General features: G+C 48.4%; 43 protein-coding genes (1 of these 43 running past the window's edge). 31 read left to right on the top strand and 12 right to left on the bottom strand.

Features of this window, described 5'->3' with window-relative positions; genetic code table 11:
- The 4 genes from N836_RS58055 to N836_RS58040 all read left to right on the top strand — a co-directional run.
- Positions 1–1,023 carry the 3' portion of an asparagine synthetase B family protein gene (locus tag N836_RS58055; RefSeq protein WP_023074030.1) on the top strand. It extends 777 nt beyond the left edge of the window, so only the last 1,023 of its 1,800 coding nucleotides appear in the window; its start codon lies beyond the left edge, outside the window; it ends in the stop codon at positions 1,021–1,023.
- Between the two features lie 254 nt (positions 1,024–1,277).
- Entirely contained in the window at positions 1,278–2,285 is a 1,008-nt protein-coding gene (locus tag N836_RS58050) for an HPr kinase (protein ID WP_023074029.1), read from the top strand.
- A gap of 32 nt (positions 2,286–2,317) precedes the next feature.
- Entirely contained in the window at positions 2,318–3,088 is a 771-nt protein-coding gene (locus N836_RS58045; RefSeq protein ID WP_023074028.1) for an SAM-dependent methyltransferase, read from the top strand.
- 38 nt (positions 3,089–3,126) lie between these two features.
- A complete protein-coding gene (locus tag N836_RS58040) occupies positions 3,127–4,365 on the top strand; it encodes a cytochrome P450 (protein ID WP_023074027.1) in 1,239 nt (412 codons plus the stop codon).
- A 38-nt stretch (positions 4,366–4,403) separates the two neighbouring features.
- On the opposite strand, the gene N836_RS58035 is transcribed toward N836_RS58040, so the two are convergent.
- Positions 4,404–4,691, bottom strand: a complete 288-nt coding sequence (locus N836_RS58035; protein ID WP_023074026.1) for a PqqD family protein — start codon at positions 4,689–4,691, stop codon at positions 4,404–4,406.
- A 347-nt stretch (positions 4,692–5,038) separates the two neighbouring features.
- Between N836_RS58035 and N836_RS58030 the strand changes: the two genes are divergently transcribed.
- The gene (locus N836_RS58030) at positions 5,039–6,862 is read left to right on the top strand and encodes an ABC transporter ATP-binding protein (RefSeq protein WP_023074025.1); all 1,824 of its coding nucleotides are present in this window, start codon (positions 5,039–5,041) and stop codon (positions 6,860–6,862) included.
- 57 nt (positions 6,863–6,919) lie between these two features.
- Here N836_RS58030 and murJ read toward each other — a convergent pair whose 3' ends face one another.
- Complete coding sequence (murJ, locus tag N836_RS58025; protein WP_023074024.1) at positions 6,920–8,302, bottom strand: murein biosynthesis integral membrane protein MurJ; 1,383 nt, start codon at positions 8,300–8,302, stop codon at positions 6,920–6,922.
- 459 nt (positions 8,303–8,761) lie between these two features.
- Between murJ and N836_RS58020 the strand changes: the two genes are divergently transcribed.
- Positions 8,762–10,657, top strand: coding sequence for an asparagine synthetase B family protein (locus tag N836_RS58020; RefSeq protein ID WP_023074023.1), 1,896 nt, complete (start codon positions 8,762–8,764; stop codon positions 10,655–10,657).
- A 90-nt stretch (positions 10,658–10,747) separates the two neighbouring features.
- The gene (locus N836_RS74780) at positions 10,748–11,938 is read left to right on the top strand and encodes a nucleotidyltransferase domain-containing protein (RefSeq protein WP_071789074.1); all 1,191 of its coding nucleotides are present in this window, start codon (positions 10,748–10,750) and stop codon (positions 11,936–11,938) included.
- On the opposite strand, the gene N836_RS58010 is transcribed toward N836_RS74780, so the two are convergent.
- From N836_RS58010 to N836_RS57990, 5 genes are read right to left on the bottom strand one after another with little or no spacing between them, the layout of a single operon-like run.
- Positions 11,862–13,094: an O-antigen ligase family protein gene (locus N836_RS58010; RefSeq protein WP_023074018.1), complete on the bottom strand. Its 1,233-nt coding sequence runs from the start codon at positions 13,092–13,094 to the stop codon at positions 11,862–11,864. The genes N836_RS74780 and N836_RS58010 overlap by 77 nt on opposite strands.
- Before the next feature lie 13 nt (positions 13,095–13,107).
- Positions 13,108–14,319, bottom strand: a complete 1,212-nt coding sequence (locus N836_RS58005) for a glycosyltransferase (RefSeq protein ID WP_023074017.1) — start codon at positions 14,317–14,319, stop codon at positions 13,108–13,110.
- Positions 14,316–15,662 carry an O-antigen ligase family protein gene (locus N836_RS58000; protein ID WP_023074016.1) on the bottom strand — a complete coding sequence of 449 codons (1,347 nt, stop codon included), beginning with the start codon at positions 15,660–15,662 and terminating at the stop codon, positions 14,316–14,318. Before N836_RS58000 ends, N836_RS58005 begins: the two co-directional genes overlap by 4 nt.
- 33 nt (positions 15,663–15,695) lie before the next feature.
- Complete coding sequence (locus N836_RS57995) at positions 15,696–17,204, bottom strand: hypothetical protein (protein ID WP_023074015.1); 1,509 nt, start codon at positions 17,202–17,204, stop codon at positions 15,696–15,698.
- Positions 17,205–17,239: 35 nt separating this feature from the next.
- A complete protein-coding gene (locus N836_RS57990) occupies positions 17,240–18,037 on the bottom strand; it encodes a glycosyltransferase family 2 protein (RefSeq protein WP_051394615.1) in 798 nt (265 codons plus the stop codon).
- Between the two features lie 484 nt (positions 18,038–18,521).
- On the opposite strand from N836_RS57990, the gene N836_RS57985 reads away from it, so the two are divergent.
- Positions 18,522–20,198, top strand: a complete 1,677-nt coding sequence (locus tag N836_RS57985) for a GumC family protein (RefSeq protein WP_152532194.1) — start codon at positions 18,522–18,524, stop codon at positions 20,196–20,198.
- An 87-nt stretch (positions 20,199–20,285) separates the two neighbouring features.
- Here N836_RS57985 and N836_RS57980 read toward each other — a convergent pair whose 3' ends face one another.
- The 4 genes from N836_RS57980 to N836_RS57965 all read right to left on the bottom strand — a co-directional run bounded on the left by N836_RS57980 (position 20,286) and on the right by N836_RS57965 (position 23,643).
- Positions 20,286–21,335, bottom strand: a complete 1,050-nt coding sequence (locus tag N836_RS57980; protein ID WP_268744315.1) for an endonuclease/exonuclease/phosphatase family protein — start codon at positions 21,333–21,335, stop codon at positions 20,286–20,288.
- A gap of 346 nt (positions 21,336–21,681) precedes the next feature.
- Positions 21,682–22,476 (bottom strand): RecB family exonuclease, encoded by a 795-nt coding sequence (locus N836_RS57975; protein ID WP_036053838.1) that lies wholly within the window; start codon positions 22,474–22,476, stop codon positions 21,682–21,684.
- A gap of 104 nt (positions 22,477–22,580) precedes the next feature.
- Positions 22,581–23,006: an ExbD/TolR family protein gene (locus tag N836_RS57970; protein ID WP_023074010.1), complete on the bottom strand. Its 426-nt coding sequence runs from the start codon at positions 23,004–23,006 to the stop codon at positions 22,581–22,583.
- Positions 22,993–23,643, bottom strand: a complete 651-nt coding sequence (locus N836_RS57965; RefSeq protein ID WP_023074009.1) for a MotA/TolQ/ExbB proton channel family protein — start codon at positions 23,641–23,643, stop codon at positions 22,993–22,995. The genes N836_RS57970 and N836_RS57965 overlap by 14 nt, the downstream gene beginning before the upstream one ends.
- A gap of 395 nt (positions 23,644–24,038) precedes the next feature.
- Between N836_RS57965 and N836_RS75360 the strand changes: the two genes are divergently transcribed.
- The 23 genes from N836_RS75360 (at position 24,039) to N836_RS57850 (ending at position 57,263) form a co-directional block, all read left to right on the top strand.
- Positions 24,039–25,526 (top strand): energy transducer TonB, encoded by a 1,488-nt coding sequence (locus tag N836_RS75360; protein ID WP_023074008.1) that lies wholly within the window; start codon positions 24,039–24,041, stop codon positions 25,524–25,526.
- A 20-nt stretch (positions 25,527–25,546) separates the two neighbouring features.
- Positions 25,547–26,572: a FecCD family ABC transporter permease gene (locus N836_RS57955; RefSeq protein ID WP_031293258.1), complete on the top strand. Its 1,026-nt coding sequence runs from the start codon at positions 25,547–25,549 to the stop codon at positions 26,570–26,572.
- A gap of 4 nt (positions 26,573–26,576) precedes the next feature.
- The gene (locus tag N836_RS57950) at positions 26,577–27,632 is read left to right on the top strand and encodes a FecCD family ABC transporter permease (protein ID WP_023074006.1); all 1,056 of its coding nucleotides are present in this window, start codon (positions 26,577–26,579) and stop codon (positions 27,630–27,632) included.
- On the top strand, positions 27,629–28,432 hold the full coding sequence (locus tag N836_RS57945) for an ABC transporter ATP-binding protein (protein ID WP_023074005.1): 804 nt from the start codon (positions 27,629–27,631) through the stop codon (positions 28,430–28,432). The genes N836_RS57950 and N836_RS57945 overlap by 4 nt, the downstream gene beginning before the upstream one ends.
- A 113-nt stretch (positions 28,433–28,545) precedes the next feature.
- The gene (locus tag N836_RS57940) at positions 28,546–28,983 is read left to right on the top strand and encodes an HIT family protein (RefSeq protein WP_023074004.1); all 438 of its coding nucleotides are present in this window, start codon (positions 28,546–28,548) and stop codon (positions 28,981–28,983) included.
- Positions 28,984–29,342: 359 nt separating this feature from the next.
- A complete protein-coding gene (locus tag N836_RS57935) occupies positions 29,343–30,329 on the top strand; it encodes a helix-turn-helix transcriptional regulator (protein WP_031293257.1) in 987 nt (328 codons plus the stop codon).
- Positions 30,330–30,377: 48 nt separating this feature from the next.
- On the top strand, positions 30,378–30,965 hold the full coding sequence (locus N836_RS57930; protein ID WP_200867440.1) for a Uma2 family endonuclease: 588 nt from the start codon (positions 30,378–30,380) through the stop codon (positions 30,963–30,965).
- Between the two features lie 130 nt (positions 30,966–31,095).
- Positions 31,096–33,573 carry a TonB-dependent siderophore receptor gene (locus N836_RS57925; protein WP_023074000.1) on the top strand — a complete coding sequence of 826 codons (2,478 nt, stop codon included), beginning with the start codon at positions 31,096–31,098 and terminating at the stop codon, positions 33,571–33,573.
- A complete protein-coding gene (locus N836_RS57920) occupies positions 33,561–34,568 on the top strand; it encodes an ABC transporter substrate-binding protein (RefSeq protein ID WP_023073999.1) in 1,008 nt (335 codons plus the stop codon). Before N836_RS57925 ends, N836_RS57920 begins: the two co-directional genes overlap by 13 nt.
- A 318-nt stretch (positions 34,569–34,886) precedes the next feature.
- Complete coding sequence (locus N836_RS57915; protein ID WP_023073998.1) at positions 34,887–35,861, top strand: helix-turn-helix transcriptional regulator; 975 nt, start codon at positions 34,887–34,889, stop codon at positions 35,859–35,861.
- 164 nt (positions 35,862–36,025) lie between these two features.
- The gene (locus N836_RS57910) at positions 36,026–38,554 is read left to right on the top strand and encodes a TonB-dependent siderophore receptor (RefSeq protein WP_023073997.1); all 2,529 of its coding nucleotides are present in this window, start codon (positions 36,026–36,028) and stop codon (positions 38,552–38,554) included.
- Positions 38,555–38,667: 113 nt separating this feature from the next.
- On the top strand, positions 38,668–39,762 hold the full coding sequence (locus N836_RS57905) for an ABC transporter substrate-binding protein (RefSeq protein ID WP_081716913.1): 1,095 nt from the start codon (positions 38,668–38,670) through the stop codon (positions 39,760–39,762).
- 57 nt (positions 39,763–39,819) lie between these two features.
- Positions 39,820–41,610, top strand: coding sequence for an ABC transporter ATP-binding protein (locus tag N836_RS57900; protein ID WP_031293250.1), 1,791 nt, complete (start codon positions 39,820–39,822; stop codon positions 41,608–41,610).
- A 93-nt stretch (positions 41,611–41,703) separates the two neighbouring features.
- Positions 41,704–42,696 (top strand): AraC family transcriptional regulator, encoded by a 993-nt coding sequence (locus N836_RS57895; RefSeq protein ID WP_023073994.1) that lies wholly within the window; start codon positions 41,704–41,706, stop codon positions 42,694–42,696.
- Positions 42,697–42,849: 153 nt separating this feature from the next.
- A complete protein-coding gene (locus tag N836_RS57890; protein WP_023073993.1) occupies positions 42,850–45,405 on the top strand; it encodes a TonB-dependent siderophore receptor in 2,556 nt (851 codons plus the stop codon).
- A gap of 102 nt (positions 45,406–45,507) precedes the next feature.
- Positions 45,508–46,434, top strand: coding sequence for an ABC transporter substrate-binding protein (locus N836_RS57885; RefSeq protein ID WP_200867439.1), 927 nt, complete (start codon positions 45,508–45,510; stop codon positions 46,432–46,434).
- Positions 46,435–46,459: 25 nt separating this feature from the next.
- Positions 46,460–48,262 carry an ABC transporter ATP-binding protein gene (locus N836_RS57880; protein WP_023073991.1) on the top strand — a complete coding sequence of 601 codons (1,803 nt, stop codon included), beginning with the start codon at positions 46,460–46,462 and terminating at the stop codon, positions 48,260–48,262.
- 87 nt (positions 48,263–48,349) lie between these two features.
- On the top strand, positions 48,350–49,336 hold the full coding sequence (locus tag N836_RS57875; RefSeq protein ID WP_023073990.1) for a helix-turn-helix transcriptional regulator: 987 nt from the start codon (positions 48,350–48,352) through the stop codon (positions 49,334–49,336).
- A 149-nt stretch (positions 49,337–49,485) separates the two neighbouring features.
- Positions 49,486–52,032 carry a TonB-dependent siderophore receptor gene (locus N836_RS57870; RefSeq protein ID WP_023073989.1) on the top strand — a complete coding sequence of 849 codons (2,547 nt, stop codon included), beginning with the start codon at positions 49,486–49,488 and terminating at the stop codon, positions 52,030–52,032.
- A 72-nt stretch (positions 52,033–52,104) separates the two neighbouring features.
- Positions 52,105–53,112 (top strand): ABC transporter substrate-binding protein, encoded by a 1,008-nt coding sequence (locus tag N836_RS57865; protein WP_023073988.1) that lies wholly within the window; start codon positions 52,105–52,107, stop codon positions 53,110–53,112.
- A 61-nt stretch (positions 53,113–53,173) separates the two neighbouring features.
- Positions 53,174–54,973, top strand: a complete 1,800-nt coding sequence (locus N836_RS57860) for an ABC transporter ATP-binding protein (RefSeq protein WP_023073987.1) — start codon at positions 53,174–53,176, stop codon at positions 54,971–54,973.
- A 97-nt stretch (positions 54,974–55,070) separates the two neighbouring features.
- Positions 55,071–56,111 carry a helix-turn-helix transcriptional regulator gene (locus N836_RS57855; protein ID WP_023073986.1) on the top strand — a complete coding sequence of 347 codons (1,041 nt, stop codon included), beginning with the start codon at positions 55,071–55,073 and terminating at the stop codon, positions 56,109–56,111.
- A 192-nt stretch (positions 56,112–56,303) separates the two neighbouring features.
- On the top strand, positions 56,304–57,263 hold the full coding sequence (locus tag N836_RS57850; protein ID WP_023073985.1) for a TonB-dependent receptor plug domain-containing protein: 960 nt from the start codon (positions 56,304–56,306) through the stop codon (positions 57,261–57,263).
- Between the two features lie 27 nt (positions 57,264–57,290).
- Here the strand turns inward: N836_RS57850 and N836_RS57845 are convergent.
- A partial coding sequence (locus N836_RS57845) for an IS256 family transposase (RefSeq protein ID WP_023071356.1) occupies positions 57,291–57,671 on the bottom strand: 381 nt, incomplete at its 5' end.

The raw sequence follows: 57,671 nt of genomic DNA, 5'->3' as shown, positions 1-57,671 counted from the left end.
GTAGGTACCCATTTAAGTGGCGGCATGGACTCCACCAGTATTGCGGCCACGGCCCATGGTTTGTTGAAAACAACTTGTGGCTTTAAGGTTGACCTCCGGGCCTACGCGATTGTTTACGACCATTTGATCGAAGAAGATGAGGGGACCTATGCGGCACAGGTTGCTCAACAGGCTGGATTGCCCCTGGAATACCTTATTGCAGAAGATTTTATTGAGCAAGCTCCCCCAGAGAAACCAGACTATCGTTATCCTGAACCTCTCCTAATTCCCACCCAGGTGGCAGAGGTGGAGATTATTCGCCGGGTAGCCACCTATGGTCGCGTCTTACTGCAAGGATTTGGCGGGGATCCCGCCCTTTATCCAGTGCCCATCAATCTATCTCAGTTACTACAATACCAGTATTTTATTCCTAATCTCCTGGGCTGTATGGGAACACTTCGCTCAAAGCTCCGCCTCCGAACTCGCCTTAATCGATGGCTTGGAAGAGACCAAACGATGGTGTTACCTGGCTGGTTTAACCCAGATTTTGCTAAACGAACGGACCTAGCCGCAAGATTGCAAGAACAATTGACGATATCACGACAACTAGAACGCTATGGGATGGCCGATGAACCCCTTTGGTCTAACATTTTTGGCTGGTCTGACCCTGGCTTCAGCGGCTTCCCCGTTAAATCGCGCTTTCCCTTTTTCGATTTGCACCTGGTGTTATTTTTACTGTCCGTCCCACCAGTCCCCTGGTTCCAAAGTAAGTTCTTGTTACGGGAAGCGATGCAGGGGCGATTGCCAGATTCTGTGCGGCAGCGGCCTAAAACCCCTTTAGGTGAGTCTCCCCATTACAAGTTGATGCAACAGCGAGGCATCCAACCCTGGATGACAGAATTAATTCATACCACTGCGTTAACACCTTATATTAAGTCAGAACAACTATTACAAACGTTGCAAAAGCCTGAAACTCTCACTTCCCTGGGCTATAATCAGGCATCAAGCGTTTTACAACTTGCTTATTGGCTATGCCATTCATAGCATCCATAGGCTGAGTTTCATTTCAGTCAAGAATAACGGCACTCAAGTACCATACTACAGGATGATTATCATGTCTCAAACGACTCCTAATAAGACACCAAAATCAGGCAAGCGTCTATACCATTCTCCTAAATTCGATAAATTAGGTAAAGTGAGTGAGCTTACACTGACTAGCACAACATTTGTGGGTTCAGACGGTGGCAGTGGAATTTTCCAATATGCTTCATAGCTGACGTTTTGAACGGTCTATATCTGTGCCTCAACAAGCTTCTAAGCAGAATAAAACATACAGGATTTATGGCCTGACCCTCCAGGTAAATCGATGTTTGCCTAATCTCATCTCCGCTAGCCCTGATTTACCCATTGATGTCAAGGTTGACTTAATGGGTGGAGAGAAATCCCAGATACCGTCTCCTGATGTTGAGTTTGTGTCGTCGGGATTGACGGTTGTCACCCAGGCCGATGTACCCTATTACCAACTTTGGTTTCGTGGCGATGGACAGCTTAATTTTGAGATCGATGCTCTGGGTACTGACATTTCAGCCACCTGGGATCGCTCGGTTCTAGAAGAAGTTACTGGCCTCTTAGTGGGACCCGTTTTAGCTTGTGTGTTGCGGTTGCGAGGTAGGTTGTGTCTTCATGCTTGTGTGGTTGCCATGGGGAAACAGGCCATTGCCATCGTAGGTGACACCGGAGCCGGAAAATCAACTACAGCAGCAGCCTTGGTCAGTCAAGGCTACCCAATGCTGGCTGACGATGTGGCGGTACTGGACAATTTATCCCAGTCCTGGCATGTCCATCCGGGCTATCCTCGTCTACGGCTATGGCCTGAAACGATCCAGGCTGTATATGGATCAGAGGCTGATTTGACAAGGGTTTTTAGCTTTTCGGAGAAACGTTTTGTTGAGTTAACTCCCAGTGATTCTCCGGCGCTCAATCAAACGGCATGGAACTTTTATCCTCATCCCCTACCGTTGTCGGCTATTTATGTCTTAGATACCGTGAATCAAGATCAGCTGACAGCGGCAGTGCCAACAATCGACCCCATTTCCCCTGCTGCCGCTGTGATGCTACTGATGAGACATCGATCGGCTGGCCAGTTGATGAACGCGGATGCCGAGCAGCAAGCTAGGGAGTTTGCAGCGATGAGTTCTGTGGTCAGGGATGTACCTGTACGAAAGGTGAAACGCAGTCATAATTTGCAGGCACTGCCTCAACTCTGTGATGCGATTGTAGAAGATGTGAGGCTGAGTGCAGTTTAGAGCTGCAATGCCATTAACCCAGGAATTGTTAAATGACCATGGACACTGGAGTAGTCTTGGACTTAGATCGTTTTTATTCAACTGAACCAGTTCAGGCCTGGAAACAGATTATTGGTGAAGATTTACATTATCATTTTGGCTATTTTCGAGGTACTGAAACATTAGAAACAGGCTTAAAACAAACGGTTAGAAATTATTATCCCCATATTCCCCCGGGTTCAAACGTTTTAGATGTTGGCTGTGGTTGGGGTGGTCCGGCCCAACTATTAATTGCAGAACGGGAATGCACGGTCACTGGGATTACCTGTAGTACGGCCCAAGTGAATTATTGCCAAAGCCTAGGTTTACATGTATGGCAACAGAATTTAGATCAAGATTCTGGGAAAATTCCTGGCGATTATGATGTGATAATTAGCCTTGAAATGATTTCCCATATTCAGGACAAATTAAGCTTGCTACATCGTCTACGTTCCTGTGGATCACGCTTAATTTTGTCAGAAAGCTGTGCGGCAGATGGTTATAGCGGTGATCGTTTAACATTTGGTAACTCCATTGTGCTTTGCACTGTTTCTGAACTGGTGCGCAATTTGGAGTCGGCAGGCTGGACCATTCAATCTATAAAAAATCGACGGGTTTACTCCCTAAGGACGATCTTACTTTGGCAACAGAATTTTGAGCGAATCTATGGTGATTCTGAACCCCCTGGACAGCTTGGTGTTTTGCGTGGCCTGGTGGATACTGCGTTGCGATCGCCCAGAGGTTGGTGTCAGTCTTTCCCGTTGATAGACATCGTGGCAAATTGAGGTATTTCATTTAACGTTAGCTGCTAAAAAAAGCCGAAATGGACTGTCTACCTTTTGACCCTCGATTGCCAGAGTTTCGGGCCAACCCCTATCCTACCTATCGTTATCTGCAGACCCATCATCCCATTTATTATCGGCCTGACCATAACGACTGGTTACTGACGCGCTACGCTGATGTTGCAGACGTTCTCAAAAGTTCTAAGTTTGGTCGTACAGAACACCACCAGTCATCGGTACAACAAATCAGCAGCCAACGGCCTCTGCATCGATTCTTCAAACTGCGACAGGAAAGCCAAAACCTGATGGGCCTATGGCTAGTGCTGAGAAACCCACCCGATCACAGCAGAATTCGTTCTCTTTTACATCATCCCTATCGGCCTGTCCGGGTTCAGGCCTTGCGATCGCATCTGCAAACAACAGTCCATACCCTGATTGATCAGGTCCAAGCTCAAGGCCAGATGGACCTGATTGCAGATCTCGCCTATCCCCTCACCCTCAGTTTGAACTGCAAAATCTTAGGCATTCCGCCCCAAGCTTGGCATCCCAAGTTTAAGCAGTGGTCAGAAGATTTATCTGTAATTGCAGATATGGATGTGACACCCATGGCGAGAGAACGGGGACTGTTAGCGATCGCAGGTTTAGCTGACTACTTTCAAAGTTGGTTTGATCAATGTCGCACTATCCCTCAAGGCCAGGACAACTTAATTGCCACCCTGATGCAAGCCGTAGCCGACCATCAGTTAAGTGAAACAGAACTGCTCTCAACCTGTATATTCATGTTTACCGTTGGGCACTCTTCCACTGCAAATTTATTGGGCATAAGCATGCTCACCTTACTTCAACATCCACATCAGCTACAGCTACTCCAGAGTGAACCATCCTTAATGGGGACGGCAATTAATGAAGTCTTGCGTTATGACAGTCCGGTGCAGGGGGTCTCACGCCAAGCACTGGTGGATGTTGAACTTGACAATCACATGATTCCACAGGGACAAGTGGTGAACTGTATTATCGCTGCCGCTAATCGAGATCCGGCTAAATTTTCTGAACCTGACGTCTTTGACATTAAACGCAGCCCCAATCCTTTCCTGTCCTTTGGCCAAGGCATTCACCTGTGTATCGGCAAACATATGGCTAAACTTGTGGCGGAAATCACCGTAGGGATTCTAGTGCAGCGTTTGCCTAAGTTATCCTTAGTATCCACAGCGCCAGAGTCTTTCAACTGGGAAGAGTCTTTTCTGGGACGGGGATTAAAATCATTACCGCTCTCATTTTAATCAATCGAGCCAGCATGATTATAAAGTAGCCATGGAAGCTACGCAGCACTCAGTTCAACTAAACCATGGGTTAATAATTCGTCAATTAATGTTTCCACATCATGCTGTAGCAGTGTTGGCTCCACATCATATTCAGTTTGCAAGGTGGCGATGGCCATTTCAATGGACTCTTTCTCAATCAAGGTTTGCCACATATGAGTTCCCACATCATCCAATCCAAAATATTCCTCAGTTTGAATATTTAACAACACAGACTCTCCGGCTAAGTCTTGAGCTAACACATGGGAGGTCACGGATAGTCCTTGATCTAACGAAAATTGCATCATAGTTTTAGGATTGTTGAACGAAATCGGGATCTGGAACCCATAGTCTGGAGAAAACTCAAGAGCGCAATTGATTCACATTCTTTTCCTGTGACAAACTAGAATCTTAGATTTAGATTTTGCAGATAGACTTCAGATAAACTAGGGGCCGATTACGGCAAGCCAAAAATCTCTACTAAATCAATGGTCTTACAACAAGAGGATCTCAACGATTGTGTGAGTTGCCATCAGTAATTATACGAATGTTGCCTGAATAATTTTCCAGACTGTCAAAAACACTTTTTATAGTATTAAATGAGTACGCTGAGCACTATTCAGGTCACACAGTCCAACCCAAGTCAGGAACTGAGATGCAGCGTTGGCTTCGATCCCTTGTTCCGCAAGGAATATACCTTATTATTGCCATCAAAATTATTTGGCAAAGCGCACCGCAGTGGACATGTGTAAGCTCTCTATTGCTAGTGTTTCAGGGTCTGCTGCCTGCCACCTTTTTCTATGTCAGTAAAGTAATTGTAGACAATATTGGAGCTATCTTTAGTACAGCTCATGCCCTTCCCAATTCATGGCATAGCTATACTCACCTGATGCCATGGTTAGTAGTACTTGGGGGCATTGCCATTGTTGATATTGTCTTAACAAGCACCACTGACTTGGTCAACACGGCACAGGGTGAAAAAGTAACCAACAGTCTGCAAGATATTCTCCATGCAAAATCCATTGCCGTAGATTTGGCATACTACGAAAATCCTCAGTATTATGATGTGCTCCAACGGGCTCAAAATGAAGCATCTTTTCGCTGTAATCAAATTTTGAGTAGTCTGGCGAATGTCTTCAAAAATGCTGTTTTGCTAGCTGCCCTCAGTGGACTTTTGCTGTCTATTTCTTGGCAGATTATCGCTCTTCTAGTGGCTGCCTCCCTCCCTGCTTTGTGGGTTCGGCTGAAATATACCCGTGTCTTTTACCGCTGGCAACGTCGCCGTACAGCCTTGCAGCGCCAATCTTTTTATATGAGTCATTTGCTGACGGAGGCAAAGTTTGCTAAAGAAATTCGCCTGTTCAATTTAGGCTCATTTTTAAGACGTCGGTATCGCACAGTACAAACTAAAATTTATCGAGAAAAATTAGCGATCGCAACCAAGCAAGCTGTCTACAACTTTAGCACCCAACTCTTTGGTGGAGTATTGTTACTCGTTAGCTATGGCTATATTATTTATCGAGCATTTAACAACGAATTTACCTTTGGTGACTTAGTTCTTTATTATCAAGCTATGCAGCGAGGGCAAACCGCATTAAAACAGTTTTTTAATAGTTTGGCGCAACTCCATGAAAATAATCTATTCCTCAAAAATATCTTCGAATTTCTGGAACTAACACCTCATGTGCTGGAACCTGAGCAGCCCCAAGTAATGCCCACCACATTTCAGAAAGGCATTGTTTTCGAGCAGGTTAATTTTAAATATCCCAACACTCAACGCCAGGTTCTGCACAACATTAACCTCAGGGTTGCCCCAGGTGAAACCATTGCCCTAGTCGGTGAAAATGGATGTGGGAAGACGACGCTGATTAAGCTACTTTGTCGGCTGTACGATCCCACATCAGGAGATATCTACTTAGAGAGTAAAAATATTAAACACTACGCAATTTCCGAGCTGCGACGACAAATCAGCGTTATTTTTCAAGACTATGCCAAGTACTATCTCACAGCCCGCGAGAATATTAGCTTTGGCAATATTGAATACCACCATGACGTTACACGGATCGAATCTGCGGCTCGTCAGTCTGGTGCTGAGTCAATTATTCAAACGCTTCCTAAGGGCTATGAAACTATTTTAGGCAAACTCTTTGATCAAGGCGAAGAACTAAGCATAGGCCAATGGCAAAAAATTGCCTTAGCCCGAGCCTTTTTGCGAGACTCACAAATTATGGTTTTAGATGAACCCACTGCCGCTATGGATCCCAAGGCAGAATATGCTGTGTTTCAAAAATTAAAAAGCTTAGCTCGTCACCAGGCGATTGTTCTGATTAGTCATCGTATGTCCACTGTGAGGCTGGCCGACCGTATTTATGTAATGGAACAGGGAAAAATCGTTGAATGTGGCAGCCACGCTGAGCTGATGAACAATCAAGGGCTTTATTTCCAGTTGTTTGAAATACAAGCTGAAAAATATCGTTAGAGAGAAACGGATATTTGCTCTCAAGTACAAGCCCACAGGGGCATGGAAGTTAACTTGTCAGGGCTTCAACACCAATCGCTCCCGCAGCCAAAGCCACATGCCAAGGCTCAACACCCCATCGACCACACTGCTCCCCAGCGCCAGCCCCGCAACGCCTAGGGATTGATATAGAAAACCGTTAAATAAAATGTTTAACCCCAGACTCCAGGCGCTCAGCCAGCCTAATGCTCGATGGGCGCGGAGCACATGTAGGACGCGGACCAGCAGTTCTCGGCTCAGGTACGCCCCCAGCCCCAACCCATAGCAGCGTAGTACGTGCCCCACCAGTAATGTCGCTTCCGGGTCAAAGGCCCCTCGCCGATACGTCAGTGCCACAATGGGGGTGGCCAACAGTGCCATCAGCCCGCCCATGGGTAAAACGAGTCGGAGAATAAGACTTAAAGCTCGTTGAGATCCCTCCCATAGCTCCCCAGGCTCATTCGCCACCTGCGCCAAGTTTGGCACCAGCGGTACGAGCATCACATTGGAAAAAATCCCTGCCGGGGCCTGCACTACTAGAAACGCCAGCGTTAGCGCACTGGCCGCCGCCCCCGGCTCAGGTAGCCATGAGGCAAAGGCCAAGTCAATGTACCAGTTTGCTCGGGTAACACTCATAAATAAGCAGCTAGAGGCAATCAAACGCAGCGCCACTCGGATTTCTGACCACGTGCTCAGATGTCGCCAAGCCCCACTCAACGAATGACTAAGTGGGTACCCCCGCAGGCCCAGCCACAGCACTCCCCACTGCAGCACCGCCCCTGCTAAGTAGGCCCAGGCCAGCACCTGGCCGCTCGCTAGGTCAGCGCTATTGAGCTGTTGTTGGAACCCATGGTTAAACCAAAATGCGCCTGAGATCGCAGCCAAACTCGACAGCAGCGGACTCAGCGTTGGCAGCCAATAGTTACGATGCCAGGTCAACAGACCAATGTTGAGGCCGATCATGCTGCCGAACCACACCGTCACAGCCATAATTTGCAACTGCCGAATTGCCAAGCCTCGGACGTCACCCGCCCCCACCGCCAGCCCCGGCGCGATCAGATCAATACCCTGGGGAGCCAACCAAACTAGCAAGCCAGTCACCCCCAACATTGCGCCACCGATCACCACCGTTAACGCCCGAACAATGGCCCTGGACTTCTCCGGAGGATAGTTCGCCAAAATAGTCAAAACGGCACTGTGCAACGGGCCATTAATTCCCCCCAGAACAACTAGAAACAGGTTTGGTAATAAAACTGCATATTGGAAGGCTCCATAGAGCGGCCCAATCCCAAAAACAGCTGCGTTTACCTGCTCTCGCATCAAACCAGCCAGCCGGGTGGCCAGAGTTGCCCCCGCCACGACGCTGGCCGATGAAGTCAGAATTTGAACAATTTTTGGAAACAGGGACAAACGCTTGGGCAAGACTCAATCCTAACTAAGATTTAAGTTTGCTTCATTGAAGACCAGTAAAGTCTCCACAGTACCGTCAGCTGACATTGAACAAACCTTCCTTCTCGTAGAAAACAACAGTGTTTACCCATAGAACAGAAAGATTTTTGTAAGTGTAGTCCTCTTAAGCCTTAGCCGTTGGTTTACCAAGAATCCGAGAAAAATATTGTCAGTACACTCACTGTATTTTCACGCAGAAAATCAACACCATTAGCACCAGTCAATAGAGAAAGTTCAATCTAACAGATTTTTTGAATTAATAGTCTGGTTAAATAGTCTAATGTGACATTTTTAATCGTATGCAGTAGGTTGTGGTGCCAGTGTCTATTCTTAGTAGAACAGTTTAACCAGGACATGCAGACACCGGTGAACGGTCTAGTGGAAGAAGGTCTATTGATGATTTCTGTTATTAACTAAGGGTCGCACAGCAGCATGAGTGGAATAGTTGGTTTATTTAGTCGGCCCAGTAAGCCGGTCAGTCAAGCATTGCTGCGTCAAATAACAGACAGTATGGCCTTTCGCGGGCCAGATGCCCAAACCTGTTGGCATACACCACTGGCAGGTCTGGGACACGCGCTGCTGAGAACGGCCCCAGAACAGGAGCAGCAACCCCTGACACTAGATCAGTGGGTGTGGATTTCAGCAGACGTACGCTTGGATGGCCGCGATGAGCTCATTGCCAAGCTCAGGTCCTATTATGCCGATATTTCATCGCAGTGCTCGGATGCATCTTTAGTGCTGAGAGCTTACCATGCCTGGGATACGGCCTGTGTTGAGCATCTCCAGGGGGATTTTGCCTTTTTAATCTGGGATGAGGGGCAACAGCGTCTGTTTGCCGCCCGCGACCATTTTGGTGTGGTGCCCTTTTTCTATGCCCAGGTAAAAGAGACTTTGGTGTGTAGCAACACCCTAGACTGTGTGCGTCGCTATCCCGGCGTTAGCGATCGCATCAATGAGCAGGCCATGGCAGACCAGGTGCTATGGGGCATGAATCTGGACTATCCCACCACTCTTTTTGACGATGTGCGCCGGTTACCCCCGGCCCATACCCTAACCTGGGAACCGGGCGTGCTCAAGGTGCGCCCCTACTGGCAGCTGCCTAGGGTGCAACCGCTGACGCTGTACAAGCGCCCAGAAGACTATGTCGAACACTTCTCTGAACTGTTTGAACAAGCCGTATCTGACCGGTTGCGCAGCCCCCAGGTGGCAACTCACCTCAGCGGTGGCATAGATTCCAATAGTATTGCTGCTGTGGCCCAGCACATACTACAGCAACGGGGACAGGCGGGCCATTTGCAGGCTTTCACAATGCAAGACCGGATCATAATGCCAAAAGAAAACGCCTATGCGGCCATGGTGGCGCACACCATGGGCGTTCCCCTAAACACACTCGATGCGACCGGCAGGTATCGCCAGGTGCCCGATTTGCACCCCGCCCGCTCGCCTGTGCTGCCACCGGGCTCTGTCATGGGCAGGCAAACCATAACAACATTGATGCGGCGCTGCGGCGACCATGCCCGCACGGTGCTGACCGGGTTTGGCGGCGACTCGGCCCTGCGCTTTGGTGAGTTTTACCATTGGGAATGGTGGCAGCAGGGGCTGCGACAGCGCTGGTGGCAGGTACAGCTTGATTACTTTAAGACCCACGGCACACCAAGGGTATTCTGGCGGCGGGCCTGTCGGCGCTCCATTATCCGCAACCGGGCAACGGTGCCCCCTGCGTTAGACCACAACTTTGCGGCTCGCTGGCGACTCAAGCAACGGTTGGCCGCCCAGCAGCTCGATGCGTTAGACAACATCTCTCGCTATGGCATGGGTCACACCGCTGTTTGGTCCAATATCTTTGAAATGCATGATCCGGGTATGACTGGGCTACCGGTGAAGCCGCTCTACCCCTTCTTTGACCTGCGATTGGTGGAGTTTCTGATGGCGATTCCACCGATTCCCTGGCTGGTGGATAAACGGCTGTTGCGAGAAATGATGTATGGCAAGCTGCCCGAGGCCATTCGCACCCGTAAGAAAATGGTGTTTGAAGCGCCAAAGGACTATGCCACGGTGATGCAGGCGATGTTGCCGGTGTGGATAGAAGAGTTGGTGAGAACCGCGCCGGGATTAGAGGCTTATGTGAATCGCGAGCAACTGTTGAAGATCCTTCGGGCAGCAGATTCGGCAGGAACTGAGGCTATGGAGGCAACAGAGAGACTGTTGGGGCTGGCCTACTGGCTACAGGTTTCTACTGAAGCTAAACCGTTTAGTGAACAACCGTTGACTGTTGCCACAGCTCCGCAAGGAGAACACTGCCGTTATGTTCACTCCTGTAGCCTTTGATGGTGTTATGGGTCCTGGTCTTGGTCTGTCTTAAGTCTTATTTGGTTACCAAAGCCTTGCTAGTGTCACCCCTTTACGCAACCCTTACCCGTGCACTCTCCACAAATTACCTACCTGCTATCCTATCTCAACCAAACAGTGACTAGTGCCGCACTAGAGTCACCTCAATGGCCTGCCCTATTTCATCTGTCACAGCGCCACGGCGTCTTACTTCGGCTCTACCATACCCTGCCTCCTTCCCTCCAATGCCCTCTACAACAAACCGCCCAATCCCTCACGGTTTACAACTGGCAGCTTGCTAGAACCCTCACCCATCTCTTTTCCACTTTTCACCAAGCCAATATCCTCGTCCTCCCCTGCAAAGGCCCCACCCTGGCCCTCACCCTCCACGGTGACCTCTCCCGCCGCACCTACTGTGACCTCGACCTGCTGGTCGATGCGACAGATGCCGAGGCCGCCCAGTCTCTTCTCCTGGCCCAGGGCTACTGCCTGCGGGACAGAACTCCCTGGGGCAGCGACTTCACTGCCCCCAACGGCCAATTCAGCATCGACCTACACTGGCAAATCGCCCCGCCCTGCTTTTCCTACCGGCTCGATCTTGCTGCCCTACACCAGCGCTGTCGTCCCCTGCCCTACCTGGGAACTACCCTACCTACCCTCAGTCCAGAAGACCATTTTCTTATCCTTTGCGTCCAAATTGTTAAAGACAGTTACTTTGACCGTCTGCGTCTGTCGCAATTTTGTGACCTGGCCGATCTGATGCCCAAACTTGATCCAGAACAGGTGCTCACCCTGGCCGGTAATAACCTCCGTCTGGTGCACTGTGCCCTACAGTTGACCCACCGTTTTATTCCCCTCACCTTGCCCTTACCGCTACAGGAGGAGCACGCCAGCTATAGCGACCCTATTGCTAACCGCCATATTGATCAGGTCGCTGCCACACTCTTCACTGAGCGCGACCCCCACCAGGGCATCTTCAGCCTTTTGCAATCCAACCCTATCAGCAGCAGCAAGCAAGCCTGCCTCCGTGCTCTGCTACTGTGTCAGTACCCCCACCGGCCCAGCTGGACCGACTTGCGCCTGCTGACCCATGTTGTTGGCTATGCCCTGACTCCCAATTCCCGCGATCGCACATGGCTTTCCCCCCATTTCTCCCACTGGGGACTGTCCTATCTCGCTCGGCCACTGCGCCTGTTGCATAAGCTTATCCAGATGTTGATGCCTCGTCTTTACCCGTCAGCCCATACACCCCCGCCAACACCATCCAGTGCAGAGCATTAATCCGTGCATCGTAAAACGGTAGGTCAAACAGCGAAAAGCCCAGCAGCCCCCACAGGGCTAGCCCATAGCCCAGCAGTGTTGCCCTGGTTCCGTCCTTGAACAAAGGCAATAGCAGCGATCGCACCCCCCGATAGCACACATATCCCACCGGCAACGCCAGCGCCAGGGTCAGTACCACTCCTCCTTCTGCCAGCAGCATTAGCCCAATATTGTGGGCGTGGGACATCTGCAAATAGTCCTTCAGCGGGTTCAGCGTTGGGTATAGCTGCGCAAAGCTGCCCAACCCCCAACCCAGCCAGGGCCTAGCTTGTACCAACTGCCAAGCGACCCACCAAGTATTCAATCGAGAATCATGCTGCCAGCTTTGGTTTATATCTGCCAGCGTCAGCTCGTAGGTGCCAATGCCACCCAAAATCCCACTTCCCACCAGCGCCAGCACACCTATCCTCCCCAGCCAGCGTAGCCGGCCCCGCAGTCTGCCCAGCCACAGCATCAGCATCAGCTGACTTAAGGCCATCAACCACCCATTACGCGATCCCGAACACACAATGCCAATGCCCACTAACCCCAGTGCGATTACCAGCGCGATCTGTCGCCAGCGCTGCGGCCACTGCCCCACTAATCCCAACCCCAGCCCCAACAAGACCACCAGATAATTGGCATACACATTAGGGTTCGAAAAAATAGAGGCCGCCCGGTGATAATGCTCTCCCTGATATATCCAATTCACCAGTGTCTGGTCAGCCAAAATGGCCTCCACTCCCGGTGCTTTGAGGATGTACTCCACCAAGCCCACCACATTCACAGGAACTGACGCTAGTAACAGCCCCCAGGCCAGCCCCCGCCAGTCCACCACAGAAAACTCCAGGACCAGCAGCACTGCAAATAGCCCAAAGTAGGGCAAATAATGCACCAACCCAAACCCAGCCTTGACCGGGTCATGGGCCAACAATGTCTGTCCCACCATCCAGAGGGCCACTAGCCCCAGCCAGCGCACAATGCCAGGACGCAGCAGCTGCATTTTGTAATTCCATACCGCCAACAGCAGCGTCACCCCCAGCCCCACCAGGCCAACATAAAACGGCAGCCCCAGGTAGCTCAGCCATAGCAGCCGCCCAGAAGAATAGGTATGGTACCAAATCTTCTCTCGTTTCATCCGCAGACAGGCCTCATCGGGCCACCACCGGTGCGCTCATACCCGTCTCCTGCGCCTGCTGTCGTAAAATCCCGGAATAAACCTGGGTTAGCTGTCCCGCAATCACGGACCAGTCGTAATGTTGCTTGGCCCAATGTTGTCCCCGTTCTCCCATCTGGTGCCGTCGGTCCGGGTCGGCCAACAACCCTGCTATGGCCGCTGCAAAGTCATCACAGGTACCCTTGGCGACGACCCCCGCCCCGGCAGATAGAATATCCGGTGCGATTTGCACCTCTGGCGTAATCACAACAGGTAATCCTGCTGCCATGGCTTCTGCGATCGCCATACTAAAATTCTCTGTCTGAGAAGGCAGGGCAAACATATCTGCCCCCTGTAATAGCAGCTGTTTATCCGTGCCCGTAACAAACCCAGTTAGGGTTACGGTATCTTGTAGGCCCAAAGCCGTAATCAGCCCCCTCAATTTATGGACATAGGCTGCATCGCCGGTTCCAGCCATTAGCAAATGAGCCGAACACCCTCGCTGAGTTAATTGGTGGATTACGCGCAGCAGCACATCTGGCTGTTTAACATAGTGCAGACGCGATAAAAATAGGATAATCGGCCTATTGAGAGGAATACGATAGCGCTGTTGTAGTTCCCCACGGGCGTTGGGATTAGTCGCCAAACTCTTCACCCCCAAGGGCAACACTTTTGTTGGCGCGGTAACACCATAGCGCCGCACATCCTCAACCTCCAGTGATGCCGTACAGTGAACTGCCGCCGCACTGTTCAAATGTCGCCGTTCAATCAGCCAGCTGTATAGCTGTTTTTTAGACTGACTCTGCCGCAGCGCCCAAGGGGCTAACTGTCCTTGTGTTCTCACGGTATATGGAATCTGGTGCCAGCGAGCCAGTATGCCAGCACAGGTGGGTGCATAGGAAAACAAATAGTGCAGATCCAACAGATCGTAATCTGCCGCATGCTGCCAAAGCCAACGGGTGAGCGCCACAGAAAATAGAAATTCTTTCATCGGCAAACTAAAGCGCGGTAAAAACCACACAGGCACCTGCTGGTAAAGTATCCGCTCACCCAGAGGCACGTCTAACACCTGCCCACCGTTGTCATTGGTCGTGACGATTTCAGCGTCAACACCGCAGGCTCGTAAATGACTGACCAGCCTTAGCGCCACCACCGTGGGTCCCCCCAAAGCCGGACTGAGTGATGGAATTACATGTAGTACTTTCATACAGGACTCCTCTCCTCTGATTGCCCAGGCAGCTGATCCAAGCGCGTCACCAGATAGATCGCCATCCAGCTTGGTAGCATGTAAATCGCCCCCAGGTTATAAAAGCCAGACTCAAACACACACACACCCAAGGCAGCGAGGACAACACCCACCAGTGAAACCTTGAGCTGAAAGTATGGGGTTATGGTCTCGGGTAGAGGTGTTAGCATCTGCCGCAGCACCATTGCCCACAGCGGCCCAAATACCGACACCCCGCCCACTAGGCCAATCTGGTACGTAAGTCCCAAATAGGCACTGTGGGCACTAATGAGATTCAAGGCGGCAAAAAAACGGGATTGGTCTGCCTGAAATAGCATCAACGCCTCTTCGCTACCCCAGCCATGGCCAATCAAGAACGTCCCAGGCGATGCTGCAATCCCCTGGATGAATACTGGCCACAACAAATTTAGCCGATAGCTGCTCAGTCCCGGTCGCTGCGCATTATCAAAGTTGGGGCGCAGCCCATGAACTAAACTATCGGCCAGGTTAGTCCCCCAAAAGTCGATGCTCAAAAAGAGCACCAGGCCCAGTAGCATCAATCCCAACGGGAACAGTAAATTAGCCAGCCGTAACCGTCGTAGCCCTGGCCAGCAGACTAAGTAGAAAAACACCAAGAGTCCACACACCATAACTGTTGAGCGCGCCTGAGCCAGCACCAGGGCCGTAACCAGGGTCAAACTCGGCCAAGCCCCCATCAGTCCTGGATGTTGAACATAAAACCAAATCGCCAGGGGCAGCGTCACCAGCGCCAGCGCCGTGGTTGTATTGGGGTTAACAAACAGCCCTGCCCCGGCTCCTGCAATCCAGGGAATAGCCCCCATTAGATTACCCAACAAACCAACTGCCAACAGTAATGCTACGGCAATGACAAATTTGTTGATCACCTGGACAACGGTTTGAAGGGAAATCAATAGGCTCTCCAGTCCCCAGGTCAGGGTCAGGTAGCCTAAGAAAAGCGAGCAAGCTTTGATGAGAGCTGTTTGGCGAAAATCTACAGCGGCAAGACTATGGTCACTGCTCAAATTCTCTCCTGCCCAAAAAGTGCTAATAACAATCAGTGAAAACACCCATATGGCCAGACCATCAAACTCTCTCAGCCGCCATTTCCGACTGGTAACAAGGGTTAAAAATCCATAACCAATCCAAACAAGCAGACCTAGCCACCGTCCCCAATAGGCGATGGGTCCTTGCCAAAAAATGCTGTTAATCGCTAACGCCAGTGGCAGCCAGCCCAGTAGTGGCAACCAGGTTGGTCTACGACTGTCTGAAGACTCACAGACTCCAGACAGTCGCGTCTGTTCCATTAACACAACCTCAAACCCCCTCAAACTAATGGGTTAGGATACCGCCACAGTAGCCGGTTGATTTGCTAGCTGATTTGCCTTAGTAACAAGATCGGATGCTAGGCGGCCTCGTTCAGACGGCGGCAGCATATAGTCTGGAACTGAAATGTTAAATAGCTCTAGCAATGTAGGGGCAATTTCAAGAACAGAAACACAGCTGCGACGATGGTTTACCGCCTGGGTCAGTGGATCATAAATGAGCAACAATCCTTCAGGAATATGATAAGCGCTGGCTCCGCTTTGGTCCTCAATGGTGACATTTTCTAGACCTAAGTCCAGTAGCCCGTAGGCTTGTCCTTGAATGACGGCCTGAGTTGTTTTAGATGTCACCAGATTCTTATTGTCTAGATGGACAGAAAAGAACCCGTCTGCCTTTTCGTCTACGGTCACACGAACACCCTTAATGGTTAGAGAGTTGAGCGCCTTACGGACAGATTCTCTCCAGGGGGTATTGACCCAAATGCTGGTAATCGGCAGCATTGCTTTTTGGGGTTTCCAGGCGTGATCAGGCACACCGAGGGTGCCCATCAGTTTTGCGGGCTGAGTCAGATACAGCTGTCGCAAAATCGGGTTTGCCGTCGTTGCCGATTGCCCCATGGAAGAGGTAATCCACAGCATATAACTAGGGTTTTGCTGAACAAAGTGGATCAACCGGCCCAGGAAGCGAGAAAACTGGCCCAAGGCAAAATCAATTTCATCCCGGTATCGTGCCACCCATGCCGATGAAAACCCAAAATTCTGGTAGTCCTCTGGAAATGCTGCCGCCCAGTAGCGATGCATGGCGGAGGCGACATGATTGGTAAAGCAGGTGGCAAAGTCAGGGCGAATCTCTTTGAGCTGCTTAAAAAATAAATCAAAGTGCAGAACAGCTTGATAGGTGCGGCGACGATTTTTTCGATAAGGTTTCAGACGCTCTAACCCCAGTTGTCTGACAAGCGCTACTAATGTGGACGGCAAAATCCCCAAACGTCTAACATTCGTTAACAATTCAAGGGATTGCCTCACTGGCACCATACCAGACACATTGCGTGCAGAATGACTTGCCAGGGATAAATTTAGCGCCTGAAAGCTGGATAGGTGGGCCGGTATACAATCGGGGCTAAGGGCAAAGCTATCTGGCAGATAAAAGGCATAGTTTTCCGGCTTTTGGGGTAAAGGAGAGGAATGTAGCGAACCAAGCACCCCCGTTTTCACACCATGTCGGGATAATATTTGCCAAATTGGGGGAAATTGCTGATCTAATAGAGTGAGATTTTCTCCCAAGTTAGAAATACCGTGCCTGTGAGCCGGGACGCCTCGATGGAGGGTTGGCCAGGAAATCCACGGACTCAAAACCTTGTCATCAATGTGGGTTAGATACTGGTGAAACTTCGGTAGCGCCAGCGCTAGATCCGAAGTAGGATTCTGCCGAATAAAATTATCAATTATCTTGAAAGGGACTTCATTGAGTTCGATAAAAATTACCTTTCTCGGAAATTCCACTGATTTGTTTCCCATAGCCATGGAGTCATACGGAACAAATTGAATAAAACAGAAAACTATCTGGAAATAACGGACTTACGCTTGCGCATCCCTTGATAAGCGGGCAGCCAAGTGAGCTTTTCGCAGAGCTTAGCGGGATAACGTGCCAACAGCCTCAGCAAATTCGTTGGAATGTTCTGTTCTCTACAAATTTGCAGAATTTCTTGATTATTTGTCCAGCGATTGGCTAAGCTACGATTACTTAATCCCCCTGGTCTCATGCAGACTAGGATCTCTGGCAAATAGCAATATTTCACTTGGTTGATCTTGATAAACCGGAGCAATAATTCAAAATCTGAGGCCAACTTATAGCACGTCTTAAAAAGGCCATAGTGTTCATACACCTCACGTTTAATAAAACAGCTCGGATGGGCAGGCATCCAACCCTGGGCAAATAAGTCGGGGTGAAATCGATGGGAGCGATAGATTCGAAGAATGTGATTTAGCCGACAGGGATCAATAAATACAATGTCTCCAAAAACAATATCGGCCTGGTGATGTGCGATCGCATCAACAGCTAAGCGTACAACCCGGTGATGATGGTAAAAATCATCTGAATGTAAAAAGCCAACAATATCTCCCTGGGCTATTTTGAGCCCCTTGTTCAGCGCATCATATACACCGCCATCGGGCTCAGACGTAAAATAATCAATCTTAGTTCGATAGTTGTCTATGATATCAACGGTTCCATCAACGGAGCCACCATCGATCACAATATATTGAATGTCAGGATAATCTTGTCCGATAACTGATTCAATCGTGTGGCGGATAGTTGCTGTTCGATTTTTAACTGCTGTAATGATAGAAATACGCATTCGAGTTGGTTGGCGAAAACCAGACATATCCCTTACGGGAAGTAATCAAGTCTAACTATCTGGAGAAATCTTAACTTTAATTGATAACAACTACTGCAAATAGCAAAATTCCAATATAATAAAGTCTCTTACCCCAGCGAGCGAATAGTAAGGATACTACTGTTTATCGCGTTAGTTGTCCTCAGTAATAACCTTGACTCGTACTTCTCACTCAGGCACTGTTATTGCAGCCCTGCGTTATCTACCACGCCTCATCCTATACAGACTACCGCTCTTTTTAGGGATTTCGGGGTTCATTTTTTTGTTGGCTTGCTTCAAAAGTGTCATTCAGCCTTCTCTCTATCGCGAAACCTTAACGCTTTTACTCAATCCAGATTTTCTCGCAGTACCCACTAAGTCACTGTCTGAGGGAGGGCAACGGCCCTACGTTCCACCAGAATTTCGTGACTTTCAAACAATTATTGAGCTACTTGAGAGCTATGAGGTGATTGCACCGGCCCTGCCCAAAATTCAGCGATTTTTTCCTAATGAAGACTATAAAACACTACAGAAGCAACTTACGATAAAACATCTACCCCGTAGTGAAATTATGGAGATTAGTTTTCAAGCGACGAGTTCTGAAAAAGTTGAGCAGGTCCTAGAATCCTTGGCAGAGGCTTACATACTCTATGCAAGAAAAACTAGTCTGCGTAGCATCGATCAGGCAACTGCCTTAGTAGAAGAACAACTCCCAATTGTGCAAGCGCGAGTTGAACAGTTACAGGAAAAATTAGAGGATTTTCGGCAAAGCCACAACTTTTACGAGCCACAACAACTCAGTCAGCAGCTGAGCCAACAGCTTGGCGAGTCAACGAGTGAAATGCGGACCGTCGATCTTTCCATCCGTTCTTCAGAAGCGCTGTTAAATGAACTAACCGAGCGCTTACAGGTTGATGAGAACCTAGCAGCAGCAAATGGAGTGTCTCTATATTTGCTGCTGCTAAATAGTTTAAAGTCCGAGGACCAAGAGCAAGCACGGCTAGGACTCGCTGCTCTTTCTAGCCTTGATGAAGATATTAAACATCCAGGCGATATTGTTCAGCTAGATAATGTCCTTGAATTGTTGCAAGCTGAAAACGATCTAACAGCACTGACACAGCAGAAGGAAGAATTAACGCAGGTTATACAAGAGATTAACAAAGATATCCAGATGTTAGCCTATTTAGATAACCAGTATACAGACCTACAACGCGATCTACAGATTTCAACCGATAGTTTAAATCGATTGCTTTCTGCCAGAGAGGATTTACAACTTGAGCTTGCGAAAAAAGTGCCGCCATGGGAGATCATCTCTGATGTAGAAGAACCTGATCAGCCCGTATCATCAGTACCTCGCACACTTGCTTTAGGATTATTTGCAGGCATCCTTATTGGCTCAGGAACAGTGTTAATAGCCGATCAGTTTGACGAAACGTATCGTTCAGTTGAAGAGCTTGAAAACGACGTAGATATACCTGTTCTGTTAAGCATAAGATATCCCCTTGATTCATTTAAATCACAAGAAGAACTCTATTCGTCTGCTAAGTTTCACAGTTCACATGACCTGCTAGATTCTTTTAGGTTATTAGAAACCAATCTTAAACTACTGTACCCTGACAGGCACCTCAGCACCTTAGCAATTAGTTCTGCCGATAACACTTCAACGTTGTCGGTTACACAGCACCTGACACTAGCCTTCTCTCGATCAAGCCAACGTGTGCTCTTGATAGATGCTAATCTAAGTGATTCTGTTCAGACTGGGCCATTAGACCATGACGGAAGTAAGTTAGCCGATCTGCTGGTCAACGCTGACATGATTTCTCCAGCATCAACGATTGAACTCACTGATCATCTCTCCCTGTTGCTCGCGGGGAGACCTATCAAAAATCCTATAGACTTATTTTCAGCCAACTCTCTCCAACCGCTTTTAGAAAAACTTCAAACACAGCATGATGCGCTGGTGATTGATACCCCACCTATACAAAGTTCGGCGGCGGCACGACTAATTTCTAGTCAGTTGGAGGGCTTAATACTGGTCGTTAGGATTAGAGCAGTCAAACAAAGACTGTTTCAACAATTAATTCGTGAATTGAAGCAATGCGGAATTAACATTTTAGGTATAGTAGCGATCCATTCTATGTAGACATTGAGTGACCTTAAATACTATTAGTTTATTTTTTTAAAGCTAACTGACTGCTCAACAAGATAAAAGTATTTTACTACTCTCTCTCTAAGTTGGTGGAGTAAGTACAGCCAGTATTGGTCTGTGATCTGATGGTAGTTTTTCACGTTCCTGTTGTGCTCCAAGTCGGACTTCAACATCAAATTCAGCATCAGCAACCCTTGCGCTATCGAGCCACTTCGATAACTCTGGCGATAGACCAATATGATCAAGTAGAAGAGGCTTATTCTGAATTCCTTCTACAAAATCATCAAAGAATGCACTTGCTGGAAGCGGCTGCCCTGGGTGAATGAGCGGATGTGCCAATTGTCCCTCTGGTAGCAATACGGAGCCAAATACAAGATCTACTACACTGTGTGTCAGATATCGGCGCTCAAAAAATTCAAACCCAGGACCATCATTGAGATCACCAGCTAATAAGATAAGTCGATCAGGGCTGCCATCAAAAATCTCATCTAAGTAAGTGCGAATCCGAAATGCTTCAGCACTAATCCGGCGACGATTCACTAGGGCTGCTCTAAAAAACTCAAGCTTCTCTGCTTGTGTACCATTAAATAGGTCTTCTCCATTACGCACGAACTTGCTCTTAAGGTGGCAGTTGATGAGTCGGATATTCTGTTCGTGTGCGACTAAATCAATGACTAGAGGTACGCGAGCAAAACGTGTGTCGGTTTCAAGTACTGCATCCCCATCAGTGTCTGCTTCATAGGCCTCATCTAACTTAGTAGTCATCTCGGTATTGTCGGTGGCAATAGCAATCGAGGTAACATCACGATCAGTACGAGCGGCGACTATCAGCTTCTGCGCACCTCCTGCCCCTCCAAAAACTGACCAAGTCCTTCCATTAGCAATAGGTAGAAACTGGTTTAGAAAGAGCGCTACCTCTTCCTCACCGGCTCCTTCTTGGATACAAATTACATCCGGATCTAGTCTGGACAAGACATTTGCTACTCGTTGTGCCAATGCTGGGACGTCATCAATTTGTCCTCCACCGAACCCTCTGCCAGGAAAACTTGCTCTTAGAGCAGGTGAATTTGGCGCATTATTTGGAACAAACCAAGAGTTCATGTGCTCAATATTCCAGCTGATGACTCGCACAATATCACCTCATTCTTTACTGGTCAGAGTATGGGATAACTAGGTGCATAACCTATTCTTTAGAGTAGAGCTTCTCGATCAGTTGTTCTCACTACCAAGATTTTATCCAACAGATTTGTATGCTGAAATTGCTCTTGCCGCTACTTACGAGTACACGAAAGGAATTATGCAGCATATTAGTTAACTTCTATTAAAAACTTAGCTACAGTTGATTTGATGACTTCTGTCAATTTTTTTGAATAGTCGCCTTTGGTCTGTATTGGATAAGTTCGTGACTTTGGTCATCGTACAGTTGCGATCGCACAGTCGCTCCAGTGGAGTATCGCACCCCAATCCTACCAATCCCCTAGAAACTAAAACACAACTGCAACTTCCGCGTCTTTTGTCTTACTTCCGGCAACGGCTCCGGGTCATCTTCCACTGCCGAACAATACTTCCCATAGGCACACTGCCCACATTGCTCCCCACATCTGGGCTGCCATGCTTCCTCTTCCCGCAAGCTCAACGCCAACCCACCAATCACAGACTCTACCTGCCGCCGATGTTCATAGGTCACCTCATAGGTCACCCGCTCTCCCGTTCGCAGGAATAGTAAACTCATCCGTCGCAGCAACTTTCCATAACGCTGCTCCAAGGCCAAACTATATAACCCCAGCTGCAAGTCCACCGTTTCAGCCTCAGGTAATTTCGGATTCTTCGCTGACTTATAATCAATCAGCTCCAGGCCATCCTCCAAACTATCCAATCGGTCATACCGTCCAGTTAGCCTAAACTCCAGGCCATTCACTTGGGTTAAACCCTGAATTCTGCCCTCCGTCGCCAGCGGACGCTGCATCACACCCAACGGCACAATCTCAGTTTCAAAATACCGCCAAAGAATCTGCCAGCCCTCTTCTACCTGGGCCGCAGTCAAGGCACCAATCTGATTTTCCCAGCAATAGCGTAGCCACTCCTCAGACGGCAATGGCTCTTGATAATGCCAATCCTGATACAGCTGTGCCAGGGCACCATGCAATGCCGTCCCCAAAACAGCTGCACCAAACATTGACGGCTGTTTCAAACCGTACTCATAACGAAAATAATATGCCCTGGGACACTGGGCATAGGACTTGAGCTTAGTTGCTGAGAGTAGGTATGCCATAGCCAGCATTTTACTGCTCTCATTCAGCGATGGCACAGAGCTTTATCAAGTTGTCATAAGCGTGGAGATGGTTACGAGTTCAATGCAGAGTGATACTAGAAACCTCACTCTGATTCAGAGGAATCTGGTTTGGGCACAGTGGCAATACCTAAGCTGGCGCTATCAATGGTGCGTAATTCGTCCATGACTGTAATAACTTGCCCATGATAAGTCTGCTCATCTGCTTTGATCGTGATCAATGCCTCTTGTTCAGGTTCAAGCTGAGCAACAATTCGCTCACGGAGCGTATCTTCTGTAACAGATAACTCATCAAGGAAAAGACTACCATCGGGCTCAATTGTGACGGTAAAGTCAGCAGGATCTTGCGGTTCAGAGGTGTCGGTTTTAGGTAAGTTGACGGGCAGCCCTTCTGTACGGGTCAGGAAAAGCGTCGAAATGATGAAAAATGCAAGAATTGCAAAAATTACATCAATCATCGGCAAGATATTAATCTCAAACTCGTCGTCTTGTTCGTTATCAAGAATTCGCATATTCGGGAGTTCCTACCTTATTAGCGTAGTGATCTTCGTACAGGAGCTCAAGCTGACCACCATGTTCTTGTAAAAGAGCAATCTGTCGTTTGTAAAGACCACGAAATAAATTAGCGAAAAGTAACGTGAAAATTGCCACAACCATCCCCGTTGCTGTTGACACCAATGCTTCACTAATACCGCCAGTGACCATTTCTGCATTGGAGCCAATGCCACTAATCTCAATGGCATCAAATGAGCGGATCAGTCCCAAAATGGTCCCCAACAGCCCCAGCAGCGGTGAGACTGTGATAATTGTTTGAAAAACGGTGTTAAAGCGTTTAAGCATGGGCAACTCTGCTTGAGTTGCACTTTCTAAAGCTAAACGAAACTGGTTTGGAGAGGCTTTCTCCAGTTCCAGAGCCTCCAGAAAAATGCGCGATATGGGCAGGTGGATATTTTGTCGCAAGATAGCAAAGACGTCCATCGGTTGACGCCGGTAAGTTGCCAAAATTTTCTTGACGACTTTTCGCTGACTGCGATTTACACGTACCCAGAAAATTAGCCGTTCAACGGAGAGCGCGATCGCAATTAGTGAAAATATGGTCAGTGGCCACATGACAATTCCACCGGCCTGAAAAATCTCAGTAAAAGACATAAAAACCTGTTACTACCTCACCGATTAAACAACCATCACCATTGACTTTATTGTCGTTTGGTTAGGGACATGATCAAAACGACACAGATAATGCGTCTGAGCACCATCATTAATGACAGTGAATGTCATATGGCAGCCCATTGTAATATACATAGGCACCAACTATACGTAATCAGCTTACTGGACCTAAATGATTGGACAAGCTTTATAACAAAGGCCTTGGAGCAACTTCATCCTAGCTCTCTGACGCCGTAATTATACGGATTGGCTTATTTCTTTTTTCTATCAATGGAGCTAGACTGATACAATTCGTGCTCAGCCTTAGTTGATAGAGGCTAGCAATAGCTTCTATTTACTGCTTTCATCAAGGACTCGCAATAGCTTTTACATCTGGTATGGCGCTTTCCAAATCTTGTATCGATCAGCACGCGCAGGAAGAAGCCATCACTCGCAGGTGGCTCTGTTGGGGATTAGTTTGCGCATCTGGATTACATGTGGCGCTAGTTCCCCTACTAGCCCTTAATCCGATTCCATTAAGGGATGAACCTGAGCGGATTGAACTGATTGTCACGGCTCCCACTGAATCTGAAACTCCAATAGAGCCAGAGCCAGAGCCAGAAAGGCCAGAGGAACCGGCAGCCCCACCACCCAGGGCTGAAAGGCCAGAAGAGCCGGAAGAGCCCAGAGCATTAGAAGAGCCGGAGGAGCCGGAAACACCAGAGGAGCCGGAAACACCGGAGGAGCCTGCTGAGGTGTCTGAAACCAATGATAGCCAGGAAGCTCCCGCCCCCGAACCTGCCGCCCCTGCCGCCGCCCCCACCAGAGTTGCAGCAGCAGCTGGCCCTAGTATTTCAATCCCTACAGGTAGTCCTAATGGCAGTCTCGATGGTGAAGGTGATGGGGGATCGATCGGCAGTGGAGACGGTGACGGTGACGGTGACGGTGACGGTGAGACCTCAGGTTCAGGCACTGGCGACGCCCCCGCTGCTGGCACTCAAGCAGCCGCAGGTCCAGGCACCGGGTCCAGTCGGGGAGGTGGTCAATTTGGCTGTCGTGATTGCGTCAGACCAGATTATCCCGAAGCCGCATTAGATGATGAAGTTGAGGGCCAACCCGCGATTGAATTTGAGGTAGATGCAGCCGGTAATGTCATTAATGCTCGTGTTGTTCAATCTAGCGGTAGTTCAGCGTTGGACCAGGCAGCTTTAGACGCCGTTCGACAGTCACGATTTACCTCCGGGGGACAAGGACGGGCTCGCACCATGGAAGTGGACTTTTCCATTGAAGGGTCTGAGCGGAATCGGGCCGCCCGCCGCCGCCGCGAGCGCCTCTCGGTGGAAGAACCACCCGCTCCAGTGGAAGAACCCGCACCCGTAACCAGTCAGCCAGAGACGCCAACAGAAAACCCATCATCGGAAACAGTACCGCCTAGCTCACCCAGTCCAGAGGAAGAGCCTGAGAGCGACAATACTGGTGACAACAATCAGCCAGCTAGCTCACCCGAGAATTCCAGCGATAGCAACGCTGCGCCGGAACCAGCACCGACATCGGAGACACCTGTCAGTCCTCCGGTTGAGGATGGGCCTACCCCCTCTGAAGCCGAGCCCCCCACCGCTCCACAACCTTCAGGTTCTCAACCTAGCCCCCCCCCTCCCACTCAACCAGCACCGCAGCCAACGCCGCAACCAGCACCGCAACCTACGCCCCAACCAACACCGCAACCAACACCGCAACCAACCCCACAGCCAAGACCGCAACCAGCGCCGCCACCAACCCCACAGCCAAGACCGCAACCAGCGCCGCAACCTAGACCGCAACCAGCGCCGCAGCCAGCACCACCCAGCAATCCCCAACCGGCCCCTGCCGCTCCTACTAGCGAATGAACAACCAAAAGCTAGTACCTATGGAAAAAATTAAAAATCACGTGCTTGTTCAATCGCGAACTACATTACTAACGGCAGGGTATGTCTTGGGAGTCTGGCTCTTACTCGCCTGTCTGCTGGCCAGCATTGGGCTGGGTGTGGCTGACATTGCCCCAACGGATGTCTATCAGGCCCTGGTATCTCCGGATGGTTCGACAGAACATTTGATTATTCGCACTGTGCGATTACCGCGATCAATAACAGCTCTACTAGTGGGGTCAGCGGTGGCAGTAGCGGGAGCGATCATGCAGGGGCTAACGCGAAATCCCCTGGCCGATCCTGGTATTTTAGGCATCAATGCTGGAGCAGCCCTGGCAGTCGTTATTGCTGTGTTTTGGTTTAATGCGGCATCGCTGGGTGTATATGCCGGGTTTGCTCTGGTTGGGGCAGCCATTGCAGCTGTAACCGTGTACGGGTTAGGTTCTCTAGGTCGGGGTGGGCTGACTCCACTTAATCTCACCATTGCTGGGGCAGCGTTAACCGCATTAGTCTCTTCCCTAACAACGGGGATTCTAATTCTCAGCCAGCGCACTTTAGAAGAGATTCGCTTTTGGTTAGCGGGGTCAGTGGCTGGTCGGGATATGGAACTGGTTGTTCAAGTCATGCCCTATCTTTTAGTGGGTCTGGTTTTAGGGTTAGCCTTAGGAAAACAGCTGACCACATTAAGCTTAGGGGATTCGGTCGCTAAGGGATTGGGTCAAAAGACAGTCTGGATCAAGGTACTGGCTGCTATCAGTGTTGTTTTGTTGGCCGGTGGGTCGGTTGCGATCGCAGGTCCGATTGGTTTTATTGGCCTGATTGTCCCGCACATTGCCCGCTTTTGGACAGGGGCCGACTACCGTTGGATTTTGCCCTATTCTGCCCTGTGTGGCGCAATTTTGTTGCTCTTAGCAGATATTGGGGCTCGACTCATTATTCAACCTCAAGAGCTACCGGTGGGTATTGTCATGCCACTGCTGGGAGCCCCCTTCTTCATTTATCTCACACGCTCTCAGGTGAGGCGGTAGCACTATGCAAAAAACAGAGCGGTCCCATTTTCAGTGGCTGATTGTCCGAACTGGGTTTCTGTCAGCCCGGCTGGATCGACGCGTCCCCAAAATTTTGTTGGGATTGCTGGTGGTCACTCTATTCGCCATGGTGTGGAGCGTTAGTCAAGGAGAATATCCGGTACCGCCGCTGGATGTGATCCGCACAATTTTAGGATTGCCCACAAATAATCCAGACTATGCTTTTATCGTCAACACGCTGCGCTTGCCCAGAGCACTCGTAGCCTGGGGTGTCGGTATGGCCCTAGCCATGGCGGGAACTCTCACCCAGGGCATCACCCGCAACCCGCTAGCGGCTCCTGGCATTATCGGTGTGAATGCCGGAGCCTCTTTAGCCGCCGTGAGTCTCATTGTTGCGTTTCCGGGAGCACCCATAGCATTGCTGCCGCTAGCGGCATTTCTCGGCGCTTTAACCGTTGCTGTCTTAATCTACCTGCTAGCCTGGAACGGCGGTAGTTCACCTGTCAGACTGATTCTGGTCGGTGTTGGCTTTAGTTTGGTAGCCGGTGCTTTAACCAGTTTGATGATTACCTTTGGCAACATTTATGACGTTAGTCAGGCACTGGTGTGGTTAGCCGGTAGCGTTTACGGGCGCAGCTGGGCGCAGGTGTTGGCCTTTACCCCCTGGCTAGTTGTTTTTGGCTTGTTATCGCTGTTGCTCAGCCGAGAACTGAATGCCCTACAAATGGGTGACGATGTGGCCCGTAGTTTGGGTAGTCGGCTTGAATGGCAGCGGGGCTGGTTGTTACTCAGTGCGGTAGCCCTGGCGGGTGCAGCTGTAGCCACAGCAGGGAGTATTGCCTTTGTGGGTTTGATGGCTCCCCACATTGCCCGTCAGCTGGTGGGGCCTTCCCATGAAGGGCTGTTGCCAACGGCAGCTCTAACTGGGGGCATGGTGGTAGTAGTAGCCGACCTGATTGGTCGATTGTTGTTTGCACCCATTGAACTCCCTTGCGGCATCATCACCGCTGTGATTGGTGCGCCTTACTTTTTGTATTTACTAATTCGCGATCGCAAATGACAGACCCAGCTCTCACTACCCGCAAACTTACCCTGGCCTATGACGGCAAGCCCATTATTGAGGGTCTGGACCTAGCTATTCCCGCAGGCAAAATTACAGTTCTCGTCGGGCCAAACGGCTGTGGTAAATCTACCCTGCTCAAAGGATTGGGGCGATTGCTCAAACCCAGTCACGGCATTGTTTATTTAGATAGCACCCCCATTTTTAAGCTGCCCACCAAAGCCGTGGCCAAACAGCTAGGGTTGTTGCCTCAAGGGCCTACTGCACCAGAAGGGCTGACCGTGCGAGAGCTAGTTGCCCAAGGGCGCTATCCCTATCAAAGCTGGCTACAACAATGGAGTGAGGAAGACGAAAAAGAAGTCGAAGCGGCCCTATCCATTACAGAACTTCAGGAGTTTGCCGAACGACCTGTAGACAGTCTTTCCGGTGGTCAGCGCCAGCGAGCCTGGATTGCCATGATCCTGGCTCAGAATACTCAGATTTTGTTACTGGATGAACCCACCACCTTTCTCGACTTGGCCCACCAAATTGAGGTTTTAGACCTGCTCTACGACCTCAACCAAAAAGAAGGACGCACGATTGTGATGGTGCTCCATGAGCTGAATCAAGCCTGTCGCTACGGCGACCATGTCATTGCCATGAAAGCAGGAGACGTCTGTGCCCAGGGTGTACCCCGCAATGTGATGACCGAATCCTTAGTACGCGATGTATTTGGCCTCGAATGTCGCATTGTTGATGACCCGGTAGCAGGCACCCCTCTCTGTATTCCTATGGGACGCAAGGTATTAGGAGTTGTGTGAGATACAGGCCCTGCAGACAGACTTTCACAATCAGCACGATCAGTCTGGATTTAATTCCAACGCCATCTCGTGTCTAGGATGGTCGACCCAATTCGCTGTTGAAAAGATTTTTTATGGCCAATAAGACTTGCTTATTCTGTCTGATTGCAGCTGGACACCTGCCTGCCCATATGGTGTATGAATCCCCCGATGTTCTAGCATTTTTGGATATTCGACCTATTCGAACCGGGCATGTGCAAATTATCCCCCGTGAGCACTTTGATTATTACGACACAGTACCGCTGGAGACCTTGACTGAAATTGTCAGTGTTGGGCAGCAGCTGGCACCAATCTTGAGCAACCTATTTGAGGTAAAACGGGTGGCGTTTTTGTTCACGGGCGGAGACATCCCCCATGTTCATGCCCATGTTGTTCCCATAGTGGAAGCAACTGATATCAACTCAAAGCAATATATTGTGGAGCAGGATATTACCTTTCAAGATAGACCACGAGTGCCAGACTCAGAGCTGAGTGCAACGGCAAAATCTCTACGTTTGATGCTTCAAGAGTGAGACTTTCTATGTTTGACCATATTGGATTTGTAACCGCTGATCTGGAGCAAAGCAGGCAATTTTATATCTGTTGTTTAGAACCCTTAGGCATCACGTTAATTGAGGACAATTCTACGCCTGGTGGTTCTAGCTGGTTTGTGTGCTGTTGACTAGTTCTACAGTGCGGGGTTAAATGCTGGGGTTAAGGATAATGGCGCACCTGGTAAGCGTGATGCATTCTATTATGCGGCCTATCTGATCGACCCTGATGGCAACAATGTGGAAGCTGGTTGTAGAGGGCTGGCTGGTTAGAAATAAAGCGGGAGATATCACTATTGAGAGCTTTTCCTATTAGGATGACTAAAAGCCCTTTTTTTCCTATGGTCCTCGAACTCAGTCGAAACGCATATGACGTTTTATGGACAGAAGCTGAGCAGCAGTTCAAACCAATTACCTCTGTCGATGGCCTTGAGACGATTTACAAAGTACCGCCACAGCTAGGAAAGGGATACAACCGGTGTATTGCCTTACAGCCTGGTGTAGAGCTGTGCATAGTTGACCGCACTTACCAGGATGTTGCTATTTACATTCCTGAAAATCAGCATCCGGTGCAGTTTATGGTGTATTTGTCCGGCGTTGCTGATAGCGGTGACTTTCTTTATCAAGATGCCAACTGGGGTTACGTGGGCGGTAGCGGTATCCAGAGCCCAGTGCGAACGTTTTTGCCGGGAGGGCAACATCAGTTGGGTGTGAATGTCCATATGCAGCCTCATTTGCTGGCACAGTTTTTTGGCACTTCAGACAGTGAACTGCAGTCGACGATTGAGACCCTGGTTCCAGGGAATGATCGACCACAGCAAGTCTTTTCACCCACCACTACCGGAGATATGCGGACGGTGGTACAGCAAATCATTAACTGCCCCTTTTCTGGAGTGACCAAACGACTTTATCTCCAGGGGAAAGTCTTTGAATTGATGGCACTACAGCTATCAGGGCTCACGGCCCCGATTCATCAAAACCGGGCGCTTAAGCCGGAGACCGTGGCGCGGGTGCAGCAAGCGGCGGCAATTTTGCGATCGCACCTCGAATCTCCCACGGATCAAACCACGTTGGCGCGTCAGGTGGGCGTTAGCGATCGCACCCTGCGGCGAGGCTTTAAACAGCTCTTTGGCACCACCGTTTTAGGCTACCTGATCGAACAGCGACTTTTACATGCAGAGAGACTGCTGCGCGATACGTCTCTGAGTGTTACCGAGGTGGTCCACTGCTGTGGCTATAGTAATCAGGGGCACTTTGCCGCTACCTTTAAGCGCCGGTTTGGCATTACCCCAAAACAGTGCACCATGGGCTGTAAAGGAGTCAATTAAGGGTTTGCTACACTAACGACAGGCCGCTTAATCCGGAGGTTTCTGACTATGACGCCAGCTGTTGCACCTCGGGTAATGACCATGGACGAGTACTTAGCCCATGATGAAGGCACTGATACTCGCTACGAGCTAGTCAATGGAGAACTAGTGGAAATGCCCGTTGAAAGCCAGATGAATGCCTTGATTGCCAGGTTTCTACTTCTGGAATTACTCAAGCACTTTTCAATGGAAATGCTGGCTTATAAAGATACAGAAATTGAAGTCGCCGGTAGACGCGCTAAATCTCGACTACCTGATCTGATGGTACATTCTGAGGAATCCCATGCAGCATTGGTGGGAGCCAAGCGAGCTATCCTGCTGCGAGATATGCCGCCACCGGCTCTGGTGATTGAGGTAGTTTCCCCTGGCCAGGAAAATCGAGACCGTGACTATCGCCACAAACGCACCGAATATGCTGCACGGGGCATTGAGGAATATTGGATTATCGACCCGGAAACACAGCAGATAACCGTTTGCCTGTGGGTTAATGGCCAATATGAAGACACAGTTTATGCAGGTGATACCCCGATAAAATCCACTATCGTTTCAGAATTTAACCTCAGCGTTGTTCAGATTTTAGAATTTGGCCAGAAATAAGTCCCTAACCTGGTCCGGATTCGGATCAAAGACCGGATCTGAGTAGATTCACCTAGGGCCATTTCCTTACACTACCTTCACTGCAATCAAGACTGATTGGCAACAGTGGTGTTTGGGTGAGGTTTTGACTATGGAACAAGGTTCGATAAAGCTGGCGCTGATGGCGCTTTTGTCGGGTGGTTTAGTTAGCGGGCTAGCGCTGCCTACGTGGGCGCAGGAAAATAGCCTGGTAGATACAGCAATATATGGGGCTGTTCTGGAACTCGCCCAAGCATCACCGACACAGATTACCGATGTGCGGCTAGAAGAGACCGATCCTGGTCTGCAGGTGGTGCTAGATATAGCAGAGGGTGAACTGTCGGCACCGACCACAGCGGTATCTGGCGATGCGCTTATCGTTGAGATTGAAAATGCGGTGCTGCTTGGAGACGAAATCGAGCAGTTTGAACCTGCTGCGGGAATTGCCATGGTGCAGGTGTCGGCACTATCGGGGGACCGGGTGCAGGTGGTGATTACCGGGATCGATGCAGTGCCAGTGGCGGACGTGAGTATAGATGCGGCAGGGCTGACACTAAGCGTGGTGCCAGGGATTTCCCAGGCGGGTGAGACCAATGAGCCGTTAAGAATTGTGGTGACCGGGGAGGAAGATGAAGGGTATAACCCGTCGAGTGCAAGTACGGCAACACGGACGGATACGCCGCTAAGGGATATTCCTCAATCAATTCAGGTGATACCGCAGCAAATCTTAGAAGATCAGCAAGTCACTCGCCTAAATGATGCACTGAGAAATGCACCAGGCGTAAATAGAGGGGACGTATCTCCAAGACTAGGTGGCTTTGAATCAACACTCATCCGAGGTTTTGGTGCTAATTACTTGATAAATGGCCTAGAGGACAATTTAAGCAATACTCCGATTTTTGATCCTGCCACTACTGAACGCATTGAGGTTTTAAGAGGACCGGCTTCTGTGCTTTATGGGCAAGGTTCGACAGGAGGCATTGTCAATCTAGTCACTAAACAGCCACTAAGTGAACCCTTCTATTCCGTAACAGCAGCGGCGGGTAGTTTTGACTTCTACAGAGGAGCCCTGGATTTGTCAGGTCCACTTAACAATAGCGGCACTGTCTTGTATCGGTTTAATGCAGCAGCTCAAACCACAGAAAGTTTTATCGACTTTTTTGACAGTCAACGCTATGTTCTCGCGCCTGTCCTGTCCTGGCAGATTAGCGATAACACCAACATTACCTTTGAAACAGAATACTCCCAAATTACAGAACCATTTGAGCAGGGAATTCCAGCTATCGGAACGGTTTTACCCAATCCCAATGGTGATATTCCCCGAGATCGCTATATCAGTGAGCCATCCGATACGGGACAGTATGAATCGTTCCGAGTTGGATATGATTTGCAACATCGCTTTAGCGATAATTGGCAGCTTCGCAACGCCTTTCGATTTACTGCGTATGGCATTTCGCGAGTAGGTGTGTTTAGTACTTCTTTAGAAGACGATGGCCGTACCCTTAATCGGGGAGTTCAAGATGCTAACTTTGAAGACTTAATTTACAACCTGGATACTTACGTGGTAGGAGAATTTGCAACCGGACCGATTCAACATCAGCTGGTAGCGGGTGTAAATCTCTTTAGACGAGATGCAGAAACGGTAGGTTTTATTCGCGAAGCCGACCCACTCGACCTGTTTTCCCCAGTCTACGGTCGGCCTTTCGGGGACGTAACATTCCGTTTTGACGATCGATCTAGAACGGATAATTTAGGGCTTTATGTTCAAGATCAGATTACACTGACTGACAATCTAAAGCTTTTACTGGGCGGGCGATTTGATATTGCTTATCAGGAGCAAGAAGATCGAATCACATCGACAGAAACCGATCAGCAGGATGAAGTCTTTAGTCCCCGCGTTGGTATCGTCTATCAACCAATTCCAGAAATCTCGCTGTATGGTAGCTACACTCGCTCATTTCAGCCTGTCACTGGTCGCTCATTTAATGGCGATCTATTTCAGCCAGAGCGAGGCACGCAGTATGAACTTGGGTTAAAAGCCGATATTATTGACCGACTTTCAGCGAACTTAGTCTTTTATGACTTAACTCGTACCAATGTAGAAACAGCAGATTTAGTCAACCCGAGTTTTTCGATTCAAACGGGAGAGCAACGAAGTCGGGGGATCGAGTTGAATGTTGCAGGTGAAATTTTACCAGGGTGGAACATTCTGGCAGGCTATGCTTATACAGATGCAGAGATTACAGAAGATAATACCTTTGAGGAAGATAATGGTATTGCCAATGTACCTGAGAATGCTTTCAATTTGTGGACGACCTACCAAATTCAGCAAGGAGATTTAGAGGGATTGGGCTTTGGATTAGGGCTGTTTTTTGTAGGCGACCGCCCTGGTGATCTAGCCAATTCCTTTGAAATTCCTAGCTATCTGCAGACAGATGCTAGTGTTTTTTATGAACGAGATCGCTTTCGAGCTGGCCTCAATTTTAGAAACCTCTTCGACATCGACTATTTTGTATCCGCTCGAGGTACAAGTCGTGTCACCGTAGGTGATCCATTCACAGTTGAAGCAAGCCTCTCATGGCAATTTTGAAATATGAGAATCGCATGAGGATTTTTCTGCGTCGCTTGGTGCATTGGCTATTCCTCACTGTCATTACCTTTGGACTGATATCAGCTTGTCAGCAAAAGACGAATCAAAACGCGGAGACTCAGACCTTACCGACTGATCAATGTCGAGTCGTACAACATGGATTTGGAGAACTATGTATTCCTCAGAACCCTCAAAATCTTGTTGCGCTTAATCCAGCTGCCTTAGGAAATATGATTTCCCTCGGCGTTACGCCGATAGGGAGCGTGACGGAGTACGATGACCAGTTTCCTAACTACCTAAAGAATGAAGTAAGGGAAATTCAACCAATAGGAAAAGTGGGGCAACCTAGCATAGAGAGGATCGCCCTGCTTAAACCTGACCTAATGATTGGTTGGAAGCGTAACTATGAGTCAATTTACACACAGCTTTCTAACATCTCTCCAACCGTTTTGTATGACTGGCATGAGAATAATAAAAACCAAGACAACTGGAAAGAATACTTTAACTTTGTTGCAGATATGAGCGGGCAGAAAGATGCTGCAAAGCAAGTATGGCAGCATTATGAGCAGCGTATCGAGCAACTAAAACTAGCACTGGGCAATCGCTATCAAAGCAAAACGGTTTCTTTTGTCATCTTTTGCTGTGGAGGCATCAATAGCGAGGTAGAAAATTCTTTTATAGGTTCTATTTTCAGCGATGTCGGACTCCAACGTCCAGAATCACAGCGCTATAATCCACAGGGCTACGTCACCATCTCTGAAGAGGCTTTGGAGATGGCAGATGGTGATGTGATGTTTGTTGCAGCCTATGGTGGTAACGAAATTGGTGAGCACGATTTAAATCGAATTCAGCAAACGCCGCTCTGGAAAAAACTCAACGCAGTTCAACAAAATCGTGTACATTATGTTGATCCTACTGTGTGGAGAGCACGAACACCATTGGCTGCTGATGCTATCATTGACGACTTGTTTGAATACCTCGTGAACATGCCTTAGCTTTATGCCTATTCACAATCGATGCACATTAATGAGGCATTATATGAGCGATCGCACTCCAACCAACTCCACTATAACCGATGCAAAGCTTAAGGCATAATGGCCCGTGGAATGACATCTACCCCGTTCCCCATTATGTTGACACCTACTAAAGAACTTTTAGAAGCCGCCCAAAAACAAGCCTATGCCATTGGTGCGTTTAATTTATACCGTATCGAAAGGGATTTAGGGTGAGGGCCAGCCTCAAACCTAGTCAGCCAAGAACCGCTATGGTAAATTTATTGCAACTGTTTCTCATTAACTGCCACTAGATCTGCCATGCCCCTCACTTTGAATGACTCCGACTGGCAGGACATGTATAACCAAAAAGCTGTACCTATGGTCATTGACGAGTTTGAGACCTTGAACGGCATATCAACGTCACTAGGGCAGGGGTACATTCGCAGAATCACAATGGTAGCAGGGATAGAGTTAAGCTTTTTGGACTGTCAGTACCATCAAGATTTCCAGGTTAACGTGTCTGCCCACGACCATCCGATTCAGATTTGTATCCTGCCATCGGGAACCTTGAGCTGCAATATCCACCCTGCATTTGGGAATACCCTTGGTTATTTCTCCGGTAGTGGCATTTCTCCTGGCTATGTGGAAACCTACCGCGCTGGTCAGCGGGTTAGCTGTGTCGATATTGCGATTCAGCCAGAGATGCTGAACTCACTGGTTTTAAATGACCAACAGCGACAGTGCAGGCAGATTCAGCAGCTGTTTAAGACAGACGAATGGAAGATGTCGTTTTATCCGAGGGTGACCGCTCAGGTGCGATCGCTAATTCACCAAATGCTGCACGTCCCCTATCGAGGAGCGGCCAAGCAGCTATATCTGCAGGCCAAGGTCTTTGAGCTGCTAGCGCTGCACTTGGATTTGCTGACCGAGCAGCCCAAGACTTCAGCCTCGGGTCTTAAGCCTGACACCATTGACCGCATCCACTATGCCCAGGAGATTCTGACCCAGCAGCTAGAGAATCCGCCCTCGCTATTGGAACTGGCTCAACAGATTGGGATTAGCGATCGCACCCTGCGTCGGGGCTTTAAAGAACTCTATGGCACAACCGTAATCGGCTATTTAACCCAGCAGCGGATGCAGCGAGCAAAACGGCTACTACAAGAAGGCCAGGGGACCGTAACTGAGGTGGCCCGCATAGTAGGTTATGGCCATTTGGGGCACTTTGCCGCTGCCTTTAAGCGACAGTTCGGCATCACGCCGAAGCAATGTTTAGCAGGTAAGCATACTAGCTAACGTCACAGATAATCGGGCAAATAATTCTTACTTTCGTACCACTACCTAAAAAAGTCCGTTTTGGGATCATAAAAAGCCGTTTACTGTATAGACCAGCCCACAAGGGTTTCCTAAACTTTCTCTATTGCAATCAAGAACGATTAGCATTTGTGTGAGGAATAGGTATGCGCTTGTGGTCTGGTTTGGTTTCGCTGCAGCTGGCTTGGGTATTGACTGTGGCAGGCGGTTGGGCACTCCCTGCACAGGCAGAAGGTGGAGTTGATGAGTTGATGGATGAGTATCTCAATGGAGCATCCAAGAAATCTCTCTCCCCTTCTCAAGCCTTAACCCAGACGCCACTCGTACAAATCACCAACGTGCGGCTAGAAGAGGCAGACACTGGCCTAAATGTGATATTGGAAACAGCGAACGGAGAGCTATCGACACCGACAACGTCTGTATCTAGCAATGCGCTAATTATTGAAATTACCAATGCAGTACTGACTGGGGAAGACTTTGAGCAGTTTGAACCCGTTGAAGAAATTGCCTTCGTACAGGTTTCCGCCCTATCAGACAATCGAGTTCAGGTTGTGATTACTGGGACCGATGCGGCCCCTACAGCAGATGTGAAAACAGATGCAGCAGGGCTGACGCTAAGCGTAATGCCAGGAATCGCTCAGATAGGTGAAACAGATGAGCCACTGAGACTGGTGGTAACCGGGGAAGAGAACGAAGGATATAACCCGTTGGGTACGAGTACGGCGACAAGAACAGACACGCCCTTACGGGATATTCCCCAGTCGATTCAGGTGGTGCCACAAGAAGTATTACGCGACCAAAACGTTACCAGCTTGAACGATGCATTGGAAAACGTAAGTAGTGTAACTACAGCCATTGGATCAGAGGTTTCTACTATAGGTGCCTTCTTTAATATCAGAGGCTTTAATACCTCTGCTCGCAGCGGTGGAAGCTTGCTTAGAAATGGGCTAAGAGAAGGCGGGGATGTCTTATTAGACTTTGCACCCAATATCGAAAGTATCGAAGTTCTCCTGGGGCCTGCCTCAGTGCTGTACGGAAATGCTAACCCGGGTGGAACGATTAATATCGTCACAAAACAACCCCTGAGTGAGCCCTTTTATGCTGTTGATGCGACAGTTGGGAGCAATGACTTTTATCAAGGTGCGGTTGATTTGTCTGGCCCGCTAAACGAGCCTGGCACATTGCTTTATAGGCTTAATGTAGGATATCGAGATGCCGGCAGCTTTATCGATTTTTTTGAAAGCGACACCTTTACCATCGCACCTGTTGTGCGTTGGGAGATTAGCGATCGCACTCGCTTAACAGTAGAAGGTGAATATACAGACGAGAGCAGCATCACGTATGGAGGTTTACCTGCAGTAGGTACTGTACTGCCAAACCCTAACGGTGAAATTCCGCGCGATCGTTTTACCGGAGAACCTGACAGCGTTTTTAACAACACTATTGGCAGAATAGGGTATCGATTCGAGCACGAATTTAGTGATAACTGGTCCTTACAAAATGCCTTTTCAGCCAGATTTCAAAGAGGTAGACCTGGTAATGATTTTTATATTCTTACTGAAGAAGTTCTAGCGGCAGATAATCGCACCCTTAACCGACAAGCCATTGATAATAACGTCGATTTTGACGACTATGACGTGTCAACCTTTTCAACGGGTAAGTTTTCAACTGGCTCCATTGAGCATAATTTACTTGCAGGCATTGACCTGAGCCGCTCTTATCTCGAATTTGAGCGATTGAGCACTATATTTACCCCCCTGGATATATTTAACCCTGTGTATGAGAATGTAGCAGGACCTTCCGTATTTGAGTTTGATGGCGATCAGCTAACAGAGGTGCTTGGTCTTTATATTCAAGACCAGGTGACTTTAGCAGATAATCTCAAATTGTTGCTGGGCGGACGACTGGACATCTTTGACCAAGATTTTAGGTTTCTAGCCGATAGTAACAATGTTTCTGGAGAAGCCTTTAGCCCCCGTGTCGGTATTGTTTATCAACCGATTGAGCCCATCTCCCTGTATGCCAGCTACAGTCGCTCATTTACCCCGGTGATCGGTACGGCCTTCGGGGGTGGCGTATTTGATCCCCAGCGCGGCACCCAGTACGAAATCGGACTGAAAGCAGACGTGACAGATCGACTTTCAGCGACGCTTGCCTTATACGACCTAATACTTTCTAATGTGTCAACCCCTGATCTAAATAACATAGGCTTTCTTATCCAAACAGGAGAACAGCGTAGTCGAGGCATTGAGCTGAGTACTCAGGGCGAAATTTTGCCTGGATGGAACATTATTGCGGGCTATTCCTACACCGATGCTGAAGTTACTGAAGATAATGTAATACCCGCAGGCAACCAATTAGCAGGCGTCCCCGAACATGCCTTTAATCTATGGACCACCTATGAAATCCAGTCAGGCGATTTAGAAGGATTAGGGGCTGGTTTGGGATTATTTTTTGTAGGCGAGCGACAAGGCAACTTAAACAACAGCTTCCAAATTCCGGATTACCTACGGACGGATGCTGCCATTTTCTACAACAAAGATCGCTTCCGCGCGGCTATTAATCTCAGAAATCTGTTTGATATTGACTACTTCGATGGGTTTAGCAGTTTTGGAGATTTTGTTTATCCAGGTGAGCCACTCACAGTACAAGCTTCAATTTCATGGGAGTTTTAACATTCAAAAAAATCAAGTAGTGCTTCAGGGGTAAGGAGAGAGGTTCATTAGGATCTCAGATTTCCAAAATTTTGCTCCTGAGTGACTACCAAGTTTTATAACGAGGTTTTCAGATGAGGAAACAAAGCAGTAACTTCAGACCATTGTTTAGAAAACTAGCTAGCTATCGTAGCCAAATTTGCTTTGTTGTCGAAAGGCTTATGCAGTGGCAAATAAAGAGAGCTAATCGATTGTTATTACTCTTACTTACGGTCGCAATTATTGCTGCCTGCAACGGCAGGGTTGTCAACCAAAGTAAAATGTCTAAGCCGGAGCCACTCTCAAATAATTGTCGAGTCATAAAACATGTGATGGGTGAGAGCTGCGTGCCTGATGCTCCCCAGCGAGTTGTTACCATAGTGCACCACATGTTAGGTCACACGCTTGCAGTTGATGTTAAACCTGTGGGTAGTAATGTTCGTTATCTTCAACAGACAGAAGGGGATTATCTGGATACACAAACTTATATGGGCGATGCAACGGAGGGTATTGAACTTACAGGTGTAGAAAACCAAGCGAATATAGAGAAGATTGTATCCCTTGAACCAGATTTGATTTTAGCTTTAGAAGACTCTGAAAATATCTATTCCCAACTCTCTCAAATTGCGCCTACAGTACTGTTTCAACTCGAAGATATAGTTATTGACTGGAAAAAAGGGTTTGCTCTGGTCGCTGAATTGTTTGGAAAGGAAGATCAGGCGCAGCAAGCTCTTGATAAATACTCTCAGCGAATTGAAGACCTGAAAGCATCTCTGGGCGATCGCTATCAAAACCAGACAATTTCCGTTGCGGGGATGGCTGGTCCCGATATGTTTGCTTATACTCAGAACTCATTTTCAGGCTCTATTTTGAGCGACTTAGGCCTGGATCAACCAGAAGCGCAAAAGGTGGATGCACCTTATGGTGCAATCTATAACCTTTCTGAAGAGAGTCTAGAGCAGACTGTAGACGGTGATGTTTTGTTTTTCTTGGCTTTTGCAGAAGATCGCGAAGCAACCTTTAGAGAGCTACAGCAAAGGCCTCTATGGAATCAGCTGAGATCCGTTCAAAAGGGCCAGGCTTATCTAGTAGATAACTACGTATGGACAGGCTCAAATGTGCTTGCTGCCAATGCCGTACTTGATGACCTCTACAAATATCTTATCGATAGCCCTTCACCCGATATCTAACATTTTCCACATTGTCACCTACCAACCTCAGGCTTCTAGATTGTAAGTGCATTATTTATGATGTCCTCCCCGTTGCTGCGCCTCCTCCACTACGGTAAACCCCATCAAATTGAGATCTGGAGCGCCATCGCATGCTCCATCCTCAACACCATCTTTGATCTTGCCCCACCCTACCTCATTGGTATTGCCATTGATGTTGTTGTTAACCCAGACAGCTCTCTGATTTCCCAATTCGGCATCAACAGCCTCACTGGCCAGCTCGCCATCGTCTCTGGCCTCACCCTGCTCATCTGGAGTCTTGAATCTCTCACAGAATATGGCCACAGTCGCCTCTGGCGAAATCTGGCCCAAACCTTACAGCATAAGCTGCGAGTCGACGCCTACAGCCATCTCCAAAACTTAGAACTCAGCTATCTCGAAGACCGCAGCACTGGACTGCTGTTATCCATTCTCAATGACGACATCAATCAGCTAGAAAGATTTCTTAACTTTGGTGCTTATCATATCCTCCACTTTTTCACCACCATTCTCGTTGTTGGCACCACTTTTATCATCCTGGCACCCGGCGTCTCTGTCTGGGCCATGCTCCCTATCCCCTTTGTTCTTTGGGGAGGCATGGTATTTCAAACCAAACTAGAACCCCGCTATGCCGATGTACGAGAGAAAAATGGCCTCATTAGCAGTCGGCTAACCAACAATCTCCCTGGCATGGCCACCATCAAAAGTTTTACTGCAGAAGCCTATGAGCGAGAGCGGGTGATTATTGAAAGCAATGCCTACCGCCGCAGTAATGCTAAAGCCATTGCCCTCAGCACTGCCTTTGTCCCTATTATTCGAATTATTATTCTGATCGGCTTTACCGCTACCCTGTTTTTAGGAGGCTTGGCAGTCGCCAACGGTCGCCTATCGGCGGGCACCTATGGCTTTATGGTCTTTATCAGTCAGCGCTTACTCTGGCCCTTTACTGAACTGGGTGTCATCGTCGATGAATACCATCGGTTAATAGCATCAGTACGCAGGGTGATGGACCTGCTGGATACGCCAATTGCAATTTCCCATGGCAGTCTTTCTTTGCCACATAAGACCATCCGTGGAGATGTCCAATTTGAGCACATCACCTTCGCCTATCCAGGACGTAGCAAGATTCTGAATCAGTTCTCACTCCACATTCCAGCCGAATCTACCATTGGTATTGTGGGTGCCACTGGTTCCGGTAAAAGCACGTTGGTCAAACTTCTCCTGCGTTTTTACAACATTCAACAGGGACGCATCCTAATCGATGGTATCGACATTCGAGACTTGAATTTATCTGACCTGCGTCGTCACATTGGCTGGGTGAGCCAGGATGTGTTTTTGTTCCATGGCACTGTGGCTGAAAATATTGCCTACGGCAGCTTTGAGGCCAGTCAAGAACAGATTGTTGAGGCCGCAAAGGCAGCTGAGGCCCACGAGTTTATCCAGCAGCTACCCCAGGGGTACAACACCATTGTCGGCGAAAGGGGTCAAAAACTCTCCGGCGGACAGCGTCAGCGCATCGCCATTGCCCGCACTATTCTCAAAAATCCGCCTATCCTGGTGCTTGATGAGGCCACTTCAGCTGTCGATAACGAAACTGAAGCTGCCATTCAGAAGTCTTTGACCAAAATCACCCAGAATCGAACCACGATTGCCATTGCCCATCGGCTGTCGACCATTCGTCATAGTGACTGTATCTATGTCATGGATAAGGGCCAGCTTGTAGAGCAGGGAACCCATAAACAACTACAAGCCCAGGATGGAATCTATGCCAAGCTATGGCGAGTGCAATCAGGATTAGAATGGGCTGAGCCGCTGATAACGAGCGAGTGATGAGTGATTGTCCATATCTATTAACGCCTTGACTTTTCAGATGCCATTCGAGATTATTGAGACTAATTATCATTAAAACCTCTCCCCTTTGACATGAGCCTGGATTTGACCATCCAAGAAGCTGAGCAACTCTATGCAGAAGCCCAACAGCACTGCCCGCCTGTAACGTCAGTTGATCAGATAGAGATAATCTATCCTGAACCCTCTAAGTTAGGCAGTGGCTACAATCGAGAGATGGAGCTGTGTCCGGGGTTAGAGTTATGCATTATGGACATAACATCCCATGATTTGACTGTGCGAGTTCCAGAAAACAACCATTTGGTTCAGTTTTCAGTATTGCTATCAGGTACTTGCGACAGTGGTGACCATCTACAACTTAATGCCCATCAAAGCTATGTAGGTGGCAGCGGCATTCAACCCCAACACTTTTTAAGAACTCTTAGATCTCATAGGCGGATTGGTGTTGATATTCATATGCCTCCAGCTCTATTTCAGCAGTTTTTTAGCAATGCCAAGGGCGAGCTGCCTGCTTCGTTGCAGCCGCTGGTGCAGGGGAATGACTGGCAGCATAGGTTTTCACCTAAGACGACGGGAGCCATACGGACAGTGGTGCAGCAGATTATTGATTGCCCATTTCTCGGTGCTGCTAAACGGGCGTATCTGCAAGGTAAAGTGTTTGAGCTGATCGCGCTGCAGCTCGATAGCATCTCGAAGAATGATGCAGCTCCCACCGCAACATCCCCTAAGGCCGATACTGTTGCTCGCCTTCACTATGCGGCTGAAATATTAAGGTCGCATAGTGAAAACCCACCTTCACAAATCGAGCTGGCCCAGCTGGTGGGCATTGGCCACAGCACCTTAAGTAAAAGATTTCGGGATGTGTTTGGCATGACCCCGTTTGCCTATCTGACCCGCCATCGTATGGAACAGGCTGAAAGTTTTCTACGGCAGCCAGATTGTACGGTGGCTGAAGTGGCTAATCGGGTAGGCTATGCCAATCCGGCTCAGTTTGCAGCTGCATTTAAGCGTCACTTTGGTATTACCCCCAGCGAATGCATGCGGGGATTGATTTGTCATCAACCCTGATCTTCTAAATTTTTGGGGTTAAAAATAGGATCTTGGGGTGATGGTGGAGCTTTGGAGTGGATTTCACTATTGCCCTACCCCTATTCTCATTCCTAATAAGTAAGAATCCTTCGCAATTGAAGGATGTTATCAGGTGTGAGGGCAATAGCGATCATGACAAAGCTTGGGCTAATAGTGCGATTAACAGTGGCATTGGGCATAGTGGGTGGTTTGGCAGTGCCTACTCATGCGGAAGATAGCCTCAATAGGTTGATGGGTGAACACCTCAATGGAACTTTCGAGCAATCTCTCTCCCTTTCTTCCCCTCTCCCCGTTCGGCTGAGCTCACGTCGAAGCCTCCCCCTCTCCTCTCAAATCTTGGCTCAAACGCCACTCGTCCAAATCACCAACATCCGATTAGAAGAAACTGACGCTGGCCTGCAGGTGGTGTTAGAAACTGCAGAGGGTGAACTATCCACACCAACAACATCGGTATCTGGTGATGCGCTGATTATCGATGTTGCTAATGTTGTGCTCGCTGGAGAAGACTTTGAGCAGTTTGAACCTGCCGAGGGGATTGCTGTTGTTCAGGTTTCTGAACTGTCGGGTGACCGGGTACAGGTGGTAATCAGTGGGGAAGATGCAGCACCAACAGCGGATATTGGCACCGATGCGACAGGACTGACCCTAAGCGTGGTGCCGGGAATTACCCAGGCGGATGAAGCTGATGAGTCATTGAGACTTGTGGTCACTGGAGAAGAAGACGAGGGCTATAATCCATCCAATGCAAGTACAGCAACGCGAACAGATACGCCGCTGCGAGACATTCCTCAGGCAATTCAAGTCGTGCCACGACAGGTAATTGAAGACCGAGGCGTTCGCACCGTTAACGATGCCCTAGAAACAGTTCCTGGTTTTCTTGATAGTGGAGACTCGCAATTTAGAAGTTTTAGAGGGTTTGCCACAGATCAGACATCTCAGCTACGCAATGGCAATCGTCTAGGAGATACCTTTTCACTGATTCCAGAAGAACCTCTTGTATCCATTGAGCGATTGGAGATACTAAAAGGCCCTGCATCTGTTTTGTTTGGAGCAATAGACCCTGGTGGAGTCATTAACGCTATCACAAAACAGCCGTTAAGTGATCCTTTTTACGAGCTGGGTCTTGAGGCAGGGAATCGTGGATTCTACCAGGCTGACTTTGATGTGACAGGCCCTTTAAATGCTGATGAAACTGCTCTCTATCGATTGGTTGGTGCATACAGTACTTTTGATGGCTATTTCAGAGGTGGCGGCCGAGATAATACATTTATCTCGCCTACAGTTAGCCTCAACTTTAGCGACAGAACAGAACTAGATCTGTTCTATGAATACAGCAGATATGCAGGCGATCTTTATGGTGGCCTGTATACTGCGGTTCGCAGCGATGGTAGTTTTCTGCCGAGAGACGTTAATGTATGGGGTAACCCAGATCTTACTTTCCTCGAAAGAGTGAGTCATGAATATGGATTTAGATTAGAGCATGACTTTGATGACAACTTGCAGCTACGCACCACCTTCTCTGGAAATCACTTCAATGTTCCAGAGGAAAGGTTTGCGGTCCCAATTGCTCTGCAAGACGATCGGTTTGTTGATTTTTTCTATCTTGATCGCACTAACTCCAACGATGTTTACTTTGGCAATATCGATCTACTGGGGAAATTCAACACCGGCTCGGTTTCTCATCAGCTCTTAGTTGGCGTTGATTATGAAAATGTTTTTGAGAGATACAGTGAGCTTAACATTCCAACACCACTGCCTCTTCTAGATTCACAGAACCCAGATTATGACGTGGCAAGACCCACTGACTTAGTTCAGGGCTTTGAATTTGAATGGCCGACCGAGTCCCTTGGTGTCTATTTGCAAGATCAGATCGAATTTAGCGACCAGTGGAAAATGTTGATTGGCGGTCGGTTTGACTGGATATCCAATCAATTTGAATCGTTAGTTGATGATGTTGATACGCCAGAATCCAATGATAGTGCATTTAGTCCACGCATCGGCATAGTCTACCAGCCTAGCGATACCGTTTCTCTCTACGGTAGCTATAGTCGTTCATTTTTACAAACTACAGCATTCAGTCCAGATGAGATGTTTGAGCCGACAAGGGGTACTCAGTACGAGGTAGGCGTTAAAACAGATTTTTTAGATAGCCGCCTCTCGGCCACTCTAGCCGCCTACCATCTGACAAAAACGAATGTGACTACTCCTGATCCAAATAATCCATTTTTCTCTGTTCAGACTGGTGAGCAGCGGAGTCAGGGCATCGAGCTGGATGTTTCTGGTGAGATTTTGCCTGGATGGAACATAATTGCATCCTATGCCTACACTGATGCTGAAGTCACCGAGGACAACTCTACTCCCATAGGGAATCAATTAGCTAATATTCCCTTTAATCAGGCTAGTTTATGGACGACCTATGAAATTCAAGAGGGCGACCTTGCTGGGTTGGGATTTGGTCTAGGACTGTTTTATGTAGGTGAGCGTCAAGGGGACTTAGCAAACTCCTTTGAAGTGGATGACTACCTCCGTACTGATGCCGCCCTTTACTACCGACGAGATAGGCTTAAAGCAGCAATTAACGTGCGAAATTTGTTTGATATCGACTATGCTAGCTTTTCCAGTAGTCCGGTATATATCGAAAGAGGTGAACCTTTTACCGTTTCAGCGTCTCTCAGCTGGGAGTTTTGATACTCCCAAAAGCCGCTATAAATTGATTGCAAATCATCAAACATCATAACCATGAGGGCAATCAGCACTACAATGCATCATTTGATAAAGCCATTTCTACTGATGGTTTTATCCTTTACTCTGGTAACAGCTTGTTATCAGCCAAATAGCCAAACACCAAGCTCACTGTCAGAAAATTCAGACACCACAAAAGCCTGTAAAGTTGTTCAACATGCCCTGGGCGAAACCTGTATCCCGGCTAATCCTCAGCGAATCGTTATATTAGACGAGTTTTATCTGCTGGATACCCTATCGGCGCTTGACGTCAAGCTAGTCGGATATACCCCTTGTCAAGTTTGCATCCCTTCAGAACTTCTTAGTGAGTTTGTAGTCGATGTTCCCAAGTTGGGGGATATGGCCGCGCCATCCCTAGAAAAAATTGTTAGTCTTAAGCCCGATTTAATTTTAGGATTGGCATGGCAGGAGCAATTTTATCCACGACTGTCTGAAATCGCACCAACCGTGATGATAGAAGAACCTGAGCTTAATGGTTTCATCCCAACTCTCAAATATCTTGCAAAGATTCTAGATAAAAATGAGTTAGTTGATGGCATCTTGGCTGACTATGACAGGAAAATCTCAGCGTTTCGACAACAGTTTGGAGAAAAATTGCAGGACAAAACAGTCTCTGTAATTGGTGTCGATGCAACTTCGTTTTACGTTAGAAAATTAGGAGATAATATCTACAGCCAAGTCATGAGTGATGCAGGGGTTCAGTTTAGCCCCGCCTACGAAACGATCAAAACCAATGGCTACCACCCCTTAAATACCGAAGCTTTAACTCAGTGGGATGCTGATTTTCTGTTTGTTGTCCGCAATTATGAAAGACACACCGAAGACTTTGAGCTACTGACGCAGAAGCCAATATGGTCCACCCTGGACGTGGTGAAAAATGAGCAAGTTCATCCGATGGTTTTAGATGTATGGGGACCCATTACCGTTAATCAATTTATTGATGACCTCTACGAGTATTTCAGCAACAATCTCTAACTTTGTGAATAAAGCATTCTAGCCAATGAGCACTCGCCCACATCGGCATCTACTGCATCTACTCCGCTACGCTACTCCCTTCCAGTCCCAAATCGTAGCCGCTACCGTTTGCTCCATCCTTCGCACCCTCTTTGACCTCGCTCCCCCCTTCCTTATTGGCGTCGCTGTCGATATCCTTGTCCAGCAAGAGGCATCCCAACTTGCCTGTCTAGGTATCCAAACCGTCCACACACAGCTGCTGATTGTTTCTCTCCTCACCATTCTCACCTGGGGTCTCGAATCCCTAACCCAGTATGGTGCTGACCAGCTATGGCGCAACCTGGCCCAAACCCTACAGCACGAACTGCGCGTCGATGCCTATGGTCACCTGCAGCGGCTAGAGATCAGCTACTTTGAAGACCGCAGTACCGGCACCCTGCTCTCCATTCTCAACGACGACATTAACCAGTTAGAACGCTTTTTAGATACCGGTGCCCGCGACCTGATTGACTTTTTTACTCGTGTCGCCGCCGTTGGCCTTAGCTTTGTGATTCTAGCTCCCGGTGTTGCCTGGCTCGCCATGGTCCCCATTCCTTTTATCCTTTGGGGCGCACTGGCCTTTCAGCAACGCTTAGGACCCCGCTATAGTGAAGTCCGCGATCGCAACGCCCAAATCAGCGCCCGGCTTGCCAACAATATCTCTGGTATCGCTACCATCAAAAGCTTCACCACCGAAGCTTTTGAACAGTACCGTGTGGAACAAGAGAGCGATGCCTATCGCACTAGCAATCGCAAAGCCATTGCCCTCAGTGCCAGCTTTCAACCGCTGCTACGGTTTCTGATTTTGCTCGGCTTTGTCACCACGCTTTATCTAGGAGGACGAGCTGTCCTCGCCGGACAGCTGAGCGTTGGCACCTATGGCTTTATGGTGTTTATCGTTCAAGACCTGCTCTGGCCCTTTACCGAGCTAGGCGAGATTTTTGACGAATACCAGCGGGCCATGGCCTCCGTCTGGCGAGTGATGAAATTATTGGACAGTCCGATTGAAGCATCAGCTCCTTATCCAAGTGTCTCACAACCATCACTACGCGGTGAGATTAGCTTTAACCAGATTACCTTTGCCTATCAACAATATCATCCCGTCATTAGAAATCTCTCACTGAACATTCCAGCCGGAGCAACCATTGGCATTGTCGGTGCAACTGGTTCTGGTAAAAGCACTCTGATAAAACTTTTACTGCGGTTCTACCAGCCCCAGCAGGGAGACATTTTAATTGATGGTCAGGATATTCAAACCTTGGGGTTAGCGGACCTACGTTGTCACATTGGCTGGGTCAGCCAGGATGTGTTTCTGTTTCACGGTACCGTGACTGAGAACATCGGCTATGGTAGCTTTGACGCCAGCCATGATCAGATTGTTCAGGCAGCAAAGGTAGCTGAAGCCCATGACTTTATTCAGCAGCTGCCCCAGGGATATGACACTGTTGTGGGCGAACGAGGGCAAAAGCTCTCCGGCGGACAACGCCAGAGGATTGCTACTGCTCGAACCATTCTTAAAAATCCGCCCATCCTGGTGCTTGATGAGGCCACCTCAGCTGTCGATAACGAAACTGAAGCGGCAATTCAGAAATCATTGACAAAGATTACACAGAATCGAACCACGATTGCCATTGCCCATCGGCTGTCGACCATTCGTCATAGTGACTGTATCTATGTCATGGACAAAGGCCAGCTTGTAGAGCAGGGAACCCATGAACAACTGCTGGCCCAGAATGGAATCTATGCCAAGCTATGGCGAGTGCAATCAGGATTGGAATGGGCTGAGCCGCTGATAACGAGCGAGCAATGAAGATTGTCCATATCTATTAACGCCTTGACTTTTCAGGTACCATTCGGGATTATTGAGACTAATTATCATTAGCTTGCTTCCCTCGACATGAGCCTGGATTTGACCATCCAAGATGCTGAAGAAATTTATGCAGAAGCCGAACAGCACTGCCCGCCTGTAACCTCGATCGATCAAGTGGAGACGATCTGTACGGTACCGTCTAAATTGGGTAGCGGCTATGCGCGAGAGATTGAGCTATGTCCAGGGTTGTATCTGAGCATTATCGACACGGTGCCCAATGATTTGACGTTGCGAATTCCAGAAAATAATCATTCAGTCCAATTTGCAGCGTGTCTGTCAGGCGTGTTAGACAGTGGCGACTATTTACAGATTAATCCCCAGCAAACCTATATAGGCGGCAGCGGCATTCAACTAAGTCATTTTGTACACATCCCGCGATCTCACCATCAGGTTGGCGTTGAGATTCACATGCCCCCGGCTCTATTTCAGCAGTTTTTTGCCGATTCCCATGGCGAACTGCCTGCCTCACTGCAGCCGCTGGTACAGGCAAATGACTGGCAGAGACAGTTTTCACCCAAGATGACGGGAGCTATGCGAACGGTGGTGCGGCAGATGATTGACTGTCCATTTTTAGGTGTTCCGAAGCAGGCGTATCTACAAGGCAAGGTGTTTGAACTGATCGCGCTGCAGCTCGATAGCCTTTTGAAAAGTGATGCGGTGTCTACCTTCACATCCCTCAAGCCTGAGACTATTGCTCGTATTCATTATGCGGCTGAGATATTGCGATCGCGCCTTGAAGACCCACCAGACCAGACCGAGTTAGCCCAGCAGGTTGGTATCAGTTACTGCACCCTACATAAAGGATTTCGGGAGCTCTTTCAGATTACTCCGTTTGTCTACTTAACCCGCCATCGCATGGAGCAGGCCGAACGACTACTGCGCCAGCCCGGCCATACCGTAACGGAGGTGGCCAATCGGGTGGGCTATGCTAACCCTGCTAAATTTGCTATGGCCTTTAAGCGCCATTTTGGCATTACACCAAAGGCGTGTATGCGAGGGGCTGTCAGCCCCTGAGCTAGATTTTTGTCTCCAAAACAAACGTTTGGGCTCACAGTATAGTTTTGGAGTGGATCGCGCTATTGCTCGACCTTTATTCTCATGCTTAATAAGTAAGAATCCTTCGCAATTGAAGGATGTTATCAGGTGTGAGGGCAATAGCGATCATGACAAAGCTTGGGCTAATAGTGCGATTAACGGTGGCGTTGGGCATAGTGGGTGGTTTGGCAGTGCCTACCCATGCAGAAGATCACCTCGATAAGTTGATGGGTGAACATCTTGATGGAGCCTCCGAGCAATCCCTCTCTCGTTCTTCTCAAACCCTGGCTCAAACACCACCAGTACAAATCACCAACGTACGGATAGAAGAAACTGACGCTGGTCTGCAGATAGTGCTGGAAACAGCAGACGGTGAGCTATTGTCCACACCGGCAACAGCAGTATCTGGTGATGCCCTAATTGTTGAGATTTCTAATGCGGTGCTAGTTGGGGAAGACTTTGAGCAGTTTGAGCCTGCTGAGGGAATTGCTTTTGTACAGCTCTCGACCCTACCGGATAACCGTGTGCAGGTGGTGATCACTGGAGAAGATGCGGCACCAACAGTGGACATTGGAACGGATGCGGCAGGACTGACACTAAGCTTGGTGCCGGGAGTTGCTCAGGTGGATGGAACGGATGAGTCACTTAGACTTGTGGTAACCGGAGAGGAGGATGAAGGGTATAATCCGTCAAGCGCGACTACGGCAACGCGAACAGATACGCCCTTGCGAGATATTCCTCAATCCATTCAGGTAGTACCGCGACAGGTGATTGAAGATCGCAACGTCAGAACAATAACCGAAGCAGTGGAGACTGTCAGTGGCGTAGTTGAAGACTTCAGATTCTTCAATGGAACGAGTGGTAGTAGACGTATCCGAGGATTTACGGCGAGTTCAACACTTCGTAATGGTTTCCCTGAGAGCCCTGTTTCGACTAGCACAACGCCCCTAGCGACAATTGAGCAGTTAGAAATTTTGAAAGGTCCCTCCTCAGTGATAACAGGTGCTATAGAGCCTGGGGGAGTTGTTAATTACGTTACTAAGCAACCCTTGAGCGACCCCTATTACAACCTTGGTCTTGAGATCGGCAATTTCGGACTTTATCAGCCCAGTGTTGATTTATCAGGCCCGCTAACAGCTGATAGGAATGTGCTTTATCGCTTTATTGCGGCCTATGAAGGTCGAGATAGCTTTCAAGAGTTTGCTAATTCAGAGGTCACTTCAATTGCGCCTTCAGTCTCATTAAACTTAGGAGATCAGACGGATCTAAATCTTTATTATGAGTACAATCGGTACTTTGCAGATCCCTATCAGTCTGGTGTTCCACTTCTAAGCGATGGAACTCTGCCTTCGCAGAACCTGTACCCCAGCTCCCCCTTCTTAAACAGAGCTGATTTATCTGACCACAAGGCTGGATATACACTGACTCACAGGTTTGATAGCAATTGGCAAGTTCGCAACAACTTTGCTTTCACAAATACACAAAATGAAAGACGAGAAATTTTTCCACTCTCACTTACAGATGACCGATTTCTAAGTCTTGCTACTTTCAATGCAGACAATGATACCTATAACTACTTTGCCGGAATTGACGTACTTGGAGAATTTGAAACGGGAGATATTGCGCATCAACTTTTAGCTGGCTTCGACTTCAACTACTTTGATCAAAATATTGCCAGTGAAGGCAATTTTGATCCTACCGTTCTTCCCCCTCTGGATATTCTCAATCCTAACTATGATGGTTTGACAGTGAGGCCAGCGGTTTTTCCAGAAAATACGTCAGTGACAGATAGAGAGTCTTATGGAATTTATCTTCAAGATCAAATAGCTTTTAGCCCTCAATGGAAATTACTGATTGGCGGACGCTATGACTGGATATCGGAAGATGCAGGAATTATTACACCTGCAAACATGAGGAGTACCCAATCTCAGTCTGACGGTGCCTTTAGCCCCCGCGTAGGGTTGGTGTATCAACCCAATGACGATGTTTCGCTATACACGAGCTACAGCCGCTCATTTAATTCTGTGTCTGGGCGTAACCCAGATGGCAGCCCTTTTGAACCGACTAGAGGAACGCAGTACGAGGTAGGGGTCAAAGCCGACTTCCTTGATGGCAGGCTCTCAACTACTCTAGCGGCTTACAATCTTACTAGAACAAATGTTTTGGCTCCCAATCCTGATCTAGCTTTGGCACTACAAGGCTTCCAGGTTCAAGTTGGAGAACAGCGGAGTCGTGGCATAGAACTAGACATAGCAGGTAAAATCTCACCGGGATGGAATATTATCGCCTCTTATGCGTTAACAGATACGAAGGTGACCGCCGATAGTCCTTTACTTAACAACGAGGGCAACAGCTTTGCCAACGTACCGGAGCATCAGGCTAGCCTGTGGACCACATACGAAATTCAGGAAGGAGATTTACAAGGATTAGGGGTCGGTTTAGGATTATTCTACGTTGGTGAGAGGCAAGGAGACTTGGCGAATTCATTTCAAGTCGATGATTATCTACGAACTGATGCAGCGCTTTTCTATCGTAAAGATAGTCTAAATACGGCAATTAATATCCGCAATCTCTTTGATGTAGATTATGTAGGCTCAATAAACAATGGGAATAGACTGTTTGCTGAGCGAGGAGAGCCCTTCAGTATTGTGGGTTCTATTAGCTGGGAGTTTTAGGATTGAGAGCATGGGCTTGATCAAACCATCGTCTTTGAGACAACAACTTTAACTGAGGGGCTCGTTTGAGAGATGAGAAAAAGGGCAATTCACAAAACTGCTGTCTTCTTCCTATCTTTAGTATTTGTTGCGATCTTTGCAGTTACTGCTTGCGACAGCAATACCCAGCGTACTGAGCAGTCAGAATCATCTGCGCAAACTGCTCTTGAAAGATCAGAGCAAGATTCAATAGCGACAAAAACTGTCGGTCATGCCTTAGGTCAGGTCGAGATTCCGCTACAGCCCCAGCGGATTGTAGTACTAGATGCCATCGGCTCGTTTTATATAGATGCGCTATCTTCTTTGGGAATACAACCAGTAGGGGTAACTCGCTGTGCCGATTGTATAGCTTTAAATTATTTCGATGAGTTTTTGCAGGATGTTCCGTCTGTAGGCAACGATAGTCGGCCTTCTTTAGAAACTATCTTAGGTCTAGAACCTGATCTGATTTTGGGATATAGCTGGCAGAGAAATTTTTATCCCAGGTTGTCGGAAATTGCCCCTACGGTAATAATGGACATTTTTTCTGAGGGAAATGATTTTAAGCGGAACTTCAGATACTTGGCTGAAATCTTAGGTAAAAGCAATCAGGCCGAAGTGGTCTTGGCAAACTATGATGCACAAATTCAAGAATTCCGTCAGCAGATGGGAGATAAGCTGAAGAACAAGACAGTCTCTTTGTTTTCTTTTTGGGGCTCCGCAGTTCATGTTTACGGACCAGATATCCTTGCTTACGCGCAGGTTTTAAGGGATGCAGGGATACAGTTTATTCCCGCTTACGAAGATCTCGGAAGTAACCACCTGAGATTAAGTCTTGAGTCTCTTCCCAATTGGGATGCTGACTTTTTATTTCTAGATCTCTTCTATAAAGAAGAGTTTGAGTCCATCGACTCTTTATCTCTATTTACAGAGCCACTTTGGTCGAGCCTCAATGCTGTTCAGAAAGATCAAGTTTATGTAACTAACTGGTACGGTGGAGGTCCAGTGATGGCTAATCAAGTAATTGACGATCTTTATGAATATTTTTCTGAAATGCTTTAACCATATATAGCTCTACTCTTTTTGTCTGATTTTTTTACCATTCAAGGTATACAAATAACCAATGAGCACTCGCCCCACTCAGCTCTTATTGCGTCTACTCCGCTACACCAAACCCTTCCAACCTCGAATCACAGCAGCCACCCTTTGCTCTATTTTTCGTACTCTCTTTGATCTGGCTCCACCTTATTTAATTGGTTTAGCTGTCGATATTCTTGTTCAGCAAGATATCTCTCAGCTTGCCCGTTTGGGTATCCAAAACGTTCATTCTCAGCTGCTGATTGTCTCTTTTCTCACCATTCTCACTTGGGGCTTGGAATCCTTGAGTCAGTATAGTGCTGACCAGCTGTGGCGCAACCTGGCCCAAACTCTACAGCATAAACTACGGGTCGATGCCTATGGCCACCTGCAGCGGCTAGAAATCAGCTACTTTGAAGACCGCAGCACCGGTACCCTGCTGTCTATTCTCAACGACGACATCAACCAGCTAGAACGCTTTTTAGATGCTGGCGCACCCTATCTGATCGGCTTTTTTACGCGTGTGGCGGCTGTTGGCTTGAGCTTTGTTGTTTTAGCTCCCGGCATTGCCTGGTTCGCCATGGTACCAATTCCTTTTATCCTCGGGGGCGCATTTGTATTCCAACAACGGTTGGGGCCCCGCTATGGTGAAGTCCGCAACCGCAGTGCCCAAATCAGTGCCCGGCTGGCCAACAATATCTCCGGTATTGCCACTATCAAAAGCTTTACCACCGAAGCCTACGAACAATACCGTGTGGAACAAGAAAGCGAGGCCTATCGCACCAGCAACCGTAATGTCATTGGCCTTAGCGCTAGCTTTCAACCACTGCTGAGGTTTTTAATTTTGCTCGGCTTTGTTGTTACCCTTTATCTAGGAGGACGAGCTGTTCTGGCTGGACAGCTCAGCGTCGGCACCTACGGCTTTATGGTGTTTATCGTGCAGGATCTACTCTGGCCCTTCACCGAGCTAGGCGAGATTTTTGATGAGTATCAGCGAGCTATGGCATCCGTCTGGCGAGTGATGGGATTATTAGATAGTCCCATTGAAGCATCAGCTCCTTATTCAGGCGTCTCACAACCATCATTACGCGGTGAGATTGTCTTTGGCCAGATTACCTTTGCTTATCAACCGCAGTATCCCGTTATCAGAAATCTCTCTCTGAACATTCCAGCCGGTGCAACCATTGGGATTGTTGGCGCAACCGGGTCGGGCAAAAGTACCCTGATAAAATTGTTACTCCGATTCTACCAGCCACAGCAGGGAGATATTTTAATTGATGGTCAGGATATTCAGACCTTAAGCCTGGCTGACCTGCGTCGCCACATTGGCTGGGTTAGTCAAGATGTTTTTTTGTTCCATGGTACCGTGGCTGAGAACATTGCTTACGGCAGCTTTGAGGCTAGCCATGACCAAATTATCCAGGCAGCACAATCAGCTGAGGCCCACGATTTTATTCAACAGCTACCTCAGGGGTATGACACCGTTGTGGGCGAACGGGGGCAAAAACTCTCCGGTGGTCAGCGGCAGCGCATCGCCATTGCCCGCACTATTCTTAAAAATCCACCGATTCTTGTGCTCGATGAGGCTACCTCAGCTGTAGACAACGAAACTGAAGCGGCAATTCAGAAATCATTGACTAAGATTACGCAAAATCGAACGACGATTGCCATTGCCCACCGGCTATCGACTATTCGCCATAGTGACTGTATTTACGTGATGGATAAGGGTCAGCTGGTAGAGCAGGGAACCCATGAACAACTGCTGGTTCAGAATGGAATCTATGCCAACCTGTGGCGAGTGCAGTCAGGTGTGAAATGGACTGAGCAACCGTTGACCAGCAAGTGATTGACGATTGTTCATATGTCCTAACAGCTTGACTTTTTAGGTCGGACTCGGGATTATTGAGATTAATTATCATTAATGCTCAGTTATTCCACTGGCCATGAGTCTAGACCTGACAGCCGCAGAATTTGATGACGTTTTCGCGGACGCTCAACAGCAATGCCCTCCGGTGACATCAGCTGATGCTCTGGAAAGCATCCAAACACTGCCCTCGCAGCTGGGCTATGGTTACTATCGTGCAATCGAACTGTGTTCAGGTTTAGAGCTAGTTATCTTTCACGAAACTTATCCAGATGGACTAATCTACAGAGGCGTTGAGAATCCACATCCGATACAGTTTATGGTTCATCTGTCAGGAACCGTAGACAGCGGGAGCTTTCTTTATCAAGATTCAAACCATAGCTATATCGGCGGCAGCGGCATTCAACCTGCCGTAACCAATTATCACCTGGCTAATCAACCCGAAATTGGAGTGAATATTCATCTGCAGCCGCAGCTGCTGAGGCAGCTGTTTGCAACACCAACGGGAGAACTGCCGCCCGAATTTCAGCCGCTGATGCAAGGAGATGATTGGCAGCAGGTCTTTTCGCCAAAAGTTACTGGGGCAATGCGAGCGGTGGTACAGCAGATCATCGACTGTCCATTTACCGGCACCACCAAGCGACTGTATTTGCAAAGCAAGGTGTTTGAGCTGATGGCGCTGCAGCTTGATGGGATGTCCAGTGAGAAAACAGCCCCATCGGGTTTGCTTAAGGCTGATACGACCGCTCGGATTCACTATGCGGCAGAAATATTGCGATCGCACCTCGAAAATCCACCCTCTAACACCGAGCTAGCAAAGCAAATCGGCATTGGACCCACTACTCTAAACAAAGGATTTCGGACAGTGTTTGGAGTGACGCCGTTTGCTTATTTAACCCGCTATCGCATGGAACAGGCGGAACGACTACTGCGGCAGCCAGACTGCACGGTGGCGGAGGTGGCCAATCAAGTGGGCTATGCAAATCCGGCCCAGTTTTCCGCTGCGTTTAAGCGTCAGTTTGGTATGACACCCCGCGAATGTATGCGTGGTTCGTTGGCTAACTCCGAAGGAGACGCTTTGCGACCGACTCCGCTCAGCCAAAGATACAGCACACCTTAAGCGGAGTCGAAAAGGATATAGCGTACCCTGAGCGGAGTCGAAGGGTAAGATTTTTTTCCTCAGACGAAGTCTTGGGGTGATTGTGAAGTATCGGAGTGGATCTCAGTATTGTCCTGCTTTTATTCTCACTTCTAATAAGTAAGAATCCTTCGCAATTGAGGGATTTTATCAGGTGTGAGGGCAATAGCGATCATGACAAAGCTTGGGCTAATGGTGCGGTTGATAGTCGCGTTGAGTGTAGCGGGTGGTTTTGCGTTGCCTGTTCAGGCAGAAGGTAGAGACAATGAGTTGATAAATGAGCCCCTAGATAAAGCTTCCAAGCAATTTCTCTCCCCCTCTCTCCCTCTCCCCCTCTCCCTTTCCTCCCAAACCCTAGCCCAGAATCCCATAGTACAAATCACAAACGTGCGGCTAGAAGAAACTGACACTGGTCTACAGGTGATATTGGAAACAGCAGACGGTGAACTACCCACACCGACAACAAGCATATCTGGCGATGCGTTGGTGGTTGAAATTGATAATGCGGTACTGACTGGAGAAGAGTTTGAGCAGTTTGGACCTGCCGAGGAGATTGTCTTTGTGCAGGTTTCAGCTCTATCGAGTAATCGAGTGCAGATAGTGATTACCGGGACCGATGCAGCACCAACAGCAGACATTGGGACAGATACAGCAGGGCTGACGCTAAGCGTAATGCCAGGAATTGCCCAGGCAGGTGCAACAGATGAGCCGCTAAGACTTGTGGTGACCGGAGAAGTGGGAACACGGACAGATACATCACTGCGCGATATTCCTCAGGCAATTCAAGTTATTCCTCAGGTCGTGATTGAGGAGCAAAATGCTTTACGGTTAGGAGAGGTTCTAAGAAACGCTAGTGGCGTTGTAACCACCACTGGACGTGCCCAGGAAGGAGATGGAGTCTACATCCGAGGATTTGGCGGACCATTCAACTCATCGTTTCTTAGAAATGGAATAAGAGACGAGAATGGTCCATTTATTATTGCTGATCCGGTCAATATTGAACGCGTTGAAGTTTTGAAAGGGCCAGCGTCTGTTCTATACGGGGAGGTCACCCCTGGAGGAACGGTTAACATCATTACCGAAAAGCCGCTTTCAGAGCCGTCCTATGAAGTTGAAGCTACAGTTGGAGAGTGATCTGAATTTTGTGTAAACGCTGTTTGTTTAGAGAGAGAAGCGTTCTGGGAACAGGATAGCAAAATGAGACAGTGCGGCACGCCAATTTTTAATCGGTCGATTCCATTTTTTCGCGATATTGTTCATCGCCAGATACATCAACCTGCAAACAGCGTCTTCATCTGGAAAAACGGCTTTGGTCTTAATCACCTTACGCAGAGAACGATTGAGAGATTCAATAGCATTGGTGGTGTAAATCACCCGACGAATTTCCATGGGGTAATCGAAGATGGGAATCACATTCTCCCAGTGGCGAATCCAGATCTGGCTAATGGCTGGGTAGGCCTCATCCCATTTTTCACTGAAGGCATACAGGGCAGCTTCCGATTCGGCTAGGGTAGCGGCTTGATAAATCGGCTTGAGATCCTT

This window comes from Leptolyngbya sp. Heron Island J, assembly GCF_000482245.1.
Taxonomy (GTDB): domain Bacteria; phylum Cyanobacteriota; class Cyanobacteriia; order Phormidesmidales; family Phormidesmidaceae; genus Leptothoe.
The sequence above is the reverse complement of the archived record's forward strand: the minus strand, read 5'-3'. Positions and strand labels throughout refer to the sequence as shown.

What these genes read in the sequence shown, in the direction of transcription:
- N836_RS57950 (WP_023074006.1), top strand. Translation starts at nt 26,577, where the DNA reads ATGCAAAAAACAGAGCGGTCCCATTTTCAGTGGCTGATTGTCCGAACT.
- N836_RS57945 (WP_023074005.1), top strand. Translation starts at nt 27,629, where the DNA reads ATGACAGACCCAGCTCTCACTACCCGCAAACTTACCCTGGCCTATGAC.
- N836_RS57935 (WP_031293257.1), top strand. Translation starts at nt 29,343, where the DNA reads ATGGTCCTCGAACTCAGTCGAAACGCATATGACGTTTTATGGACAGAA.
- N836_RS57895 (WP_023073994.1), top strand. Translation starts at nt 41,704, where the DNA reads ATGAGCCTGGATTTGACCATCCAAGAAGCTGAGCAACTCTATGCAGAA.
- N836_RS57855 (WP_023073986.1), top strand. Translation starts at nt 55,071, where the DNA reads ATGAGTCTAGACCTGACAGCCGCAGAATTTGATGACGTTTTCGCGGAC.
- N836_RS57920 (WP_023073999.1), top strand. Translation starts at nt 33,561, where the DNA reads ATGGCAATTTTGAAATATGAGAATCGCATGAGGATTTTTCTGCGTCGC.
- N836_RS57850 (WP_023073985.1), top strand. Translation starts at nt 56,304, where the DNA reads ATGACAAAGCTTGGGCTAATGGTGCGGTTGATAGTCGCGTTGAGTGTA.
- N836_RS58040 (WP_023074027.1), top strand. Translation starts at nt 3,127, where the DNA reads ATGGACTGTCTACCTTTTGACCCTCGATTGCCAGAGTTTCGGGCCAAC.
- N836_RS58035 (WP_023074026.1), bottom strand. Translation starts at nt 4,691, where the DNA reads ATGATGCAATTTTCGTTAGATCAAGGACTATCCGTGACCTCCCATGTG.
- N836_RS57970 (WP_023074010.1), bottom strand. Translation starts at nt 23,006, where the DNA reads ATGCGAATTCTTGATAACGAACAAGACGACGAGTTTGAGATTAATATC.
- N836_RS58000 (WP_023074016.1), bottom strand. Translation starts at nt 15,662, where the DNA reads ATGGAACAGACGCGACTGTCTGGAGTCTGTGAGTCTTCAGACAGTCGT.
- N836_RS57940 (WP_023074004.1), top strand. Translation starts at nt 28,546, where the DNA reads ATGGCCAATAAGACTTGCTTATTCTGTCTGATTGCAGCTGGACACCTG.
- N836_RS57870 (WP_023073989.1), top strand. Translation starts at nt 49,486, where the DNA reads ATGACAAAGCTTGGGCTAATAGTGCGATTAACGGTGGCGTTGGGCATA.
- N836_RS58030 (WP_023074025.1), top strand. Translation starts at nt 5,039, where the DNA reads ATGCAGCGTTGGCTTCGATCCCTTGTTCCGCAAGGAATATACCTTATT.
- N836_RS58010 (WP_023074018.1), bottom strand. Translation starts at nt 13,094, where the DNA reads ATGAAACGAGAGAAGATTTGGTACCATACCTATTCTTCTGGGCGGCTG.
- N836_RS57915 (WP_023073998.1), top strand. Translation starts at nt 34,887, where the DNA reads ATGCCCCTCACTTTGAATGACTCCGACTGGCAGGACATGTATAACCAA.
- N836_RS57910 (WP_023073997.1), top strand. Translation starts at nt 36,026, where the DNA reads ATGCGCTTGTGGTCTGGTTTGGTTTCGCTGCAGCTGGCTTGGGTATTG.
- N836_RS57990 (WP_051394615.1), bottom strand. Translation starts at nt 18,037, where the DNA reads ATGCGTATTTCTATCATTACAGCAGTTAAAAATCGAACAGCAACTATC.
- N836_RS75360 (WP_023074008.1), top strand. Translation starts at nt 24,039, where the DNA reads ATGGCGCTTTCCAAATCTTGTATCGATCAGCACGCGCAGGAAGAAGCC.
- N836_RS57905 (WP_081716913.1), top strand. Translation starts at nt 38,668, where the DNA reads ATGAGGAAACAAAGCAGTAACTTCAGACCATTGTTTAGAAAACTAGCT.
- N836_RS57860 (WP_023073987.1), top strand. Translation starts at nt 53,174, where the DNA reads ATGAGCACTCGCCCCACTCAGCTCTTATTGCGTCTACTCCGCTACACC.
- N836_RS58020 (WP_023074023.1), top strand. Translation starts at nt 8,762, where the DNA reads ATGAGTGGAATAGTTGGTTTATTTAGTCGGCCCAGTAAGCCGGTCAGT.
- N836_RS57965 (WP_023074009.1), bottom strand. Translation starts at nt 23,643, where the DNA reads ATGTCTTTTACTGAGATTTTTCAGGCCGGTGGAATTGTCATGTGGCCA.
- N836_RS57925 (WP_023074000.1), top strand. Translation starts at nt 31,096, where the DNA reads ATGGAACAAGGTTCGATAAAGCTGGCGCTGATGGCGCTTTTGTCGGGT.
- N836_RS57900 (WP_031293250.1), top strand. Translation starts at nt 39,820, where the DNA reads ATGATGTCCTCCCCGTTGCTGCGCCTCCTCCACTACGGTAAACCCCAT.
- N836_RS57880 (WP_023073991.1), top strand. Translation starts at nt 46,460, where the DNA reads ATGAGCACTCGCCCACATCGGCATCTACTGCATCTACTCCGCTACGCT.
- N836_RS57875 (WP_023073990.1), top strand. Translation starts at nt 48,350, where the DNA reads ATGAGCCTGGATTTGACCATCCAAGATGCTGAAGAAATTTATGCAGAA.
- N836_RS57995 (WP_023074015.1), bottom strand. Translation starts at nt 17,204, where the DNA reads ATGGCTATGGGAAACAAATCAGTGGAATTTCCGAGAAAGGTAATTTTT.
- N836_RS57930 (WP_200867440.1), top strand. Translation starts at nt 30,378, where the DNA reads ATGACGCCAGCTGTTGCACCTCGGGTAATGACCATGGACGAGTACTTA.
- N836_RS57955 (WP_031293258.1), top strand. Translation starts at nt 25,547, where the DNA reads ATGGAAAAAATTAAAAATCACGTGCTTGTTCAATCGCGAACTACATTA.
- N836_RS58005 (WP_023074017.1), bottom strand. Translation starts at nt 14,319, where the DNA reads ATGAAAGTACTACATGTAATTCCATCACTCAGTCCGGCTTTGGGGGGA.
- N836_RS57890 (WP_023073993.1), top strand. Translation starts at nt 42,850, where the DNA reads ATGACAAAGCTTGGGCTAATAGTGCGATTAACAGTGGCATTGGGCATA.
- N836_RS57975 (WP_036053838.1), bottom strand. Translation starts at nt 22,476, where the DNA reads ATGGCATACCTACTCTCAGCAACTAAGCTCAAGTCCTATGCCCAGTGT.
- N836_RS57885 (WP_200867439.1), top strand. Translation starts at nt 45,508, where the DNA reads ATGGTTTTATCCTTTACTCTGGTAACAGCTTGTTATCAGCCAAATAGC.
- N836_RS58045 (WP_023074028.1), top strand. Translation starts at nt 2,318, where the DNA reads ATGACCATGGACACTGGAGTAGTCTTGGACTTAGATCGTTTTTATTCA.
- N836_RS57865 (WP_023073988.1), top strand. Translation starts at nt 52,105, where the DNA reads ATGAGAAAAAGGGCAATTCACAAAACTGCTGTCTTCTTCCTATCTTTA.